Origin of the sequence: Flavobacterium arsenatis (assembly GCF_031456785.1) — a bacterium.
In the GTDB taxonomy this organism is placed as follows: domain Bacteria; phylum Bacteroidota; class Bacteroidia; order Flavobacteriales; family Flavobacteriaceae; genus Flavobacterium; species Flavobacterium arsenatis.
In genome coordinates this window covers 1-57,671 of sequence record NZ_JAVDVI010000013.1, presented here as the reverse complement: position 1 = coordinate 57,671, position 57,671 = coordinate 1, and the positions used below count along the sequence as shown (strand labels likewise).

The 57,671-nt window shown below is 38.6% G+C and carries 52 protein-coding genes (1 of these 52 running past the window's edge); 31 read left to right on the top strand and 21 right to left on the bottom strand.

Features of this window, described 5'->3' with window-relative positions; translation table 11 throughout:
• The 3 genes from J2X31_RS13910 to J2X31_RS13900 all read right to left on the bottom strand — a co-directional run.
• On the bottom strand, nt 1-338 hold the 5' portion of the coding sequence (locus tag J2X31_RS13910) for a Crp/Fnr family transcriptional regulator (RefSeq protein WP_310027445.1). The gene continues 232 nt to the left of window position 1, outside the view; only the first 338 of its 570 coding nucleotides appear in the window; it begins with the start codon at nt 336-338; the stop codon falls past the left edge of the window.
• Nucleotides 339-607: 269 nt separating this feature from the next.
• Complete coding sequence (locus J2X31_RS13905; RefSeq protein WP_310027444.1) at nt 608-2,209, bottom strand: ice-binding family protein; 1,602 nt, start codon at nt 2,207-2,209, stop codon at nt 608-610.
• 198 nt (nt 2,210-2,407) lie between these two features.
• Nucleotides 2,408-2,833 carry a response regulator gene (locus J2X31_RS13900; protein WP_310027442.1) on the bottom strand — a complete coding sequence of 142 codons (426 nt, stop codon included), beginning with the start codon at nt 2,831-2,833 and terminating at the stop codon, nt 2,408-2,410.
• Nucleotides 2,834-3,028: 195 nt separating this feature from the next.
• Between J2X31_RS13900 and J2X31_RS13895 the strand changes: the two genes are divergently transcribed.
• The gene (locus tag J2X31_RS13895; RefSeq protein ID WP_310027440.1) at nt 3,029-3,265 is read left to right on the top strand and encodes a helix-turn-helix domain-containing protein; all 237 of its coding nucleotides are present in this window, start codon (nt 3,029-3,031) and stop codon (nt 3,263-3,265) included.
• Nucleotides 3,266-3,308: 43 nt separating this feature from the next.
• Here J2X31_RS13895 and J2X31_RS13890 read toward each other — a convergent pair whose 3' ends face one another.
• From J2X31_RS13890 to J2X31_RS13880, 3 genes are read right to left on the bottom strand one after another with little or no spacing between them, the layout of a single operon-like run.
• On the bottom strand, nt 3,309-4,673 hold the full coding sequence (locus tag J2X31_RS13890) for an exonuclease domain-containing protein (protein WP_310027439.1): 1,365 nt from the start codon (nt 4,671-4,673) through the stop codon (nt 3,309-3,311).
• Nucleotides 4,674-4,705: 32 nt separating this feature from the next.
• Nucleotides 4,706-5,332: an alpha-ketoglutarate-dependent dioxygenase AlkB family protein gene (locus J2X31_RS13885; protein WP_310027437.1), complete on the bottom strand. Its 627-nt coding sequence runs from the start codon at nt 5,330-5,332 to the stop codon at nt 4,706-4,708.
• The gene (locus J2X31_RS13880; RefSeq protein WP_310027436.1) at nt 5,319-5,765 is read right to left on the bottom strand and encodes a DUF1810 domain-containing protein; all 447 of its coding nucleotides are present in this window, start codon (nt 5,763-5,765) and stop codon (nt 5,319-5,321) included. Before J2X31_RS13880 ends, J2X31_RS13885 begins: the two co-directional genes overlap by 14 nt.
• A 223-nt stretch (nt 5,766-5,988) precedes the next feature.
• Between J2X31_RS13880 and J2X31_RS13875 the strand changes: the two genes are divergently transcribed.
• The 7 genes from J2X31_RS13875 (at nt 5,989) to J2X31_RS13845 (ending at nt 12,327) form a co-directional block, all read left to right on the top strand.
• Nucleotides 5,989-6,756 (top strand): XRE family transcriptional regulator, encoded by a 768-nt coding sequence (locus J2X31_RS13875; RefSeq protein ID WP_310027435.1) that lies wholly within the window; start codon nt 5,989-5,991, stop codon nt 6,754-6,756.
• Nucleotides 6,757-6,853: 97 nt separating this feature from the next.
• Nucleotides 6,854-7,441, top strand: coding sequence for a transposase (locus J2X31_RS13870; RefSeq protein ID WP_310027433.1), 588 nt, complete (start codon nt 6,854-6,856; stop codon nt 7,439-7,441).
• A gap of 33 nt (nt 7,442-7,474) precedes the next feature.
• Nucleotides 7,475-7,894 (top strand): hypothetical protein, encoded by a 420-nt coding sequence (locus J2X31_RS13865; RefSeq protein WP_310027431.1) that lies wholly within the window; start codon nt 7,475-7,477, stop codon nt 7,892-7,894.
• A gap of 229 nt (nt 7,895-8,123) precedes the next feature.
• On the top strand, nt 8,124-9,533 hold the full coding sequence (locus J2X31_RS13860) for an MATE family efflux transporter (protein ID WP_310027429.1): 1,410 nt from the start codon (nt 8,124-8,126) through the stop codon (nt 9,531-9,533).
• A gap of 78 nt (nt 9,534-9,611) precedes the next feature.
• Entirely contained in the window at nt 9,612-9,839 is a 228-nt protein-coding gene (locus tag J2X31_RS13855; protein WP_026705223.1) for a DUF8828 family protein, read from the top strand.
• A 132-nt stretch (nt 9,840-9,971) separates the two neighbouring features.
• A complete protein-coding gene (locus tag J2X31_RS13850; protein ID WP_310027426.1) occupies nt 9,972-10,244 on the top strand; it encodes a hypothetical protein in 273 nt (90 codons plus the stop codon).
• Between the two features lie 79 nt (nt 10,245-10,323).
• Nucleotides 10,324-12,327: a M48 family metallopeptidase gene (locus tag J2X31_RS13845; RefSeq protein ID WP_310027424.1), complete on the top strand. Its 2,004-nt coding sequence runs from the start codon at nt 10,324-10,326 to the stop codon at nt 12,325-12,327.
• 1 nt (nt 12,328) lies between these two features.
• Here J2X31_RS13845 and meaB read toward each other — a convergent pair whose 3' ends face one another.
• The 4 genes from meaB to J2X31_RS13825 all read right to left on the bottom strand — a co-directional run bounded on the left by meaB (nt 12,329) and on the right by J2X31_RS13825 (nt 15,400).
• A complete protein-coding gene (gene meaB, locus J2X31_RS13840) occupies nt 12,329-13,414 on the bottom strand; it encodes a methylmalonyl Co-A mutase-associated GTPase MeaB (RefSeq protein WP_310027422.1) in 1,086 nt (361 codons plus the stop codon).
• Nucleotides 13,415-13,475: 61 nt separating this feature from the next.
• Nucleotides 13,476-14,207, bottom strand: coding sequence for a subclass B1 metallo-beta-lactamase (bla, locus tag J2X31_RS13835; RefSeq protein WP_310027420.1), 732 nt, complete (start codon nt 14,205-14,207; stop codon nt 13,476-13,478).
• 95 nt (nt 14,208-14,302) lie between these two features.
• The gene (locus J2X31_RS13830) at nt 14,303-14,947 is read right to left on the bottom strand and encodes an NAD(P)-dependent oxidoreductase (protein ID WP_310027418.1); all 645 of its coding nucleotides are present in this window, start codon (nt 14,945-14,947) and stop codon (nt 14,303-14,305) included.
• A 45-nt stretch (nt 14,948-14,992) separates the two neighbouring features.
• Nucleotides 14,993-15,400, bottom strand: coding sequence for an Rrf2 family transcriptional regulator (locus J2X31_RS13825; protein WP_310027417.1), 408 nt, complete (start codon nt 15,398-15,400; stop codon nt 14,993-14,995).
• Between the two features lie 114 nt (nt 15,401-15,514).
• Here J2X31_RS13825 and J2X31_RS13820 point away from each other — a divergent pair, with 114 nt between their 5' ends.
• From J2X31_RS13820 to J2X31_RS13800, 5 genes are all read left to right on the top strand, one after another.
• Entirely contained in the window at nt 15,515-16,426 is a 912-nt protein-coding gene (locus J2X31_RS13820; protein WP_310027416.1) for an AEC family transporter, read from the top strand.
• Between the two features lie 6 nt (nt 16,427-16,432).
• The gene (locus tag J2X31_RS13815) at nt 16,433-17,641 is read left to right on the top strand and encodes an MFS transporter (protein WP_310027415.1); all 1,209 of its coding nucleotides are present in this window, start codon (nt 16,433-16,435) and stop codon (nt 17,639-17,641) included.
• A 310-nt stretch (nt 17,642-17,951) separates the two neighbouring features.
• The gene (locus J2X31_RS13810; RefSeq protein ID WP_310027413.1) at nt 17,952-18,590 is read left to right on the top strand and encodes a peroxiredoxin; all 639 of its coding nucleotides are present in this window, start codon (nt 17,952-17,954) and stop codon (nt 18,588-18,590) included.
• A 46-nt stretch (nt 18,591-18,636) separates the two neighbouring features.
• Entirely contained in the window at nt 18,637-20,049 is a 1,413-nt protein-coding gene (locus tag J2X31_RS13805; protein ID WP_310027412.1) for an FAD-binding oxidoreductase, read from the top strand.
• A gap of 90 nt (nt 20,050-20,139) precedes the next feature.
• Nucleotides 20,140-20,628: an outer membrane beta-barrel protein gene (locus J2X31_RS13800; RefSeq protein WP_310027411.1), complete on the top strand. Its 489-nt coding sequence runs from the start codon at nt 20,140-20,142 to the stop codon at nt 20,626-20,628.
• A 365-nt stretch (nt 20,629-20,993) separates the two neighbouring features.
• On the opposite strand, the gene J2X31_RS13795 is transcribed toward J2X31_RS13800, so the two are convergent.
• Nucleotides 20,994-21,539 carry a GNAT family N-acetyltransferase gene (locus J2X31_RS13795; RefSeq protein WP_310027409.1) on the bottom strand — a complete coding sequence of 182 codons (546 nt, stop codon included), beginning with the start codon at nt 21,537-21,539 and terminating at the stop codon, nt 20,994-20,996.
• A gap of 155 nt (nt 21,540-21,694) precedes the next feature.
• Here J2X31_RS13795 and tgt point away from each other — a divergent pair, with 155 nt between their 5' ends.
• The 3 genes from tgt (at nt 21,695) to J2X31_RS13780 (ending at nt 24,859) form a co-directional block, all read left to right on the top strand.
• Entirely contained in the window at nt 21,695-22,825 is a 1,131-nt protein-coding gene (gene tgt, locus J2X31_RS13790; protein WP_310027408.1) for a tRNA guanosine(34) transglycosylase Tgt, read from the top strand.
• A 74-nt stretch (nt 22,826-22,899) separates the two neighbouring features.
• A complete protein-coding gene (locus J2X31_RS13785; RefSeq protein WP_310027407.1) occupies nt 22,900-23,985 on the top strand; it encodes an LptF/LptG family permease in 1,086 nt (361 codons plus the stop codon).
• Nucleotides 23,972-24,859 (top strand): DMT family transporter, encoded by an 888-nt coding sequence (locus J2X31_RS13780; protein ID WP_310027406.1) that lies wholly within the window; start codon nt 23,972-23,974, stop codon nt 24,857-24,859. The genes J2X31_RS13785 and J2X31_RS13780 overlap by 14 nt, the downstream gene beginning before the upstream one ends.
• 5 nt (nt 24,860-24,864) lie before the next feature.
• On the opposite strand, the gene J2X31_RS13775 is transcribed toward J2X31_RS13780, so the two are convergent.
• Nucleotides 24,865-24,996 carry a hypothetical protein gene (locus J2X31_RS13775; protein WP_310027404.1) on the bottom strand — a complete coding sequence of 44 codons (132 nt, stop codon included), beginning with the start codon at nt 24,994-24,996 and terminating at the stop codon, nt 24,865-24,867.
• 236 nt (nt 24,997-25,232) lie between these two features.
• Between J2X31_RS13775 and J2X31_RS13770 the strand changes: the two genes are divergently transcribed.
• The 3 genes from J2X31_RS13770 (at nt 25,233) to J2X31_RS13760 (ending at nt 29,818) form a co-directional block, all read left to right on the top strand.
• Nucleotides 25,233-26,186 carry an acetyl-CoA carboxylase carboxyltransferase subunit alpha gene (locus tag J2X31_RS13770; RefSeq protein ID WP_310027403.1) on the top strand — a complete coding sequence of 318 codons (954 nt, stop codon included), beginning with the start codon at nt 25,233-25,235 and terminating at the stop codon, nt 26,184-26,186.
• Between the two features lie 142 nt (nt 26,187-26,328).
• Nucleotides 26,329-28,905, top strand: a complete 2,577-nt coding sequence (gene dnaB, locus J2X31_RS13765; RefSeq protein WP_310027402.1) for a replicative DNA helicase — start codon at nt 26,329-26,331, stop codon at nt 28,903-28,905.
• A 10-nt stretch (nt 28,906-28,915) separates the two neighbouring features.
• Nucleotides 28,916-29,818 carry a tetratricopeptide repeat protein gene (locus tag J2X31_RS13760; protein ID WP_310027401.1) on the top strand — a complete coding sequence of 301 codons (903 nt, stop codon included), beginning with the start codon at nt 28,916-28,918 and terminating at the stop codon, nt 29,816-29,818.
• A gap of 47 nt (nt 29,819-29,865) precedes the next feature.
• On the opposite strand, the gene J2X31_RS13755 is transcribed toward J2X31_RS13760, so the two are convergent.
• Entirely contained in the window at nt 29,866-31,059 is a 1,194-nt protein-coding gene (locus J2X31_RS13755; RefSeq protein WP_310027400.1) for a pyridoxal phosphate-dependent aminotransferase, read from the bottom strand.
• Nucleotides 31,060-31,176: 117 nt separating this feature from the next.
• On the opposite strand from J2X31_RS13755, the gene J2X31_RS13750 reads away from it, so the two are divergent.
• The 5 genes from J2X31_RS13750 (at nt 31,177) to J2X31_RS13730 (ending at nt 35,419) form a co-directional block, all read left to right on the top strand.
• The gene (locus tag J2X31_RS13750; protein ID WP_310027399.1) at nt 31,177-32,508 is read left to right on the top strand and encodes an aspartyl protease family protein; all 1,332 of its coding nucleotides are present in this window, start codon (nt 31,177-31,179) and stop codon (nt 32,506-32,508) included.
• 73 nt (nt 32,509-32,581) lie between these two features.
• Entirely contained in the window at nt 32,582-33,760 is a 1,179-nt protein-coding gene (locus J2X31_RS13745; RefSeq protein WP_310027398.1) for an AIR synthase related protein, read from the top strand.
• 18 nt (nt 33,761-33,778) lie between these two features.
• On the top strand, nt 33,779-34,138 hold the full coding sequence (locus tag J2X31_RS13740; RefSeq protein ID WP_310027396.1) for a hypothetical protein: 360 nt from the start codon (nt 33,779-33,781) through the stop codon (nt 34,136-34,138).
• 20 nt (nt 34,139-34,158) lie between these two features.
• Entirely contained in the window at nt 34,159-34,752 is a 594-nt protein-coding gene (locus J2X31_RS13735) for a GNAT family N-acetyltransferase (protein WP_310027394.1), read from the top strand.
• A 229-nt stretch (nt 34,753-34,981) separates the two neighbouring features.
• Nucleotides 34,982-35,419, top strand: coding sequence for a hypothetical protein (locus J2X31_RS13730; RefSeq protein ID WP_310027393.1), 438 nt, complete (start codon nt 34,982-34,984; stop codon nt 35,417-35,419).
• Nucleotides 35,420-35,478: 59 nt separating this feature from the next.
• Here J2X31_RS13730 and J2X31_RS13725 read toward each other — a convergent pair whose 3' ends face one another.
• Genes J2X31_RS13725 through J2X31_RS13700 form a run of 6 tightly spaced genes read right to left on the bottom strand, consistent with a single transcriptional unit; the run spans nt 35,479 to nt 43,034 of the window.
• Nucleotides 35,479-36,768 carry a glycoside hydrolase 5 family protein gene (locus J2X31_RS13725; RefSeq protein ID WP_310027392.1) on the bottom strand — a complete coding sequence of 430 codons (1,290 nt, stop codon included), beginning with the start codon at nt 36,766-36,768 and terminating at the stop codon, nt 35,479-35,481.
• Nucleotides 36,769-36,770: 2 nt separating this feature from the next.
• Complete coding sequence (locus J2X31_RS13720) at nt 36,771-38,000, bottom strand: glycoside hydrolase family 26 protein (protein WP_310027391.1); 1,230 nt, start codon at nt 37,998-38,000, stop codon at nt 36,771-36,773.
• A 43-nt stretch (nt 38,001-38,043) separates the two neighbouring features.
• Entirely contained in the window at nt 38,044-39,240 is a 1,197-nt protein-coding gene (locus J2X31_RS13715; protein ID WP_310027390.1) for an AGE family epimerase/isomerase, read from the bottom strand.
• A gap of 10 nt (nt 39,241-39,250) precedes the next feature.
• Entirely contained in the window at nt 39,251-40,441 is a 1,191-nt protein-coding gene (locus J2X31_RS13710) for a glycoside hydrolase family 130 protein (RefSeq protein ID WP_310027389.1), read from the bottom strand.
• A 23-nt stretch (nt 40,442-40,464) separates the two neighbouring features.
• Complete coding sequence (locus tag J2X31_RS13705; RefSeq protein ID WP_310027388.1) at nt 40,465-41,856, bottom strand: MFS transporter; 1,392 nt, start codon at nt 41,854-41,856, stop codon at nt 40,465-40,467.
• 32 nt (nt 41,857-41,888) lie between these two features.
• Nucleotides 41,889-43,034, bottom strand: coding sequence for a glycoside hydrolase family 26 protein (locus J2X31_RS13700; protein ID WP_310027387.1), 1,146 nt, complete (start codon nt 43,032-43,034; stop codon nt 41,889-41,891).
• A gap of 263 nt (nt 43,035-43,297) precedes the next feature.
• On the opposite strand from J2X31_RS13700, the gene J2X31_RS13695 reads away from it, so the two are divergent.
• The 6 genes from J2X31_RS13695 (at nt 43,298) to J2X31_RS13670 (ending at nt 52,896) form a co-directional block, all read left to right on the top strand.
• Entirely contained in the window at nt 43,298-44,176 is an 879-nt protein-coding gene (locus J2X31_RS13695) for a helix-turn-helix domain-containing protein (protein WP_310027386.1), read from the top strand.
• A 327-nt stretch (nt 44,177-44,503) separates the two neighbouring features.
• Nucleotides 44,504-47,692 (top strand): SusC/RagA family TonB-linked outer membrane protein, encoded by a 3,189-nt coding sequence (locus J2X31_RS13690; protein WP_310027385.1) that lies wholly within the window; start codon nt 44,504-44,506, stop codon nt 47,690-47,692.
• A gap of 17 nt (nt 47,693-47,709) precedes the next feature.
• A complete protein-coding gene (locus tag J2X31_RS13685; RefSeq protein ID WP_310027384.1) occupies nt 47,710-49,287 on the top strand; it encodes a RagB/SusD family nutrient uptake outer membrane protein in 1,578 nt (525 codons plus the stop codon).
• A gap of 19 nt (nt 49,288-49,306) precedes the next feature.
• Nucleotides 49,307-50,344 carry an IPT/TIG domain-containing protein gene (locus tag J2X31_RS13680; protein WP_310027383.1) on the top strand — a complete coding sequence of 346 codons (1,038 nt, stop codon included), beginning with the start codon at nt 49,307-49,309 and terminating at the stop codon, nt 50,342-50,344.
• Between the two features lie 74 nt (nt 50,345-50,418).
• Nucleotides 50,419-51,654 carry a glycoside hydrolase family 27 protein gene (locus J2X31_RS13675; RefSeq protein ID WP_310027382.1) on the top strand — a complete coding sequence of 412 codons (1,236 nt, stop codon included), beginning with the start codon at nt 50,419-50,421 and terminating at the stop codon, nt 51,652-51,654.
• A 282-nt stretch (nt 51,655-51,936) separates the two neighbouring features.
• Complete coding sequence (locus J2X31_RS13670) at nt 51,937-52,896, top strand: glycoside hydrolase family 5 protein (protein ID WP_310027381.1); 960 nt, start codon at nt 51,937-51,939, stop codon at nt 52,894-52,896.
• A 225-nt stretch (nt 52,897-53,121) separates the two neighbouring features.
• On the opposite strand, the gene J2X31_RS13665 is transcribed toward J2X31_RS13670, so the two are convergent.
• Nucleotides 53,122-53,421: an integrase core domain-containing protein gene (locus tag J2X31_RS13665; RefSeq protein ID WP_310027545.1), complete on the bottom strand. Its 300-nt coding sequence runs from the start codon at nt 53,419-53,421 to the stop codon at nt 53,122-53,124.
• 26 nt (nt 53,422-53,447) lie between these two features.
• Nucleotides 53,448-53,714: a hypothetical protein gene (locus J2X31_RS13660; protein ID WP_310027380.1), complete on the bottom strand. Its 267-nt coding sequence runs from the start codon at nt 53,712-53,714 to the stop codon at nt 53,448-53,450.
• A 649-nt stretch (nt 53,715-54,363) separates the two neighbouring features.
• Here J2X31_RS13660 and J2X31_RS13655 point away from each other — a divergent pair.
• A partial coding sequence (locus J2X31_RS13655; protein ID WP_310027379.1) for a phage tail-like protein occupies nt 54,364-57,671 on the top strand: 3,308 nt, incomplete at its 3' end.

Genomic DNA, 57,671 nt, shown 5'->3' with positions numbered 1-57,671 from the left:
AATTCTAGCCAATCTTTTCTGGAAAAAACAATGAGCTTGCAATCGGTAATGGCCTGTACATAAGAACTGGAGCAGATTTCATTGTCAAAACTTTCTAAATCCACTACAAGATTGTTTTCGTCAATAAAATATTTGGTAATTTCTTCGCCTTTGTTGTTGTAATAGCAAACCCGGACAATGCCGTCTATTACAAAGCCCACTTCTCGGGCAATTTTACCTGCTTCAGAGAAATAAGCATCTTTCTTGATTTCGACTTCGGTCGCCTTGCTTGAAATCAAAGCAATCTGTTGTGGATTCAAACTTCCAAATTGCAAAATGTATTCTATCAATTCTTTCATGGATGCAATTTAGGGAATGTTCTAGGGTTAAGAATTGTCATTTGGCAAAAAGTTTATAAAAATCTTTCACGTCGGGAAAGGTATTATACTTGTACTTTTTCATGAGAAATACTGGATTCCAATAATTCAATAGCTTTAGTGCAAAGTTGTAGAGGAATGAAAAATCCTTTAATCTTCATTCAATATGTTTTAATACTTAAATCCTAGAATCAAAAAAAAAATGCGTTCCCTTAAAGAACGCATTTTTATAAGCCTATGTAAAATAAGGTTTACTGTTTTGAAATCAGCTTTCCAGTCTGAACTTTTCCGCTGTCGCTAAGCAACTTATAGAAATAAATTCCATCAGGAAGATTGATGTTGATGGTGTTTGAGGTTTCTCCCAAAGTCTTTTCAAGAACCAAGGCACCTAGAGCACTATATACAGCAATCTGACTGCTGTTGTCTTGGAAACCTGCGTCAACAGCTACTGTAAAAGTAGTTTTAAACGGATTTGGATAGAGTTTCGCTACTGGCATAACACGATCAATTGTTCCTAGGTTTTCACAACCAGGTGTCATCGTAGCATTGATTCCAAAAGTACTGATTGCTCCATTGGTACTCAATACTCTTCCTTCTACATCTACACCCGTATTCAATATAACAGCACCATTGTTTCCAATAAGCGTTCCCTTGAATTCAGTATAGTCGTTTAGGTTTGTTGCTCCATCTACTTTCCAGTACACATTTTTTGCCTGAGCTTCATTGATAAGTTCAACAGTGGCATATGTACCAGTAGAAAATGCTCCATTGATTTTCAAAACAAAAACAGCATCTTCATTTCCCTGTGCATCAAAGGTTACCTTTCCGGTAAGTACAGTCTCGGCATCCAAGAAATAAGTATGAGGTGTCAATACAAGATCGTTTCCGAACGTTGCAGGATACAACAGTTGGATGTCGGTTGGCAATGTATTCAAATAGGTATAAACCGTGTTGGCGTCAGCGGCACATTGTGCGGTTGAAACATCAGGATTGGCATGTATGGTTCCATTCACATTTGCGGCTTGGAAACCTGTTGTCAATCCAACATTTGTTCCTACATCTCCTGTAACAAAAGTCACCCCAGTGTTGGCCACTCCGCCATTTCCTGAAAAGATGGTATAGCAAACCACAGTTCCTAGAGGTGGTGCTATTGGTCCTGTTAATATCGGACTAGAACAGCCAACAGGTTTTCTTGCTGTTACTCCAGCAACCGTCACGGCTCCAGTAGTAGACAAAGCACGTCCTTCTAATTTTACACCCGTATTGAGGATGATGGCAGCGTTGTTGGCTATTATCGTTCCTTTAATTACGGTGTTTGTAGCTAGATCCACAAGACCTTCGATTTTCCAGAAAACGTTACACGCTTGTGCACCATTTGCTAAAATAACCTGTGATCCTGCTGCAGAAGAAAAAGCTCCTTCAATTTTAAAGATAAATACAGCTCCTGTATCACCTTGTGCATCTAATGTTAGGGTATTGTCGAGTGAGGCACTCTCTGTAATCGAATAAACTCCTGCATTTAAAATCTGACCGTTTCCTAACAGGGATGATGGGAAATGAGTAGGGATTGTGGCATTCAAGGAATTGTAGGCAATGGTAAGATCAGCAGTGGCAATGGCAGTTGTTCCGTCGCCATCATGCATCACACCATCTACATTTCCGAAGTTGGTGCTCGATCCGTTATTGGTACCGATGTTTCCCGTAAGGTGTGAAAGTCCGGTATTGCTAACGGCACCATTGGAAGAAAAAAGTACAAAATTAGCCGAAGTACCAAGGGTAGGGGCTTGTGCAAAGTTAAGAATTGGAAAAATAAGCAAGGCAATAGCACTTAGCTTCTGTAAAGTTTTATTCATAGCGGGGTTTTTATCAGCGGTTTAAGTACCGCTTTCAACCAAAGGTAGGTTACAACCTTACTGCTATTTGGCTATTTAACGTTTCGTACGAGAAATACAATGAGGAAGTAGGAATTTATACGCTTAAAAAGTTTGTTTTATAAGTTTTTGATTTTAAAAGGGTTAATCTGAAATCAATTCATTCCCACTGATTCTTTATCACTTCACATAATCCGGAGCCACACACTTATTCCAATAGTCAACAATGGTCTTGATGGTAGCTTTCAATTCATTATAGCTGTTGGGCTTCACAAAAAAACCTTGGGCCGATTTTGAATAAGCATCCACAATATGTTGCTGTTCAGAACTTGTAGAAAAGAAAAGGAATGGGATCGACTTTATTCTCAAGTCTTCATTTTCCTGAATTTGTTGCCTCAATTCCATACCCGTTAGCCGTGGCATGTTGATGTCCGAAAAGATGATGAATGGTTTTATGGGAGAAGTAATCAGGTATTCAAGGGCCTTTTCGCCATCGCCAAAAAAGAGCACCTCATTCTTGTTTTCTAAGTCCAGAAATACTTCCTTGAGCATGTCTTGATCGTCTAGGTCGTCTTCGATAATGATGATTGGGCCACGTTTGTTCATTTTTGGTTTTTGGTAAAGGTAGGTTATTAGTTGGCAATTTATTTTTTATCGCATCCTTTTTAGTAATTGATGTGCAACAGCATACCATGAGGATTTAAATCGACTTAATTTATACTAAATCTGAATTGAAGTCGATGCTTTGGACTTGTTTTTATTATGCCTTATATTTACTTAAAAAGGAAAAGAATTTACAATATGTTGCAGTTTAAAGATAGAAGGTTGGTCCTTTTCGGAATTCATATAAAAAACTTGCGAGAGGCAAAGGGAATGACCATTAGTGATGTTGCCGAAAATACATCGTTGATCAAGAAAGATCTTTTGGCTATCGAGGAAGGTAGTAAGAATTTAGGCTTTACCACCATGTTGGAACTAGCGAAAGGGTTGGGAGAGCATCCGTCCAAGTTACTCGATATAGATTTAGAAAATGGATAGTGTTAAAATTCTAGGTTTAAAATCGAATTGCTGAATTAGACTTTCAATGATGCATGATTTTCCCAGGATATTTCTCCACAAAGGAATAAATCAATTGCATGATATACTGGTTGCTTTTGTAGGGTGTTACATAATCCCGAACTTCGGTCGGATCGGAAAACCCAATGTCGGACGAGAAATAACCCATTCCATAAAAGACACCATCTTCCACCCAAATACAGCTTCGTTCGTCAGAAGAGCGTCCTTTGTCGATGATGGAGAAAGTCGGCCTGCTCAAACACAAAGATTTTATAGCTTCCTTAATTTGCTTGTTGTGAAGTTCCATTTCAGGAAAATCGGTTTCATCATGCTGTCGGAAAAACACTCCTTCGTCCAGCCTTCCATATTTGCAGAACCTGTAATCAACACCAAATTTTTCTGATAAGCTTTTTAATGTGTTAATCGCTTCATATTCAGTATTGAACGTCTGGATGCAGGTCTGAAATTTAGCCAGTTTCCCAACTGCCAAATAGAGATATCCGTTTCGGGCTTCATATTGATAAAGTCCAAATTTTGCTTCAAAGCGTTTCAATGCCCTGTTGTAAACCGGCCACAGCTTCTTGATTTCAGAGCATTCCAGCAATAACGCCATCAATTCGGTAGCACAAACTTCAAAAGAGATGGCATGTATGTCCCTCAAGAAATTTTGCCTTTGCAGGGTAAGGCTATTGCCACTAAAGTGTGAGGCCACCCGCTTCTTGATGTTGACGGCCTTTCCCACATAAACCACTTTCTTCTCTTGATTGTAAAAATAATAAACACCCGGTTTCTCTGGTAATTGTTCAAAATCTTGAGGAGGTAGGTTAGGAGGCAGGCGTTGGTCTTGAGCCGTTTTCTTGATCATTTTGTCCATAATGCCTTCATGGTCTGCTTCCAATAAAAGTGAAAACAATACCGCTGTGGCATCTGCATCACCACCTGCCCGATGTCGGTTTTCTAAATTAATGTCCAATGAATGGCAAAGGTTCCCAAGACTATAGGAAGAATGTCCCGGTAGGATCTTCCTTGACGCTCGAACGGTACAGAGTTTTCGGGCAGTCCAGTTGAAACCTGCTTCCTTTAGTTGGTGTCGTACAAATGAATAATCGAAATTGACATTATGGGCTACAAACACCCGATCCGTCAGCAGTTCCAACACTTTCTCTGAAATGTCGTCAAAGATAGGGGCATCCCGAACCATTGCATTATTAATTCCAGTCAAGGCAAATATGGCTTGCGGAATGTCCTTTTGCGGATTGACAAGCGATTCCCAACGGTCGATTACGTTTGTCCCATCGTGAATGAGAATGGCAATTTCCGTAATACGGCTTCCACCGGCATTCCCGCCCGTTGTTTCGATATCTACTATGGCATATTCCACTTTTTTCATGCTGTTGTATAAACGGGATAATGGATTTCTTATTATTTTGAACGGCTGACTCTTCTGAAGGTCAGGTTGATTCTGGGCAATATGTCCTTGGCTGTTTTCGGAACCTGATGCTGCCAGAAGCTGTTGGTTGTGCCAGCCATCAAGAGGAAGGAACCGTGATGCAAGGGGATTTCCACCTGCTGAATGTCTTTCCTTGTTTTATGCCGAAGCCGAAACATACGGGTTTCTCCAAAACTCACCGATGCAATAATAGGATTTGGACCTGAATTATCGGTGTGGTCACTGTGCCACGCCACGCCATCTTTGCCGTTTCGGTAGAGGTTTAGGAGTACGGCATTGAAGGCAAGCCCTGTTTCCGCTTCCACCTTTTTTCTGATACTCAGTAATTCGGGAGTCCAGTCGGGACCATCCTGATTCGCCCCTGCATTGTCCTTATCTTCATACCAGGCAATCATCCTTGGGGCTGTTACGGTCTTGTCAAAAATTTCCATCTGATATTCCTTCCATTGGGTATGATTTAGAAACGTATGATAATAGCAATCCGATGCTTCTTTTTCGATAAAATTATCCACCAGCATAAGGTCGGTATCGGGCAGGTCGAATATTTTCTTGCCCGCTTTTCCAGACGAAAAAAGTTCGGTGTCTTCAAATAGTGTCATAGTGCAATTTGTTTCGGAGTAATAATTTCAGCGTTTCTTCATCCTGTAATCCATTAAAATAGCGTTTCAATACGGAGGCAAATACAGGATGGGGATTTTCCAGATTTGCAAACAGCGTCATGCAGGAACGGAGCTTCACATCATCCGGATACCCAAAGAGATCACTTGCAGATTTATCTTCTATGTTTAATAATGCTTCCGAAATTTCAATAAGATGCTTTCCGAGTACAGGATGTGCCAGATAGTCTGTGGCTTCCTGCAAATCGGCTATGGCATAAAAACGTGCCGTTTCGCTTTGTCCCAAACCTTTCAATTGCGGAAAGATAAACCACATCCAGTGGGTTTCCTTCCTGCCGTTCTTTATTTCCTGCAATGCCTTCAGGTACACCTGATTCTGGGCTTCCAAGAATTTTTTTAAATGATTTACTTCCATATTTGATCAATTAGGTAGTGTTGGTTATTTTGAGTTTCTATCATGGCGGTTATAGGGAAGGCGATGGGATATTCTCGCCCTAAGGTAATTATTAAGGCTAAACGGATTAAATTACCTATTAATGAACGGTTAAACCAATTAGCCAATAAAACTTTTTTACAAAAATAAGACGAATACGTACAATTATTACTATTTTTGTTGTGACAAATACGCACATTAACTTATGTCATTATTTTCTGAAAATATAAAGTACTTGAGAATCAAGAAAGAAGTGTCCCAACAATTCGTTGCCGATGCGGTAAACATTCCACGTCCGCGTTATGCGAAGTATGAAGATGGGAAGAATTTTCCACCTCCCGAAATACTGTTGTCGCTCTCTCGCTATTTTGCAATGAGCATTGATTTATTACTTTCTGTAGATGTTCGAAAGATTCCTATGGGAGATCTGCTGAAGTTGGAGAACAACAGGTTGCTTCTACCCATTACGGTCGATCCTCTCGGCAACAACATGATTGAAGTGGTGACCCAAAAAGCCAAGGCAGGATATCTGAATGGGTATTCCGATCCCGAATACATAGAAAGTTTGCAACAGATTTCCTTGCCTTTCCTCGGACCAGGGAAGCACAGGGGATTTCCAGTAGAAGGCGATTCAATGCCACCTCATGAACCGGGATCCATCATTGTTGGCAAATATGTCGAAAGGCTGGGAGATGTAATGGACGGTCGTACCTATATCCTGATTACCAAAAGTGAGGGCATGGTCTATAAACGATTGAATAAGAACAAGAAAAATACATTGGTAGTGGAATCCGACAACCGTTTTTATCCACCCTATGAAGTACGAGTTTCCGATATTTTAGAGATATGGGAATACGAATGCAGTATCGGAAGAAGCGATAAGAAATCGGAATCCGATGATACGGATGATGTAAAAGGAATGTTCATCGAATTGAAAAGGGAAATTAGAGAAGTCAAAAAGCGATTAGGATAATCCTGTAGAGACGTTGCACTGCAACGTCTGTACTATCAATAAATCAATAAATCAATCAATGAATCAATGAATCAATGAATCAAAAAATCAAAAATCCATGCCAGATAAATATCAAAACAAATACAGAATCCCATCTGCCCGATTAAAGAATTGGGATTATGCCTCCAATGGAGCCTATTTTATTACCATCTGCACAAAGGATAGGAAACATTATTTCGGAGAAATAACAAATGGTGAAATGGAATTATCTCCAATTGGCGAATTAGCACATCAATTTTGGAATGAAATCCCAGCACATTTTCCTTTTGTAGAATTAGGGAATTTTGTGGTAATGCCGAATCACATGCACGGGATATTGATTATTTCTCATAATAATCATCCTATCGATGCCAATCTAAATCCAAATGAAGCTCTGCATTCCGTAGTACAGACGTTGCACTGCAACGTCTCTACCGAAACCAAAAAAATCGCAATACCCTCCCCAAAACCGGGATCTATATCCACCATCATCCGCTCCTATAAATCTGTGGTAACTAAAAATGCACATTACATCAATAAGGAATTTCAATGGCATCCCCGATTTCATGACCACATCATCAGAAATTCCGAATCCTTTGAAATAATCCAAACCTACATTGCCAACAATCCAGAAAATTGGGGAAAGGATAGATTATCAAAAAGATAAAAAAGAAATACTATCAGATAAATAAGAACATCAATGAACGACCAACTCAACAACCTCCCACTATACCAAAAAGCTATGGAAATCCTCCGCCTCACGGAAGCTTTGGTTACCACCATTCCAGAAGATGATGTTTTTCTTGAAGCTACAAAAGGCTTTATGATGGAAAATGCCTATATCATTCCAGCCAAGATTGCTGGAGCAGAAGGAGTGGAGCTATATGACCTAAAGATGGAAAACGCCGCCATAATCAGAAAATCTGCCAGAGAACTCTATGTTCAAGCCGGTAGCCTCAAGCATTTCAGTAACGAAAAGCACGATTATCCGAACTTGCTTCGTTTTGCCATTGATGAATTCAAGTCACTTTTTGTGCAATGGGTAAAAGCTTTTGATGTCTGGGATTACATTGTTGATGATTGGGGCTTGTTTAATCCGCCAGGTATTGAGCCTGAATAGAGTTTTTACATTCATATTTTTGGTGATTAGTTTTCAGTCACAGGAGTTACTTGGACATTGATTTTGGATATTCTGGATTTTTAAATTGCCGTGGACAGAATATTTATGTGCAGGTCACCAAATGTTTTTTTGTCAACCCTTTGATTAGAATAGCCCCAATCAAACTCTTTCCTGTTCGGTCTTCAATCTGAAATCTTCTCCCTACATTTGCACACAAATTTTCAAAACCGTGAATTTACAGCAGTACACCCGTGAGTTTTCCTACAACCTTAAACTGGCCTATCCCATCATCCTCGGAATGATCGGTCACACTCTGGTAGGTATAGTCGACAATATAATGGTAGGGAAAATTGGCCCTACCGAATTAGCAGCCGTTTCACTCGGTAACAGTTTTGTGTTTGTGGCGATGTCGCTTGGTGTTGGCTTCTCTACCGCCATCACACCCTTGATAGCTCAAGCCGATGGTGAGAAAAATACGGAAAGGGGAAGAAGTGTTTTCCATCACGGACTATATCTGTGTAGCATTTTAGGTGTCGCCCTTTTTGTCCTTATCGTATGCTTCAAGCCGCTTATCGCTTATATGGGACAGTCGGAAGCCGTTGTCGAAATGGCAAAACCTTATCTAGATATTGTTGGCTGTTCCTTGATTCCGCTCATTATTTTTCAAGCCTACAAGCAATTTGCCGACGGATTGAGCGAAACCAAATACTCGATGTGGGCCACCATCATCGGGAATCTGACCAACATCATCATCAATTATCTTTTAATTTATGGAATATGGATTTTCCCCGAATGGGGTATCATTGGTGCTGCAGTTGGAACCATAGCTTCTCGATTTGTGATGCTGGGCTACATGCATTTTATGATGGTCAATAAACCAAAATTCAAGGCTTATTTCGAAGGATTTAGTCTGAAGGAAATCAAGCGGGACATCAACAACCAAATCATCAGGCTGGGTTTACCATCGGCCATGCAAATGTTCTTTGAAGTGGCTTTGTTTACAGGAGCTATATGGTTGTGTGGTAGTATCAGCACTACAAGTCAGGCCGCCAACCAAATTGCATTGAGTTTGGCTTCCTTGACCTTTATGTTTGCCATGGGGTTGAGTGTTGCCGCCATGATCCGGGTAGGCAACCAAAAAGGACTGATGGATTATAAAAAGTTAAGAACCGTGGCGATTTCCATCTTTTTGCTGGTGGTGATTATCGAAATAGTGTTTGCCCTGCTGTTTGTGGTCCTGCATACCGTTTTGCCTTATGTGTTTGTAGATATTAATGATGTTCAGAATCTTACCAAGAATATGGAAGTGATTGCCATAGCCTCACAACTACTCTTGGTAGCTGCCGTCTTCCAAATTTCAGATGGACTGCAAGTGGTGATCCTCGGAGCCTTGAGAGGTTTGCAAGATGCCAAAATCCCGATGTACATTACTTTCGTTGCCTATTGGCTTATTGGTTTCCCAACATCCATCTATCTTGGAAAGTACACCACTCTTGGAGCAACCGGAGTCTGGATTGGACTTTTAGCAGGATTAACTGCTGCCGCACTTTTTTTGTATATTCGCTTCCAGAAGCTCACTAGGGGGTTGATTAGTTTTCAGTCACAGTCACAGTTTTCAGTGGAAAACGATAAACAATAATAAATAGATAATAAAAAATACAATAAATAAGATTTCTAGACTGCCATCAGCAATCTAAAATCCAAAATCTAAAATCAAATGGAATTACCAAAATTTTTACTAGGCGACAATACCGATTTCCCAGAAGACATCTTCATCATCCATCTGGATTACCCACGTTTCATCATCAATCTGAAAGACGATGAGGTAGAATTCCTTGAAGAGGATGAAGACCTAGACGAAGCTGAACTTAACGCTGAAATGGAAAACCTGATTACACAGGCGAATGCATTCTACGATAGGGAAGTAGCGAGGTATGAGGAGTAGTTAGTGTTCAGTGATCAGTTTTCAGTTTGTGTCCTTAGTGGATACTTTGTGATCTTTGTGTTTAAGTAAATGCAAATGGATTATTACGAAACTGTCAGTTTGTTTCAGTTCTTCTAAAATTAAATGATATAGATGAGTAATTTTGATTATAAAAAAAGTGCTGTCCTGCTATTGGCTTTAATTGGGGTTGGACTTATGTCGAAAGGTTTTTTAGGGGTTTTCGATTTACATTTTCAAACTATTGAGAATGGAAATGAAATTATGAATACAAGCTATTATTTCGGTTATAATACTGGATTGGTTCTTGCTAAAATCGGAAAGATAGCTGTAGGTTTCCTGATGCTGAAATATTGCTATGAATGGTTTTGCATTCGCAAAATCAACCTTGATGATTTTCAAAAATAAGTTACATTTAAACAAATATTAACCCCCTAACAATATTGATGGCAGTATGGAAGTTCAGGTTTCTAAGAATTTTAAAAAGATGACAATCAAAGCAATTTTTGCGATTGTCTTGTTTATAATTGTCTATCTCGCTTTATTATCATTAGCAATAGGAATCACAGCTTTGTGTGTTGTGGGTGGTTTTACAATTATCATCGCCAAGCCAATGCTACTAACGATAGGTTTGGGGATCGGATTGGCAAGTTTGGGCTTTTTTATCCTTGTATTTTTATTTAAGTTTCTATTTAAAAAACATAAGATTGATAGAAATCATCTTACCGAAATTACAGAAGAGCAGGAACCGAAACTCTTTCAGTTTATTCGACAAATTGTAAATGAAGTAGATACCGATTTTCCTCAAAAAGTATATATCTCCAGTGATGTAAATGCAAGCGTATTTTATAATTCCAGCTTTTGGAGTATGTTTTTCCCCATTCGCAAAAACTTGCAGATAGGTTTGGGACTGGTTAATACAATTTCAGAACAGGAATTCAAGGCGATATTGGCACACGAATTCGGACATTTTTCCCAACGAAGCATGAAGGTTGGAAGCTACGTCTATAATGTAAACCAAGTTATTTTTAATTTGATTTATGAAAACGAATCCTTTGACGGAATGATTCAGAAATGGGCCAACATCAGTGGATATTTTTCTTTTTTTGTAGCTCTTGCAGTAAAAATTATCGAAGGCATCCAATGGATATTGCGAAAGATGTATGATTTTATAAACATCAGCTATATGGGGCTTTCAAGAGAAATGGAGTTTCATGCAGATGAGGTGGCGGCTAATGTAGCAGGCTATTTGCCTCTGAAAGAATCGTTGTTGCGAATGGATTTGGCACAGCATTCCTACAATGATGTCCTGAATTTCTACGGAAATAGAATTATCGATAACTTAAAAAGCAGGAACATCTATAATGAGCAAACGTTTGTGATGAACTTTATAGCATCCGAAAATAAAATCCAGTTGAAAGACAATTTGCCTTTGGTCACTGCTTTCGATTTAAACAAATTCAATAAGTCGAAACTTAATATCAAGGACCAATGGGCTTCTCATCCCACAACCGACGAACGTATTGAAGCTCTGGAAAAACTCAATATAATTAAAGACAATCCAAGCACAGGTCCTGCAAATGCATTATTTGCAAACACCAATTCTATTGAGGAAGAAGCTACTCTCAGAATATTTTCTACAGTTGTTTATGAAGGAGAAGCAGAACTCGTTAAAGAAGAAAAATTTAGAGATGCTTATACCGAATCCTACTTTAAGAATAGTTTTCCAAAAATCTATAACGGTTATTACGACAATAAAAATCCAGTAATAGCAAGTGATGTAGATTTAACAACGGAAGATAATTGTAGTCCCGCAACTCTTTTCAGTACAGAACAAGTTGATAAAATTTATGAGTTGATTGCTTTAGTGCAAGACATTGCTACGTTAGAAAATATCGCTCAAGGCGTATATCCCATAAAGACTTTTGATTATGATGGAAAGAAATTCACAAAGAAAGAGGCCAAAGATTTGGTTGTGATTTTGGAGCAGGAATTAGAGGTTGTAAAGGAACATATTAAGCAAAATGACGGAAAAATTTACCGTTTTTTCCTTCAAAAGGCAATTGCCAAAGGAAAAGATAGCGAGTTCAAAAATAAGTTAGACCATTATTTAAGCCTTGATGCCGAACACGACAAAAAGGCAGCTTTATACAGTGATATTGCACAAGCCACCAGTTTTGTTAGCGTGGTGACGCCAAATGAAGAAATTGAAGGAAACTTTAAGAAACTTATGCCATTAGAAGCAAAAATCAAGGCAGAGATAAGGTTGATGCTCGACAACAAACAAATTGAATCTGAAATTCACAAAGTAATGAGGCAGAACTTTGAAAATTATCTGTCTGTAGATTTTGTTTATTTTGGAAATGGATCTTATTACGACGATAATTTGCAAATATTTTTTGGAGCAATTAACGATTACAACTACTTGTTGTCCAGAATTTATTTCTTGACGAAGCAAGATTTATTAAAGTTTCAAGCAGAATTAATTTAAACTATCCTTTAAAATATTTTTCCAACAAAATACTAGCAGCTGCAAACGGTGACACTTTATTGTTTTGCACTGCTTTTTTGTTTTCCTCTAACAAATGTTGGATTTCCGGATGATTGAAGAAGTTGTTTTTTAACTGTTCATTGATGGTTTCGAGCATCCAATACTGGCTTTGACTGCTTCTTTTTTCGGCAAAGTAATGATTATTTTGGGTAAGTTCAAGATAATCAGAAATGGTTTTCCAAACTTCGTCAATGCCCTCTTTGGTATAGGAACTGCAAGTCGAAACTGTAGGCATCCATCCTGATTTTTTAGCAGGAAATAAATGTAAAGCTCTATTGAATTCCGTCTTGGCAAGTTTAGCTTTCTTGATGTTATCACCATCCGCCTTATTGATGACAATCGCATCGGCCATTTCCATAATTCCTCGTTTGATGCCCTGCAATTCATCTCCGGCACCAGATATCTTAAGCAAAAGAAAGAAATCTACCATACTGTGAACGGCAGTTTCGCTCTGACCCACACCAACGGTTTCAATAATGATGGTGTCAAATCCTGCAGCTTCACAAAGTGTAATGGTTTCACGGGTTTTTCGGGCCACACCACCTAAAGTTTCACCAGAAGCCGATGGTCGGATATAGGCATTTTCATCCTTGACCAATTCCTCCATACGGGTTTTGTCGCCCAAGATGCTTCCATGCGAAATCGTACTACTAGGATCAACAGCCAGAACGGCAACTTTTTTCCCAAGACCCGTAAGATATTTGCCGAAGGCTTCAATAAAAGTACTTTTTCCAACACCGGGAACACCTGTAATTCCAATGCGAACCGATTTGTTAGCAAATGGCAAACAAGCATTTATTACTTCATTGGCTTTCGCCAAATGCTCGCTGTTGGTGCTTTCAACCAATGTAATTGCCCTACTCAAAGCCGTGATATTTCCTTCCAAAATACCCTCAACCAATTCTTTTGCAGACGGTTGCACTTTCCTGAATTGCTGGATGTTCTCCACCACCGAAGCACTGATGATTTCGGGTGGCGAAACTCCTTCTTTTTCCTTTAAGGCTAATTTTGGTTTGGGCTTTTTCACATCTAAATTTGTTGTAGTAAAAGTAAGTAAAAGAAACAAAGTTTAAAATGCATCACACATCTTATTCTTGAAAAAGTGTGATCGTATAGTCCAACAATCCTTGGTCGCCAACTTTTCCATGTCCCGGAATAATGGTTTTTACATCAGGATAGGCCAATTTTATTTTACGGATAGTTTCGGGCCAATCTTTTACATTCGCATCTTCTAGATTTCCTTTTCCAGCATTCATTTCTTTAATCAAGCATCCACCAAACATTGTTGCTTCGGAAGGAAAATAACCAATGATATTGTCCTTTGTATGTCCTTCTCCAAAATATCGTGCCTCCACTTTTTGGGTTCCGATGGTAAATTGATAGTCATTTTCAATTCCGTTTTGAGGAACAGCCGAGCCTTTCTCTTTCGCCAATTCAATTGTTAGATCTTTTGCATAGGAAGGAATTCCAACTTTATGAAAAGCTTCCAGACCACCCAGACAATCACTGTGGAAATGCGTTGCAACAACGGCTTTTATTTTGCAATTAAGCTGGTTTGAAATGATATTTATGAGTTCTTCAGAGGTATTATCGTCAATTGCGGTATCAAAAACAATTGCTTCATTGTTGTCGATGATAATCATTCCGTTGCAACCCACCATGCCAAAACTTTTGGTTTGCAGAAAAGAAATGTGTTGGTAAACATGAGGCGATACTTCTTTAACCGTTACATTTTTAGATGTATAAGAGGTTGCTTTTTTTTGCTTAGAAGCAGTACAGGATAAAAACAAAAGTGTGAAACAAAAAACCAAAAATTTCATAAAAAAGGAGTATTGTGTTTGGTGTAAAATTACAAAAACAGTTTCAAAAAGCTATTTGCATTTCTGAAACTGTTTGGGTGTGTTCTCGCAAAAAATTAATAAGCAGAAGTAAATCTTACTTGATGGTGCCTTGGATTTTCAACTTCATCTGCAAGAACAACCGCTACATCTTCGCCAGAAAGGATACTTCTATTCTCGTCATCAAAAACAGGATTTTCCAAACCTAGTCGATAGTTGCCTGTTCTTCCTGTTGTAATACCCGGATGCATTTCAATAGCCGGACTGAAAAATGCCCAATCCAATTCTTTTTCTTCCTTGATGATGTCTAAATATTCACGAGCTGCAGTGGCACCTTGCTTGAAATCTGCTGGAAAGTCCGGACTGTCAACCAATTGACTTCCGTTGATATACAAGCTTCCCGCACCACCAATCGTGATCAGCCTTTTTACTCCAGAAAGTTTCACGGCTTCCTGTATCGCTTTGGCTCCAGCCAAAAAATCATTGTAGATGTTTGGATTTGTCCATCCCGGATTGAAGGAACTCACAACAGCATCGTGACCTTTTAAAACTTTTGATAACTTTTCAATGTTTAAAACATCAACGGCAACATATTGTAAATTTTCCTTATCCGATTCTTCAACTGTTCGTGATATTGCCGTTACCTGATGATTGCGGTTTGTAAATTCATTTACAAGTTTTTTCCCGAGGAAGCCTGTTGCTCCAATAATTGCTACTTTCATATTTATATGTAATTTAAAATGTTACAGTTTTAGATAAAAAAAAGGTTAGAACTTTTGCTCGAAATCCATTAAGGAAATTCCATGTAATTGATTGCTGATTTTGTCATTGATATCATCATAAAGCGATTGCAGGTTCTGATTGATTTTTTTTCCAACAGGACAATTCGGATTCGGGTCTTTTTTAGAAAAACCCAAAGTAACCTTCTCAAAAGTAAGCTTGAAAATAGTATCCAAGGTAATGTCCTTTGCTGGAATCAGCAGTTTTGTTCCTCCGTTTTTTCCTTCTTTACTTTCTACAATATTGTTCTTTTTCAGATTGGCAATTTCCTTCCGGACCAAAACAGGGTGCAAGTTCATACTTCCAGCCAAAAACTCCGAAGAAAGATATTCATCCGGAAATTTCGAAAGCAAAGTGAGAATGTGCAACGTGATGGCAAACTTACCTGAAAGCATACTGTAATAAAATATGTTACAAATTTATTAGTTTTTATAATTCGAAACATTAAAAAAGCGTTAAAAATTAAATCAAACCTTTTATAGTAGTATTTTTGCAGTCTAGTTTCGGATATGGAAAACATTATTTTAATCTTCGTCTGTTTGTTGCTTGGAGTTTTCCTGCAACGGGTGAAGGATTTTCCTGTCAACAGCCATAAAGCATTAAATCAATTTGTGATTTATATTTCGCTTCCGGCACTTGCCCTTTATTATATCCCAAAAATTGAATTGAGTTCCAAATTGCTATTTCCGATGGCTGTCGCCTGGATTGGTTTTCTATTCTCTTTCGTGTTTTTTTGGTCTTTGGGAAAAGCATTCGGGTGGTCTAAAAAACTAGTCGGTTGCTTAATTTTAGTGGGAGGTTTGGGAAATACTTCGTTTGTTGGTTTTCCTGTAATTGAAGCTTTATACGGTAGGGAAGGTCTAGAAACGGCAATCGTTCTCGACCAAACGGGTTCATTTTTAGTATTAACGACATTCGGAATTATTGTAGCTTCAATGTATTCTCGCGATACTCCAAAAGCAAGTCTTATTTTGAGAAAAGTAGTCTTGTTTCCCCCTTTTATAGCCTTTATAATCGGAGGAACATTGAATGTCTTTCAAATCGATTTTATCGAAACGATGCAAACCGTTTTCCAGAAATTAGGCGGAACAGTCACCCCAATCGCCTTGATTGCCGTTGGATTGCAACTCAAAATAGAACGCGAAAGTAAGCATTGGAACTTCTTAGCATTGGGATTGTTTTTTAAATTAATACTAACACCTGCATTTTTTTACATCCTCTACATTTTAATTTTTGGACAAACAGGAAAAATAATAGAAGTGTCGATTATGGAAGCTGCAATGGCACCTATGATAACAGCTTCTATCTTGGCCTCGTCCCACGGATTAAAACCAAAATTAAGCAGTATGATGATTGGCTTCGGAATTCCGCTGTCCTTTCTGACGCTCGCTTTTTGGTATTGGATTTTACAAACATTTTAGATTTTTATGGAAATTGCAAATACAAACACCTCGATTCCTGCAACCGATTTGGCACAAAAAACAGTTTATCCCATCCTGTTTTCCATTGCCTTTGCCCATCTTTTAAACGATTTGTTGCAAGCGGTAATTCCGGCAGCTTATCCGATTTTAAAAGACAGTTACCAACTGACCTTCACCCAAATCGGACTCATAACCTTTGCCTATCAAATGGCGGCTTCCATCCTGCAGCCCATAGTTGGCTTATACACAGATAAAAAACCAAAACCATATTCACAGATTTTCGGAATGGTATTTACCTTATCGGGAATCATTTTGTTGGCCTATGCTTCAAGCTTTCCCATTATAATTTTGTCAGTCGTTTTGGTCGGAATTGGTTCTTCTATTTTTCATCCCGAAGCTTCCCGGATTTCCTTTCTTGCATCCGGTGGAAAACGTGGCTTGGCACAATCCATCTTTCAATTGGGAGGAAATGCCGGAACTGCAATCGGTCCGTTGTTGGTGGCTTTGATTGTCGTTCCAAACAATCAGCATTATATCATCTGGTTTGCAATTGTGGCAATTATAGCTCTTTTCGTATTGTCTAAAATTGCCGTTTGGTACCAAAATCACTTGACGTTGAGAGCCAAAAAGAAAGTAGAAATCATTCTTCCCGATTTGTCTCAAACCAAAATCATTATCTCGGTTTCCATATTATTAATCCTCATTTTCTCGAAATTCTTCTATATGGCAAGCATTTCGAGCTATTTCACGTTTTATCTGATGGATAAATTCCAGCTTTCTATCCAAGATGCACAATTTCATTTGTTCCTGTTTTTGGCTTCTTGTGCCATCGGAACCTTGATTGGCGGACCGTTGGGTGACAAATTCGGAAGAAAATACGTCATCTGGTTTTCAGTTCTCGGAGCGGCACCGTTCACGCTTTTGCTTCCTTATGTCGATTTGTTCTGGACAGGAATTCTATCGGTTGTCATAGGAATAATCATTTCATCGGCTTTTCCAGCAATCTTAGTTTATGCACAGGAATTATTGCCTAAAAAACTCGGGATGGTTTCGGGACTTTTCTATGGTTTTGCCTTCGGAATGGGAGGTTTGGGTTCGGCACTTCTAGGAAATTTGGCCGACCATACCAGCATCGACTATGTCTATCATCTTTGTGCCTATTTGCCCTTGATTGGATTTATCGCCTTGTTTCTTCCGAATTTGCAGAAGAAGTAATTTAATAAGAAGCTAATCCTGCTATCCGTTCCAATCTTTTTAGTAAACCGCTTTTTTTGCTAAAACAAAAAGGAGCTTCCGTTGGTCGCTCTTTTTCTTTTGCAAAAAATAGCGCTTTCCTTAAAAAGGATTTCCACTACTATCAGGGCTAGGGCGTTCGGGCTGTAAATAATTTTTAGAGATAATTCCCAACTAAATCGTTTTCGTTGAAGATAATTCTGAATTTTAACGTAACGTTTTATTTTCGTTGTCATTATTTCAATAATTTTAGTGTTGGCAAAAGCCAATTTTAAAATAAAACAAGATAATTATGGCAACATTACGATTGGGCGACACCGCTCCCGATTTTACAGCACAAACCACACAAGGCGATATTAAGTTTCACGAATGGCTCGGTACTTCCTGGGGAATTCTGTTCTCTCATCCTGCAGATTTTACACCAGTTTGCACAACCGAATTAGGAACCGTCGCCAACTATTTCCCAGAATTCCAAAAAAGAGATACAAAGGTCATTGCTTTAAGTGTCGACGGACTGGAATCGCATCACCAATGGATAAAAGATATCAACGAAACGCAAAACACAACCGTAAATTTCCCGATAATTGCCGATGAAAATAAGGAAATTGCAACCTTGTATGATATGTTGCATCCAAATGCCAGCGACAAATTTACCGTTCGTTCTGTTTTTGTAATTGGTCCGGATAAAAAAGTAAAGCTAACCCTGACGTATCCCGCTTCAACCGGTAGAAATTTCGACGAACTTCTACGTGTAATCGACAGTTTGCAACTCACAGCCAATTACAGTGTAGCCACGCCAGCCAATTGGAAAGAAGGCGAAGATGTAGTCATTGCACCGTCCATCAAGGACGAAGATATTACAGCAAAATTCCCAAAAGGGCATACACCAATAAAACCTTACTTGAGAATGACGCCACAACCAAATAAATAGTATTTTTGAAAACCGAATCATCATTCGGATTTTGAAATTATTATTTATGAAAGAAGTTATACTATCACAGGAAATGATTGATCAACTCGAAAAAGTAGTGGGTCAATCATTTCTTTTTTTGGATCAAGCCACCCGAAATCATTACGGTCACGACGAAACGGAAGATTATGTTTTTCCACCATCGGTAGTCTTAAAACCGGGAACACCCGAAGAGATTTCGGAAATTCTAAAAATTGCCAACCAATACCAGATTCCCGTAACGCCAATAGGAGGAAGAACAGGTTTGAGCGGTGGTGCTTTGAGTATCCATAAAGGCATCGGACTTTCGATGGAACGCTTCAATAAGATTTTAAATATTGACGAAAAAAATCTGCAGGTTGTTGTAGAACCAGCCGTGATAACTCAGGTTTTAAGAGAGGCTGTTGCTGAAAAAGGCTTGTTTTATCCGCCCGACCCAAGTAGCCAAGGAAGTTGCTGGATAGGAGGAAACGTGGCCGAAAATTCAGGTGGAGCAAGGGCTGTTAAATATGGCGTTACCAAGGATTATGTCTTGAACCTCGAAGTGGTTTTGCCAACTGGAGAAATCATCTGGACAGGAGCCAATACTTTAAAAAACTCTACAGGATACAATCTCACCCAATTGATGGTGGGAAGCGAAGGAACTCTTGGCGTTATCACAAAAATTGTGATGAAGCTGTTGCCGAAAAATTCTCATAATATATTGATGCTGGTTCCTTTTTATAATTCGGGTCAGGCTTGCGAGGCGGTTTCTAAAATTTTCAGTGCCGGAATCACGCCAAGTGCATTGGAATTTATGGAACGCGATGCTATTGATTGGACATTGCGTTTTGTAGATGGTGTTAGTATTGCTATAAAAGATGAAGTGCAGGCTCACCTTTTAATAGAAGTCGATGGAAATTATCCCGACGTACTTTTTGCGGAAGCGGAAAAGATTACCGAAGTCCTCGAACAATTTGATATCGATGAAATCCTTTTTGCTGATACGGAAGACCAAAAGAATGCACTTTGGAAAATGCGTCGTGCCGTTGGCGAAGCCGTAAAATCAAACTCCATCTATAAGGAAGAAGATACGGTTGTTCCAAGATATGAACTGCCGAAATTATTGGAAGGAATCAAGACCATCGGCGATAAATACGGATTCAAATCGGTTTGCTACGGTCATGCCGGAGATGGAAACCTGCACGTAAACATCGTTAAAGGAACCATGTCAGACGATGATTGGAAGACCGAAATCCCGAAAGGGATTCGTGAAATTTTTGAATTGACGGTTGCCTTGAAAGGGACATTATCTGGCGAACACGGCATCGGATATGTTCAAAAGAATTATATGGATATTGCATTCAACAGAACCCAATTGCTTTTGATGAAAGGCATCAAGAACGTGTTTGATCCGAACGGGATTTTAAATCCGGGGAAGGTGTTACCGGATAACATTTAGGGTTAACCAAATAAAATACGACAAATGTCGTATTGTCTTAAAGTGCTTCTACTGATAATTTTACATCATTAATAACTAAAACAATTAATCATGAAAAAAGTATTACTAGGAGCATTTCTGTTGGCAGGAACTTTTTGTGCAACTGCTCAAGAAACAAAATTTGGTGTTAAGGCAGGGGTCGATTTTGCATCTGCAAAAGTAAAGTATGACCTTGGTCCTTTGGGTTCTGGAACGGCAACAAGTTCCGAAACGGGATTTTTTGTAGGTGGTTTTGCAACAATTGGCTTGTCTGAAAAGTTCGCCTTCCAACCGGAGGTTTTATATGTAGCCATTTCTGATTTGAATTTCATATCGGTTCCCGTATTGGCAAAATATTCGTTTGCTGAAAAATTTCACGCTTTGGCAGGACCAAGCTTCAATTATTTCTTGGATGCCGAGGAAGATGAGTTTAAATTGAATGTGGATTTTGGTGCTTCGTATGACATCACCGAGAATCTTGATGTTAACGCAAAATATTCTTTAGGATTTGGAGATGTGGCTGTAAACGGCGTTTTTGCAGGAGTGGGATATAAATTTTAATATTTGGGTTTAGTTTTAAGTTAGAAAACCATCTGCCTTGGTGGATGGTTTTTGTTTTATAGAAGCTTTAGTAGGTACTTTAGTGGTTCGATCACTAAGCTGTAAACACGAATTCCACAAATTTTCACGAAAAAAATTAGTGAAAATTTGTGGAATTCGTGTTGAATGAAGGGTGAAATTAATCCCTTTTAGGAGCATTTTTCTTGGCCCTCTTTTCCTCTTTTTTCTCTTTGGCCGTTTTTAGAGGTTCTTTCTTAACGGTTTTTTTCGCATCCTGACTCTTTGCCATAATTTTATATTTTTTTGAGGTTAGTTTTTATATTATGGAGTAAATATAAAAATATTATTCTTCTTTTTTGATTTAATTATCGATTTGTAATAGAATAAAGCAAGCATTCCCGAAGTCGCTCATCGTCCAAGAGCAAGGGATGGTTGAAGCTCTTTACCTTGGTCATACCTATTCTTTTCATAACCTCTTCCGATTTAATGTTGACGCTGGGTGTCGTGGCAATTATTTTTTCAAGATGTAGTTCTTCGAAGCCATATTTCAGGCAAGCCAAGGCTCCTTCTGTGGCATAGCCTTTTTTCCAGTGATTTTCAGACAGCCGCCAGCCAATATCTACGCAAGGCGTAAAATCCGACTCAAAATCTTTGTCTGATAATCCTATAAACCCTATGAACGCATCGCTTTCCAAAACATCAACTGCAAAATAGCAATAGTTTTGTTCTTCAAATTGCTGCTGCATCCTGTATATGAAACCTCGGGTTTGCTCGGCTGTTTGTACCGATGGAAAAAATTTCATCACGTTTGTGTTGCTGTTGATGTTTGCCATCTGCGGGATATCGTCTTCCATCCAGTTTCTAAAACCCAATCTTTCGGAAGTAAAAATGTAGTTTTTTGTAGTGTTCATGACTGTTTTTTTATCTGCGGAAGCGGCAAATTTAAAATATAAAAATCGATAATTTTTATCTAAATATTAATGTTAAATAAAATCCTAAATCCTGATTGATAAATCCTAAATAAATTATCTTTGCCGTCCCGAACAGTCGGGAGAAAAACGTTTTTATGAAGTTTGAATTATTAAAAAAAGACCCTCAATCGAAAGCCCGTGCAGGAAGTATCACTACCGATCACGGTGTAATTGAAACCCCGATATTTATGCCCGTTGGAACCGTAGCTTCTGTAAAAGGAGTGCACCAACGCGAATTGAAAGAAGAAATCAACCCGGATATCATCCTCGGAAATACCTACCATTTATACCTTCGTCCTCAAACCGAAATCTTGGAAAAGGCGGGAGGTTTGCATAAATTCATGAATTGGGACCGAAATATCCTGACCGACTCTGGAGGTTATCAGGTGTATTCCCTTTCGGCCAATAGGAAAATCAAGGAAGAGGGAGTGAAGTTCAAATCGCATATTGACGGTTCCTATCATTTCTTTACACCCGAAAATGTAATGGAAATCCAACGTACCATCGGAGCCGATATCATTATGGCTTTTGATGAATGCACGCCTTACCCTTGTGATTATCGTTATGCTCAACGTTCGATGCACATGACACACCGTTGGCTCGATCGTTGCATCAGCCATTTGGATAAATTACCGTTTAAATATGGCTATGAACAAACGTTTTTCCCAATAGTTCAAGGAAGTACTTATAAAGATTTACGCCGTCAATCGGCAGAATATATTGCCAATTCAGGTCAGCAAGGAAACGCAATCGGTGGACTTTCCGTTGGAGAACCAGCAGAAGAAATGTATGCCATGACCGAAGTGGTGTGTGAGATTTTGCCAGAAGACAAACCAAGATATTTGATGGGTGTTGGAACGCCAATCAATATTTTGGAAAACATCGCTCTCGGAATCGATATGTTCGATTGTGTGATGCCAACTAGAAACGCCCGAAACGGAATGCTTTTCACGGCACACGGAACCATCAACATCAAAAACAAGAAATGGGAAGCCGATTTTTCTCCGCTTGACGAAATGGGACATACTTTTGTAGATGTAGAATATACTAAAGCCTATTTGCGACACCTTTTCGCGGCCAATGAATATTTAGGAAAACAAATTGCTACGATTCATAATCTTGGGTTTTATATGTGGTTGGTTCGTGAAGCCAGAAAACACATCTTGGCAGGAGATTTCCGCCAATGGAAAGAAATGATGGTGAAGCAAATGGATAAAAGGTTGTAAAATTGTTTAAGGTTTAAGTTTTAAAATTTTCACGCAGAAAATCTAAAATCTAAAATCTAAAATCTAAACTGTAAATGAACATAATAGATAAATACATTCTAAAGCGTTACCTCTCTACTTTTGTGGTGATGTTGCTTTTGTTTATTCCGATTGGGATTGTTATTGACGTTTCCGAAAAGATCAACCGGATGTTGCAGAACAAGGTGCCTTTTGGAGAGATTGCGATGTACTATCTGGACTTTGTAATTTATTTTGCCAATTTATTATTCCCTATATTTTTATTTCTCTCCGTGATTTGGTTCACATCTAAATTAGCCAACAATACCGAGATTATTGCCATTTTGAGTTCTGGAATTTCCTTTATGAGGTTTTTAAGGCCTTATTTAATTGGAGCAACAATTGTTTCAATTTTTGCACTCTTGATGGGTTTCTTTATTGTGCCAAAAGCCAGCGAAGGATTTAATAGTTTTAGGTATAAATATCTTAAAGGAAATGGAGCCAATAAAATGCGTCAAACTGCAGATGTCTATCGTCAAGTGAACGACAGCACCTTTATATATGTACAAAATTTCAATACAAACAGCCAAACAGCCTTTAATTTCACCTTAGAACAATTCAATAAAGACAATACCCTCAACCAGAAGATTGTTGCCAACAGAATCAAGTGGAATGAAAAAGACAGCACCTACACGTTGTTTAATTACACCACTCGAAAAGTAGGTATAGACAGCGACATCATTCAGACTTTTCCAAAAAAGGATACCACTTTTACGTTTGAATTGGAAGATCTAACCCCAACGGTCTACGTTGCAGAAACCTTGACTTTAGGAGATTTAAACAATTTCATAGAAAAAGAAAGAGCAAGAGGCTCTGGCAATATCAATACCTATTTGGTGGTTTTATACAAGAAATACAGCATTCCAGTTTCAGCCTTTATCCTTACCATTATCGCCGTTGCGGTTTCGGCTATGAAGCGAAGAGGAGGAATGGGAATGAACCTTGCCATCGGAATCGGACTCGCATTTGCCTTTGTTTTCTTCGATAAAATATTTGGAGTAATGGCCGAAAAGTCAAGTATTCCTCCACTTTTAGCTGTTTGGATTCCCAATATTGCATTCGGAATTCTAGCCATTTATCTGCTCAGAAATGCAAGGAGATAACAACCTCAAAAGCTACCTCAATCTTCATTTAATCGTTTTCATCTGGGGATTCACCGCCGTTTTGGGCGAGCTCATCACCATCCGGGAAGCCTCCTTGGTTTGGTACAGAATGCTCTTGGCTACAGGTTTTCTTTTGGTCTATCTCCTCATCACCAAAAAGAAATTACTCCTGCCACCAAAAGCGATCATGAAGCTCGTTTTCGTAGGCTTTCTCATTGCCATTCACTGGATATTTTTCTTCAAGGCCATCAATATTTCCAACGTTTCCATCACCTTGGCCATGTTTTCCGTGGGAGCTTTTTTCGCCTCCGTCCTCGAACCATTGTTTTATAAACGCAAAATGCTTTGGTACGAAGTCTTATTCGGACTCATCATCATCGCCGGACTTTTCATAATAATGCAAGTAGAAATCAAATACCTCGACGGAATTCTAGCCGCTCTATTTTCGGTATTCGTTGGCGTTTTATTCACGCTTTTCAACGGAAAACTAATCCAGCAACACGATTCCACCATCATCACCTTGTATGAGTTTTTTGCAGGTTTCCTCTTCGTTTCGGTTTACCTTCTTTTCGACGGAAAATTCACACCTGCCTTTTTTGAAGTTTCCACAAACGATTGGCTCCTCATCCTGCTTTTATCCTCGGTTTGCACGGCTTATGCCTTCACAGCATCGGTAAATGTCATGAAAAGACTTTCGCCCTACACCGTAATGCTCACCACTAATCTCGAACCCGTTTACGGCATTATTTTGGCCTATTTCATCATCGGCGAAGACGAAAAAATGAGCGTCCCGTTCTACATCGGTTCGGCAATTATCCTATTGACAGTCATCCTTAACGGCATCATCAAAAACAAATACAAAGCGAAAGAGTAGTTTTTTTAAGGAGCTATTCCCGCTTTCCATTCCAATCTTGCCCTTGAAAATGTTTTTTTCCAAGCCACAAAAGGAGCTTCCGTTGGTCGCTCTTTTCTGTCAGGAAAAAATACATTTTCAAGAGCAAGGATTTCCATTTCAAACACGAAGTGTTCATCGAACTCCTTTAAAAAACAAATAAAAACTTTGTGAGGTAATCGGGGCTATTCCCCGACTTTGTCTATAAAAACCTACGATATAATTGAATTCATCATCAAAACAAATACAACAAAAAACACAAACATTAACGCCATAAAAACAAAAAAAATCTTTCGTTCACGATATTAAATTTTATCTTTGTAGTCCGAACAAAATTAAAAAACGCACAAACCCTATGGAATATTTAGATTTTGAGCTTCCCATAAAAGAACTTGAAGACCAGTTAGACAAATGTCAGATCATCGGTCAGGAATCAAACGTAGATGTAACCAACACCTGCAAGCAAATCGAGAAAAAGCTAGAAGAAACCAAACGTAAAATATATAAAAACCTAACCGCTTGGCAACGTGTTCAGCTTTCACGCCATCCAAACCGTCCTTATACAATGGACCACGTTAGAGCTCTTTGTGGACAAACATTCCTAGAACTTTTTGGCGACAGAAACTTCAAAGACGACAAGGCTATGATTGGCGGATTAGGAAAAATAGGAGGACAATCCTTCATGATTGTAGGCCAACAAAAAGGATACAACACCAAGACACGTCAGTTCCGTAATTTCGGAATGGCAAACCCAGAAGGATATAGAAAAGCTTTACGTTTGATGAAAATGGCAGAGAAATTCAATATCCCAGTCGTAACCTTCATCGATACTCCGGGAGCCTATCCAGGATTGGAAGCCGAAGAAAGAGGACAAGGAGAAGCCATTGCCAGAAATATCATGGAAATGTGCCGTTTGAAAGTGCCGATCATCTGTGTGATCGTTGGTGAAGGAGCTTCAGGTGGAGCATTAGGAATTGGTGTTGGCGACAAAGTTTTGATGATGGAAAACACTTGGTACTCGGTAATTTCACCAGAATCTTGTTCATCCATCCTTTGGAAAAGCTGGGAATACAAAGAACAAGCAGCCGAAGCCTTGAAACTGACTTCGACTGATATGAAGAAACAAAAATTGGTTGACGATATTATTCCGGAACCACTTGGTGGGGCTCATTACGACAGGGAAACAACCTTCAAAACGGTTGAGCAATATATTACCAAAGCTTATAATGAGCTGAAAGATTTATCAACAGAAGAATTAGTGTTCCAAAGAATGGATAAATACAGCAAGATGGGCGAATTTAAAGAGTAAATCTTACAAAATTATCATTGTAACGCCTCGTCAACAACGGGGCGTTTTTTTTGAGTTATCAACACAAATCACACACTTATAAACATCCACTGGCTAACAACTAGAGGTTTACTCCTCTTTTAAATTTAGCTACATTCGCACTATGGAAAATCTCAGAAATATAAACCCAATCAAAGTAGATAAAACTACCATCATCAATCTTGAAAAAGGAAAACTTCCGCCACAGGCTTTAGACCTTGAGGAGGCAGTTCTTGGTGCAATGATGATTGATAAAAAAGGGGTTGACGAGGTTATCGATATCCTACAGCCCGACGCGTTTTATAAAGACGCCCACAAGCATATTTTTGAAGCTATCGTGCAGTTGTTCACAGATACACAGCCTATTGACTTGTTAACAGTTTCAGCACAGCTAAAAAAGAATGCAAAACTAGATTTGGCGGGAGGCGATTTCTATCTGATTCAACTGACTCAGAAAATCTCTTCTTCGGCCCATATTGAGTTCCATTCAAGGATTATTTTGCAGAAATTCATCCAACGAAGCTTGATTAAAATTTCATCTGAAATCATTGAAGAATCCTACGATGAAACGACCGACGTTTTTGATTTGCTGGACAAAGCCGAATCTAAATTATACGAAGTAACACAAGGAAACATCAAACGTAGTTCCGAAACGGCTCAAAGTTTGGTGATCCAAGCCAAGAAAAGAATCGAGGAAATTGCAGGAAAAGAAGGTTTGAGTGGAATTGCCACTGGTTTTGAGAAACTTGACAAGGTAACTTCTGGATGGCAACCAAGTGATTTGATTATTATTGCGGCTAGGCCCGGGATGGGCAAATGTTTAGGAAAAGGAACAAATGTTTTGATGTTTGACGGTTCTCTTAAAAAAGTAGAAGATATCACCACAAATGATTTGTTGATGGGAGATGATTCTACTCCAAGAAAAGTTCTCTCAATAGCAAGAGGTCGCGAAAAAATGTATTGGATTCATCAAAACAAAGGAATTTCATACAGGGTTAATGAAAGTCATATCTTATCATTAAAAAGAAGCAGAAATGAAGGTTCTCATAAAAAAGGCGATGTTTTAAATATTAATGTAAAGGAGTATTTAGAAAAATCAGATAAATTTAAATCCAATTATAAAGGATATAAAGTAGCTGTTGAATTTGATAGCAAAGAACTTCCTTTAGAACCTTATTACTTGGGACTTTGGCTTGGCGATGGTCATTCATACAGTCAAAGAATTACAAATATTGATGAAGAAATCATTCATTATTTAAACGATTATGCAACACGTTTAGAAAGCGAATTGGTAGTTTATGAACAAGAAAACAAAACAAACGGTTTTTCAATTATAAATAGAAATAAATTTACTTCAGAAGAATTTAATACATGTATTCAATCAGAATTAAGAAGTTTGAATCTATTGCAAAACAAACATATTCCGAATCAATATCTAATAAATTCTACTGAAAATAGATTGCAATTATTGGCAGGAATTATTGATTCTGATGGATATTATACAGATGAATTTAATTGCTTCGAGATTGTTCAAAAAAATGAAAAGCTGTTAAATCAAATTAAATTCCTTTGTGATAGTCTCGGTTTTAGAACATCTGTAAGAAAGAAAAAAACGACTATAAAATCAACAGGTTTTGAGGGAGAGGCTTTCCGTTTGAGAATATTCGGAAATTTGAATAGTATTCCAACAAAAATAGAGCGAAAAAAAGCCAGAGAACGAATAGCGAAAGCCGATTGGAAAGTTACTGGAATTAAAGTCGAGCCTGATAAAGAGGATGATTATTATGGTTTCGAAATAGACGGTAATAGATTATTTCTGTTAGAAGATATGACGGTTACCCATAATACAGCTTTCGTACTTTCGATGGCTCGAAACATTGCCATAGATTTTGGTCATCCGGTAGCTTTATTTTCGCTGGAGATGTCTTCCGTTCAGCTGATTACTCGTTTGATTTCATCGGAAACAGGTTTGTCTTCGGAGAAATTGAGAACTGGAAAATTAGAAAAACATGAATGGGAACAGCTAAGCATCAAGGTAAAAAATCTTGAAAAAGCACCATTATATATTGATGATACACCATCGTTATCCATTTTCGATTTAAGGGCAAAAGCACGTCGTCTTTCGTCCCAACACGGAATCAAGATGATTATTGTCGATTACCTTCAATTGATGACAGCCGGTGGAAACGGAAAAGGAGGAGGAAACCGTGAACAGGAAATTTCCACCATTTCCCGAAACTTGAAGGCTTTGGCAAAAGAACTTGGCGTTCCGGTTATTGCACTTTCGCAATTGTCTCGTGCGGTTGAAACCCGTGGATCGAGCAAAAGACCTTTGCTGTCGGATCTTCGTGAATCGGGAGCGATTGAGCAGGATGCCGATATCGTTTCGTTTATCTACCGTCCTGAATATTACAAAATTGATGAGTGGGATGATGATGAACATTCGCCAACCGAAGGTCAGGCCGAATTTATCATCGCCAAACACAGGAATGGTAGTTTGGAGAACATCCGTCTGAAATTTATCGGAAATCTTGGTAAATTCGACAACCTTGAAAATTATGGAGAAGGTTATGACGATTTGCCATCCAAAATGAATCTTGACGATAATCCATTTATCACACCAAAAAATCTTCCTTCAGCAAACGAAGCTTTCGGAAGCAATTTGAATAATTTTGATGATGATAGTGATGTTCCTTTTTAAAATTATTTGAATGAAAAAACTATTAGTAATCATTGGTATTTTATTTTCATTAAACGTATTTGCATGTTTAAATGGAGAAACAAAGGTTTTAACTAATGGTTTGGCTTTATATGAAGATTATGAGGGAATAATTCCTAGAGGTCATGAATTTTTTACTATTGAATTTGATAAGGTATTCAAGCAATTGGACAGCCTTTACAACAAAACTAAAAAGATAGAATATTTATCGGATAAAGGCTATGTCCTAGTAATTCAAGGAAAATATCAAGAAGCATTAAACTTGTATTTAGATATTGAGAAGACTCATCCTAATAGATATTCTACCGCTTCAAATCTTGGAACTATTTATGAACTTTTGGGTGATAATACAAATGCTCTAAAATGGATTAAAAAATCAGTTGCTATAAGTCCAGATTCTCACAACGGCTCTGAATGGTTGCATATTAAAATTCTAGAAGCAAAGATTAATCCCAATACTATTTCAAGTGAGTTTTTTACTAAAACAAGCTTTGGAAATTTTGATATGCCTGTTTCAGAGTTAAGTGCTAATCAAACTGAAAAATTAATCAAATCCATCTATTATCAGCTCAATGAAAGGATGAGTTTTATAAAGTCTGAAGATTCAATAATTGGACTTCTGCTTTTTGAACTAGGAAACCTTGCAATGTTGGAATCAAACTTTAAGGATGCAAATGAAATTTTCAAGATTGCAAAAGATTATGGATATGAATCAAGCTTGCTAGAAAAGCGGATTAGTTTTACAAACGGGTTTTTGTTTGCTAAGGCAATTAATTATACAACTCCAAACAATTATATAGAGGTAATTAATTATGAAAAAACAGCTTTGTTAATTCTATCAATTTTAATAGCGTTGATTGGACTTTATTTCTTGATTAAAAAGTTAAAAGCATAAAAAAACCTTCAAATCACTTTGAAGGTTTCTCTTTTTAATAGATATTCTTATTTCGAATTATAAGCAGAAATCGCCTCTTTCAAGATTTCAACACTGCGAATCAAGTCTTCCTTTTTAAGAACATAAGCAATTCTAACTTCATTCAAGCCCACACCAGGAGTAGAGTAGAATCCTGCAGCTGGAGCAACCATAACAGTTTCGCCGTTCAAGTCATACGACTCCAAAAGCCATTGTGCAAATTTGTCGGCATTGTCAATTGGCAATTGTGCAATACAATAGAAAGCACCTTTAGGATTGGCCACTTTTACACCTTCGATCTTGTTCAATTCTGCAATCAAAGTATCACGGCGGTCTCTGTATTCCGTGATCACTTCGTCGAAATAGCTTTGCGGCGTTTCAAGTGCAGCTTCGCTTGCGATTTGAGCAAATGTTGGCGGACTCAATCTCGCTTGGGCAAATTTCATTGCAGTTGCCATCACTTCCTTGTTTTTTGAAACGATGCATCCAATTCTTGCACCACACATGCTGTAGCGTTTGGAAACCGAATCAATCATAATGGCGTTTTCTTCAATTCCAGGAATGTTCATTACAGAATAATGGATGTCGCCATCATACGTAAATTCGCGATACACTTCATCGGCAATCAAAAACAAATCGTGTTTCTTTACCAATTCTGCCAATTGCATCATTTCTTCCTTAGAATACAGATATCCTGTTGGATTTCCTGGATTGCATATTAGAATTGCCTTGGTTTTTGGTGAGATCAGTTTCTCAAAATCAGCAATTGGAGGCAAAGCAAAACCTGTTTCGATGGTAGAAATTACAGGAACCACTTTCACTCCAGAAGCAGTAGAAAATCCGTTGTAATTGGCATAAAATGGTTCTGGAATAATGATTTCGTCATCTGTATCCATCGTGCTTCCCATAGCAAAAAGCAACGCTTCAGATCCACCAGTTGTGATGATGATATCGGCAACATCAATTGGAAGTCCGTGGTTGATGTAATATTGTGACAATTTTGTTCTATAGCTTTCGAATCCAGCAGAATGACTGTATTCCAATACTTTGATGTCAACGTTCTTGATAGCATTCATAGCCACTTCCGGCGTCTTGATATCCGGCTGACCAATGTTCAAATGATAGACCTTATGGCCTTTTTTCTTTGCAATTTCTGAATACGGAACCAATTTTCTGATTGGCGATTCCGGCATCTGTTTTCCCTTATTTGAAATTTTTGGCATGATTGAATTTTTAGTGGTGCAAATTTGCAATTTTTTTTATTGAGTGCCAATTCTTTATCTTGATAAATTATCAATTTATTGGTGTTTATTTTTTATTTTTATTAAAAATTATTGCAAATGAAATTTTTAACTCAACTATTGTGTTTTTTACTTTGCAGTCCATTACTTTTTGGGCAAGGCGGTTTTCAATTTACCACTCATCATAAAAAAGTAAGCATCCCTTTTCAATTGATCAATAATCTGATGATAGTTCCTGTGATGGTAAATGGAGTGGAGCTCAATTTTCTGTTGGATACGGGAGTCGAAGAAACAATCCTGTTTAGTTTGGAAGATAAAGAAGAGGTGAAGCTTTTTAACATCCAAAAGATAAAATTAAGAGGGCTGGGCGATCAATCTTCGACTGAAGCATTGAGGTCTTCTCGGAACACCTTGACACTTTCCGGCTTAAAATCAATGAATCACGAGATACTTATCGTGCTCGATCAAGATTTTAATTTTTCCTCCAGTCTTGGTATTCCTGTTAATGGCATTTTAGGCTCGCATTTCTTCAAAAAAAATCTGATAGAAATTGATTATAACAAGAAGATAATAGTAGTTTATAATGAAAATAAAATCAATAAAGAAAAGCTCTTTTCAAAATATAAAGCATTTGATATTACCATAGAAAATGGCAAACCCTATCTTAAAACTTTTGCAACAATTGATGAAAATGTTATTGAGGCAAAATGTCTCATCGATACAGGAAACAGTGATCCGGTCTGGCTTTTTGAAAACAAATCGAGGAATATTAATATTCCCGATAAAAACTTTGAAGATTTTTTAGGACGAGGGTTTAACGGCGATATTCATGGAAAGAGAGCTAGGATTGAAGAATTTGCAATTGGGGAATTTGAATTTAAAAAACCAATTTGCTCGTTCCCCGATTCGGTTGCCCTTAAAAATGTAAGAATGATTAAAGATAGGTCAGGCTCTGTTGGAGGGGAACTGCTCAACCGTTTCAAAGTTATTTTCGATTATCAAAAGGGAAAATTGTACCTCAGGAAAGGACACGATTATAACCGTCCGTTTTCCTATAATGTAACGGGAATCAACATTCATCATATTGGTTTGCAATGGGTTCCCGAAACTGAAATTTTTAGGACTGAATTGAGTATGAGTTCAAATGATGTTGTATATGATCAAGGAAGGAGGACATCGGAGTTCAAATATAATTTCAAATTAAAACCTGTTTATGAAATTTACAGTATCAGGAAGAATTCCTTGGCCGAAAAAGCGGGATTGCTAGAAGGAGATGTTATTGTTTCAATCAACAGCAAATCGGCCTACAGGTTGTCTTTGCAGGAAATGAATATTTTGTTGAAATCTGATTTGGGCAAATATGTTTCAATCAAGGTAAACCGAAACAATCAGGAACTTTCCTTCCGATTCAGGTTGGAGGAATTGCTCTGACATATTGAACATTACACTTGGCAGGCTTTTTTTTTATGTTTACATTTGCCGACACAACTACACAACACAATTTATGAGTTCTGATACCAGCAAAAGATATGCACTTCGTGGTGTTTCTGCTTCAAAAGAAGACGTTCACAACGCCATCAAAAACATTGATAAAGGTTTATTTCCTAAAGCTTTCTGCAAGATTGTTCCCGATTATCTAACCAACGATGAAGATTTCTGCATCATTATGCATGCCGATGGAGCCGGAACAAAATCGTCATTGGCGTATATGTACTGGAAAGAAACCGGCGATATTTCGGTGTGGAAAGGGATTTCGCAAGATGCCTTAATCATGAACATCGATGACTTGTTATGTGTTGGTGCAACCGATAATATCTTGCTTTCATCAACTATTGGAAGAAATAAAAATTTAATTCCATCCGAAGTTATTTCGGCTATCATCAATGGAACCGAGGAATTAATTAGCGAATTAAAAACCTTTGGTGTAACGATCCATTCAACAGGTGGCGAAACGGCCGATGTTGGTGATGTAGTTAGAACCATAATAGTAGATTCAACCGTTACGGCTAGAATGAAACGCAGTGATGTGGTGGATAACGCCAATATTCAAGATGGAGATGTGATTGTGGGCCTGGCTTCTTTTGGTCAGGCAACTTATGAAAAAAGCTATAACGGAGGAATGGGAAGCAACGGTTTGACCTCTGCACGTCATGATGTTTTTGAGAAATACCTTGCTACCAAATATCCAGAAAGTTTTGATTCGGCTGTTCCTGAAGATTTAATTTATTCTGGCCAAGTGAAATTGACGGATGCTGTTGAAGGTTCTCCGATTGATGCTGGAAAATTGGTGCTTTCGCCAACCAGAACCTATGCTCCAATCATTAAAAAGATTTTAGATAAATATACCCCAAAAGACATTCACGGAATGGTGCATTGCAGTGGTGGAGCCCAAACAAAGGTGCTTCATTTTGTTGATAATGTGCATGTAATTAAGGATAATTTATTTCCTATTCCGCCGCTTTTTAAATTGATCCAAGAGCAATCTAAAACCGATTGGAAAGAGATGTACCAAGTGTTCAATTGTGGTCACAGAATGGAATTGTATGTTCCAGAAAACATTGCCCAAGATATTATCGAAATTTCAAAATCATTTAATGTTGATGCACAGATTGTAGGTAGAGTAGAAGCTTCCGAGTCGAAGAAACTGACAATTGAAAGTGAGTTTGGCGTTTTTGAATATTAATTTCTAAACCTAAAGTTTATGTACGAATTACTTTTTTGGAAATACGAAGACGGTGTTTATTTGAACCATCAGGAAGTATATGAAGCTTTGGATGAAGATCAGGTGGTTGAAGGTTTGGAGAAACTTCCAACGGAGGTTATTTTGAACAGAATCAATTCGGTATTTTCAAAATGGGAACGTGTGGATGAAAACAGTTGGAAAAATAACGATGGTCCGGGTGCATTTTGCGTAAAGACTACTCCAAATAGCGTAAAGATTGAATGTTATGGAACTCAAGGTTCTGCAATGGACAAGCTCGTGGATATTATGGACGAATATAAATGTCCGTTGTATGATCCGCAAGTTCCTGAACGTTATGATGAAATGAGCGAGAAGTAATTATTTTTTATTGCTAGAAAATGGACGCTATTTTATCTGATGACCTTACCCTTGAAGATGATTTTGTTTTACTTCGACCATTAGTGGAAATTGATATCGAAAACTTACTACATTTTTCCATCAACGAACCTGACCTTTGGTTGTATTCGTTGGTTCGTGCAAATGGAAAAGAAAACCTCGAAAATTACATACAGATTACCTTGAAGGCGAAAGCGAACAAGACCGAATTTCCGTTTATCGTCTTTGATAAAATTAGTGGAAAATATGCAGGAAGCACTCGCTTTTATGACATCAATCTTCCTTTTAAAACGTTGCAATTAGGCTATACTTGGTATGGAAAAGAATTTCAAGGAACCAAGCTGAACAAGCATTGCAAATATCTTTTGCTGGAATTTGCCTTCGAAAAATTGCAGATGGAACGTGTGGAATTTCGTGCCGACAACAACAACCAACGTAGCATTAATGCGATGAAGAGCATTGGTTGCAAGGTGGATGGGATTTTGAGAAACAATATGCCAACGGCGGAGGGTTTGAGAAGAGACAGCATTGTTTTGAGTATCTTGAAAGAAGAGTGGTTTGAAAGTGTAAAAGAAAACTTGAAAGCAAAACTTTAGGTTCCTGTTGGAAATGTTTCCAAAATGCGATTTGATTTCCCCATAGCCCTGACTGGAGGGAAAATCCTTTTGTTTTTTTCTTTAAAAAACAAAAAGACCTGTCTGCCGACAGGCAGGTTTGGAAGGAAGGCAGGAACATGGATTCCTTTATAACCAAGCTCCCGAAGCTTCGGGATTGCTCCTAATTATAAGACTGAAAAGTGTAACTTTGCGGAAATAAATATACAAGATGAAAATAAATCTGAAAAACGGGATTGATAAGTTGCTTTTCGGGATGAAGCAAAATGATGTGATTGCTCTATATGGCAAGCCAACGAAGCAATATAAGGACGAGGATGAGAATGTGGTGTTTTTGTTTAATGAACCAAAACTGCGTCTGACATTTTATATGGAGGAGGATTTCAAACTGGGATACATCATTGGTTCGGATGCTGATTTGGAGGTTTTGGAAACCAAGGTGATGGGAAGAGAAATTGCCGATGTAAAGAAGGATTTGGTTGCCAAAGGCTTGACAAAATGGACAGAGGAGGAGTTTGACACTTTTGAGAATTCATTCAATGAAGACAATTGGATGATCCTGCAGTCGGAATTTGGGCATGTAGTGAAGGTTGAAGTTGGTGCAATCATCAATGACAAGGATGAGTTTGATTGGAAATTCAAGAAGTAGCTTACATAAAAAACTCCCGAAGCGATTCGGGAGTTTGAATTTTATGTCCGATTTGTAAATTATCGAAGCTGATTGTTGAATTCTTTTATTAATTTCAAAGTGCTCTTGTCTTCAGAGAAAACAGTATTCAATCCTTGTGGTTCCTGAGGAGGATCGGCTGTGAAAGCGTCGCCTGCATTCCATTTCCCGGTTTTGTTGACGGCTTTTCCTTCGCCACCAAATCCCCAGAAGTTCAATCCAGCCAAGGCTTCTTTGTTTTTATGGCTTTGTAGAACGCGTTTGAACAATGATTCATAAAAAACATTACGGCTTTCGACTGATGCTTCAGGAAAAAGACCTTCGTGTGTTCTTGGCAATCCAAATTCCTCAATAACGATTGGTCGGTTCATGTTTTTTGCAACAGCAATATGTTCGTCAATGTATTTTTCTGCATTTATCAAGGCAACTTGTAAAGTGCTTTTTTCCTCTTCGGCCTTGAACCATCCCCAGTTTTTTGGCCAGATGTGCATCGTTAAATAATCGATATTTTTATTCTGATGAGTTCTTTCAAAAGTGTCTAAATCATCATTTGAACCTGCTTTTCCTTCTGAACCTGTCGAGATCAAGTGGTTTTTATCTAAAGAATCAATCAAATCGACAACATTATTTAGCCAATTTGTAAAGGATTTTTCATTTTCTCTTGTAAAAACCCTAGGTTCGTTGGCTACTTGCCAAGACATAATCGCTGTATCTTCGGTGTATTTTTTGTTTGTGTATGCATTTTTTCTACCCAAAATGAATTTGATGTGTTTTTCAAAACCAATCATGCAAGGCTCACACTCGTGGAATTTACTCGTGTATTCCATAAATTGAGGCCAAGTATTGCCATTTAAATTTGGATTTGGGATTTTACCACGACCGTTCCATTCCAAATATTGCGACATACCGCCTGACCATTCCCAGTTGTTGTTCAGGTATAGAACGGCATGGATATTTCTTTTTCCCATTTCTGACATAAAGAAATCTAGTCCGTCCAGCAATGCTTCGTCGTATTTTCCTTGTTCGGTTTGTAGGGCAGGGGTAACGGTATAATCATAGGTTCCACCTTCGGCACCAACTAAAACCCTCAAGTTGTCGATTCCATTTTCTTTCATCAAATCTAGTTCACGAAGAAGCCTTTTTCGATCGCCATATTTTTCAGAACCCAACAAGGCTCCATACCAATAGTTGGCTCCAACGTAGGAGTAAGGTTTTCCGTCCTTGATGAATTGTGTTCCTTTGACAGTAATGAACGATTGTTTTTGAGCATTGCAAGAAATCATAGACAAACAAAAAATAACTACTAGCAGTGTTGATATTGTATTCTTCATATTTATTGAGGTAATTGATACATATTTGGTAAAGTATTGATCAGCGTTGCTTTGGGTTTAGCTACAAAGCTAGTAAAATCTGAAGCATTTGAAGCCGATGTTGTCGGAACATAATAGCCGTCGTTGTTGTTGTTCCAAAACATTACAAAGGCAATTTCCACCTCATTTGCCGTAAGTGCGGTATATAAATGATTGGAAAACCATCCTGTTATAGGCGAATTAGATGCCATTACCCGATAGCCGGTTTCCGTCAAGGCTGCAATTTTGACTTTGCTTTTTGCCAAATCAGAAACAATTTTAAGTTTTGTATTGGCTCTATCAGCTCCTGCCTGACCTTGATTGTCGAAATCGCCATAGTTGTCCATCCCGATTACATCTACATACTCATCACCTGGATAACGGCTCAAGAAAGCAGCCGAAGTGGTATACGAATTATCAGGAGCAAAAGAATATAGAATGTTGTGGATTCCTTTCGTGTTCTTTAAATAATCGACTGTAAATCGGAATACTGTTTTGTATTCGTCAGGCGAACAAAAAGTAGCTCCCCACCAAAACCAGCTTCCGTCAAATTCGTGAAAAGGGCGAAAGATGACGGGAATAAGTTTTCCGTTATTGTCTTTTAAATTGCCAATTACATCAGCAACTTTATCTAATTTTGATTTAAACCACTGATGGTTTTCACCACCAGGCAAGATACTTTTAAAGCCAGTTGCTTTTTCATCAGCCGTCATATCGGCGGCATAAAAAGTTTCCTCGTGATTGGGTTCTCTCAAATGCCAAGAAAAAATGTTGATCATGCCTTTACTATAGGCTTCCTTTACATCATCGGTAATGATAATCTCCTGTTGATAAAACCAGTTGCTGGCTTCTCCATTATTATTTTTATCGGTGATGAACATAAAGTCGGAACCCAAAAGGGCAGGGTCGTGGCTGGTAGTTTTTTTAATATCTGAATCGCCAGAAATATTATTATAAAAACTGTTGAATGCATCCTGTTGTCCGATTGCAAACTTAATCTTCGACATTTTTTTAAGGTTGTAGAAAAGAGCCACCGTTTCGGCAGTTGCGTTTTTATCTACCATAAAAGTGGTTACATTATCTTTGGTGAGAACATCTTCTTCAACAGGATTTGTTATAGGTCCAGTATTTGTTTTTGTGTCATCACTTGAAGAACAACTTGCAATCAGTAAGATAAGACAAATCATCCCAATATTTAAATAGGTTTTTTTCATAGTGTTTTAGATTTTATTTGTATTCGGAAATGAATACAAAAAACTAATCGGCAATCCTTTTCATGACTTCCATGCAGGCCCTTCCGTTGTGGTAGGGACATTTCCAGAAACCGGCAAAATCCTTTTCAATTCTTGAATAATCGGCATTCACTCCCCAAAACCATTCGCCATTTTCGTGGTCGATAATGTGTTTTTTAGTGAACTCCCAGTTTTCAATAGCCGTGTCGAGATAGGTTTCATCTCCAGTTATTTGCCAGGCATTTACAAATCCAATAAGCAATTCAGCTTGAGGCCACCAATGTTTTTCGGCTATCATTTCGTTGGTATGTGGGTCGAATTCATACCATAGACCGCCATCATTATCAAGACCTTCTCTAGTAACGTCAGTCATTTGGATGGCATGTTGCTTATATTTTTCAATCAGATTTTCATCTTTAGTACTTTCAGCACATTGCAACAGCAACCAAGCCGCTTCAATATCATGACCATAAGAAATAACATCTGGTTTTTCAATCCAATTCTCATCAAAAAACAATCTTAAATGTCCAGTTTCGGTATTGATGAAGTGCTTGTCGATGGTTTCCAATAATTCAACGATGGTTTTGCGTAACGTTTCATCTTTCCAAACCATGTAAAGATTGGCATAGGCTTCCACGATGTGCAAATGGGTGTTCATTGTCTTCTTTTCATTGGCATCTTTATCACTGAGGCGTAAATCTTCAATGGGTTGCCAATCTCTTGTAAAAGCTTCAAAATAACCTTTGTTTATTGGGTCAAAACTAAATTCTTCTATTTTTCTATAAAGATTTATAGCAATTTCTAATGCTTTTTCGTCTTTAGAAATAGCGAAATATTCCGTCATTCCATAAATAACAAAGGCAATGGCATAGATTTGATTTTTAGTGTCTTTGGGAGAACCGTCGGCATTCAAACTCCAAAAGATGCCACCGTTTTCCTTGTCATAAAAATAATCTGCCAAATAATTAAAAGCCCTTTTGGCCGTATTGAATATTTCTTGATGATCTTCTATCTGATAAGCTGCAGAAAAGGTCCAAAGGATTCGTGCATTCAACACAGCACCTTTTTCAGATTCGTAATTTTTTTGATTATTGAAATCAATCTGGCCAATGAATCCGCCTCGTTTTAAATCATAGGAAAAATTCATCCAATAACACAAGATGTTGTGGAGTTCGCCCTTGATTTCTTTTTTGAATAAAATTGCTTTGATTGGCGTTGACATATTTTAACTATTAAAGTTGCTTATTGTTATCTACTTGTTTGATGATTGTATTTACAGAACCAGCAGAAGTAAAGGTGTCCTGTGGAGCATTCATCACATAATCAATCAATTTTTCTACAGAAGAAACCGCCACATGCATTCTAGTATCAGAAGAAGCATAATAAATGAAAACCGTTCCGTCTTCATCTTCAATCCATCCGTTTGTAAACAATACATTTGAAACATCGCCAACTCTTTCCTCATTTTCTGGAGCCAAAAAGTGTCCAGCAGGAACGTGTGTCACTTTAGAAATATCATGCAAATCCGTCATAAACATGTAGCAGGTGTAGCGCAATCCTGCAGCCGTGTTTCGAACTCCGTGGGCCAAATGCAACCAACCTTTTTCGGTTTTGATTGGAGCTGGACCAAGTCCGTTTTTCAATTCATAAATGGTGTGATATACTTTTCCGAAGATGATTTTTTCCTCATTTACAACGGGATTGTTCATGTTATCAATGTAACCAAGACCAATTCCTCCGCCATTTCCGACATCGATAAACCCATCTTGAGGACGCGTGTAAAGTGCATATTTTCCATCAACAAATTCAGGATGCAAAACTACATTTCTTTGTTGTCCTGTATTGGAGATCAAATCAGGCAATCTTTCCCAATTGATCAAATCTTTTGTTCTCACGATTCCTGCATTGGCAATAGCCGAACTTGTATCGCCTTTTGGTGCTTTGGGATCTTTTCTTTCGGTACAGAAAATACCGTAGATCCAGCCGTCTTCGTGCTGCACCAAACGCATGTCGTAAACGTTGGTATCAGGTTCTTCTGTTTGCGGAATCAGACAGGGCTTTTCCCAGAATTTGAAATTGTCAACTCCGTTTGGGCTTTCTGCAATAGCAAAAAATGATTTCCTGTCGACACCTTCCACACGAACGGCAAGGATGTATTTTCCGTTCCATTTCATCGCACCAGCATTGAAAGCGGCGTTGATAGCGATTCTTTCCTGAAGAAACGGATTTGTTTTTTCATTAAAATCAAAACGCCATTCCAGCGGAGTATGAGCGGCCGTCACAACCGGATTGATGTAACGGTTGTAGATTCCGTTTCCAGCTACAGGTTTTGGTTCATTTTTTTGCTCAATCAAAAGTTGGTGTTCTTTCTCAAGTGCATTTTTTCTTTCTTGAAATACTGTTGTCATTTGTATTGTCGTCATAAAGCGTAAGTTCTAATCGGGTATTAATTTGTTAAGTTTCTTTTATTTTCGAGGTCTTGTTCAATGGTTTGTAGTTTTTCTTCCGTCAACGGATAAAAAAGTATGAATACTACGGAAACTACCGCTGCAATGGCTGGAAGTATGCTCAGCATCATAGTAATTCCGTTTTGGGTAACAGCATTTTGTTCGATATTGGCTTGGAAACCATAATAGCCCAAAAGCCATCCCGTTGCAGCACCACCGATTGTCCATCCTAATTTTTGCGACATGGATGAAGCAGAAAACACCAATCCAGTTGCTCTTCGGCCTTGTTTCCACTCCGAATAATCAGCACTATCGGCATACATCGACCAGATTAACGGGAAGATACATCCTGCACAAATACTGATTAATACTTGGAAAAGCATAATCAAAAGCACATCTTCTTTTCCGAAGAAATAGAAAATAACACTCAAGATTGCCGCCATTGCCATAGCTCCAAAAAAAGTTTTCTTTTTACCAATTCTGTTGGCAATTGGAGTGGCGATGATTACTCCGATGATATTTGCCGCCTGACCCAAAACTAAATAAATAGAAGTTGGCGTCATGGCAAAATTTTCTCCAAAAAGGTCGAAGCTGTAGTTTGCAGCACTGCTCACGTAATATTTAAAATAGTAAACAGCAGCACCGTCACGGATGGAATTGAAAATCAAGGCACCAACTCCAGCACCAAGTAAAATCCACCACGGTTTATTTTTCCAGAGGTCATTCAAGTCTTCCTTCAAGTTTGATTCTTCATCAGCAATTGGTTTTACCCGTTCTTTCGTAAGCCAGAAACATCCCCAGAAAAAGGCTGTTGTGATAATTCCGAAGACGATTATCGTATAGAACCATCCTTCTTTTGAATTTAGGTTTCCGCCGAAATATAAAACCAGAGGCTCCAACAACCACAAGGCTAGCAAGCTTCCGCCAAAGGCAAAAACCATACGGTAGGAGGAAAGTGTGGTTCTTTCTTTCCTGTCGGATGACATAACGCCAAGTAAAGAAGCATAAGGAACGTTGATTAATGAATACACCATCATCATCAAGGAATAGGTGATATAGGCATAGATGATTTTTCCTTTTTCATCAAAATCAGGTGTATAGAACGTCATGATTCCGATTACGGCAAATGGAATGGCAACCCAGAACAAATAAGGTCTGAATTTTCCCCACTTGGTTCGTGTTCTGTCGGCAATAATTCCAACAATCGGGTCAAAGCATGAATCCCAAATTCGGGTGATCAAAAACATAGTTCCTACAACGGCTGGAGCCAATCCGAATACATCGGTATAGAAAAACATCAGGTACATACTGAATATTTTCCAAAACATTGAGGAAGCGGCATCTCCCAGTCCGTAGCCTGCTTTTTCTTTCCAGCTGATTTTGTCTTGCATGCGTTTATTTTTTTGTTAAGGTTGGTTTTGGTTTATTTTTTATACAGTTTTTCCTTTGCTATATCTTTTTCAAAAAGGATTTTATCGAGATTGTAAAAGTCTAAAAAATCTTTTGAAGTTGGATGATCTTTATAGGGAGCATAATAGTGCATTTTTTGTTCCTTTTCCTGCCAACCGTGGTTTCTCCATAAAAGCACATAGGAAATTTTATAGCCGCCCATCGCTTTCATTAAGGTGTCTGTCCACCATTTTGAGTAGGGAATTTGCTCGTATCCTGTTTCGGCGAAAGCCATCATCTTGTTTTGCTCTTTCGCAACCTGATCCATAATGCCGAATTGTCTTTGGCAATTTTCTACAAATGAATTGCTGGTTTGAGGATCGTCGTATTGGTATTTGTCGAAGCTTAAGACATCTGCATAATCGCTTCCCGGATAATATTCTAAAAATTCTTCCCTTGATTTAAAATCGGCAGTATTGTAAACATAAATCAAATTATGCACTCCTTTTTCTTGAAAATAATTCAGGGTAAATTTCCATAAAGTTGTAAATTCTTGAGGTGTTCCGTTGTTTTTGCACCACCAGAACCAGTTTCCTGTAAGTTCATGATACGGACGATAAAGGATTGGAATTGCCTTTCCTTTTTCGTCTTTTAACGAAAGCAAGAAAGTAACCGCTTCGTCCAGCCAAAGTTTGTATTTTTCATGACTGACACCACCTGGCAAAGCCGAAGCTATAGATTTTGGAGTGATGTCCCAGGAATCCTTGTCGTTCAGAGGATTATTTATGTGCCAGCTGATGGTATTGATACCGCCACGTTTGTGGACTTCCTTGATGTACAGTTGCATTTTTTCAAACGGAACGCCGTCGATGTTTTTTGGAGATTTTTTTTCCAATCCGCCAATATCCCAACCGTAAACTGCGGGAAAATCGCCTGCGACATCTTTCACATCACTTCTTCCATCTTCGTATTTCCAATTCACACCATAAGCCAAATCGTCCTGATGACCAAACATGATTCCCTTGTTGGTTAATTTTATCAGGTTCTGGTATAGGATTTTGGTTTCGGGTGTTGCATTTTTATCAGCAAGCTTTACTTCTTTTTGATGAATCTGTGCTTTTGATGAACACGAAACGCCAATCGAGGCATATATACAAAGGAAAAGAATAAATTTCTGCATGAAGTTGTTTTTTGATTTTGAAGCTAAATTACTGTTTAAAAGGCAGTTTTGAATCAAATATTAATAAAGAAAAAAGGAATATTTTTCTATTATTTTTTAGCAAAATTTAAATATTCGATACTTTAAAGGCGATTAATGTTTATTCTAAATATTATTTTTGAGAATTCAATAATTCAACATTTCAAAGATAATTGGAAGCCTATCTTTGAATTAATATTATTTTATCAATTATATATCATATTATTGCAAACAAATTTACACTCATGAGCAACCTTAAAAATTTTTACAGAGAAATAGCCCCGCTTTCCTCGGGAGATAGTTTTTTAGTTTTTGATAGAATCAAGGACAGTTTTGATTTTCCGGTGCATTATCATCCTGAATTTGAGATCAATTTTATCTTGAATGGAAAAGGAGTGAAAAGGGTTGTGGGTGATAATATTGAAGAAATTGATGATGTTGAGCTTGTTCTTGTTGGGCCAAATTTATACCACGGATGGGAATTGAACAAATGCACCAGCAAGCAAATCCATGAGATAACTATCCAGTTTCACAACGATTTGTTTCATGATTCGTTTTTGTCGAGAAGAATCATGACGCCTATAAAAGATATGTTCAACCGATCGATCCATGGCATTTTGTTCTCCAAGAAAGTGGCACAGGAATTAACCCCAAGGTTGGTGAAAATTTCCAAACTTGACGGAATGGATTATTTCCTTGAAATTATTTCCATTCTATATGATCTGGCCAATTCCAGGAACCAAAGATTGCTCTCTACTTTTACGGTAGATTATGACACTTTTGACGATTATGACAAGATGAAACTTGTTTATGAATACGTTCAGAAGAACTTTTCTGAAAAAATAACATTAGACGACGTGTCAAATGTGGCAAGCATGAGTAGTATTTCCTTCAATAGATTCATAAAAAAACGCACAGGAAAGACATTTGTAAATTATCTGAATGATATCCGAATTGGATATGCCGCCAGATGGTTGGTAGAAAAGGATTTAAGTATTTCTGAAATCGCCTTCAAGTCGGGCTTCAATAATATCGCGAATTTCAATCGAAATTTCAAGACTATAAAAAAATGTACTCCAAGCGAATACCGAGAAGATTTTTCTGGTCTGAAAAGAATCTTGTAAAGACGTTCTAATAATTTAAAAATTAAAGCAATACCCCACGAAAACGTTTTAATTACAAGATATTATCAATTATAAAATTTCTATTATCGCAATTTTAGCAGCTATAATTTAAGGATACTTTAATTATAGGATGCTATAATTGTATATTTCTGATACGCAATCGTTATAAAGTAAAAATATTATCATTAAATGATATAATACTATTAATTTGATGTTAAGCTGTGTTATAGATTTGTTAAATATAAATCATGGCTTACTCAAACTTCAAAAATCTACTGATTTGTATCTAAAAGAATTAACTAACTTTTTATTTAACTAACCATTATTATGAAAAAATTATTGTTTCATTTACTTCATTGGAAAGTCGGACAGCGTTCGGTTTCGTTAATGTTGTTTTTATTACTCTGCAGTAATATTATTATTGCTCAAACAAAGGTGGAAGGTGTTGTTTCGGATCAAAACGGACTGACGCTTCCGGGTGTTACTGTTTCGGTTGTTGGCGGAGAAAATGTTGTAACTACAGATCTTGATGGAGTTTACAGTATCGATGCACCATCAAACGGTACACTTTCTTTTAGTTTCATTGGTTTTACCTCGCAAAATGTTGCTATCAACGGTAAAACGAAACTAAATGTGGTAATGAAGGAAAATGTTGAGGATTTGAATGAAGTTGTCGTTATTGGATATGGAACTCAAAAAAGAGGCGATGTAAATTCGGCTATTTCTTCTATCAAGGCTTCTGATATCGAAAATCTAAAGCAAACCAATATCGACCAAATGCTTCAAGGTAAAGCGGCCGGGGTTACTGTAACCAATAATTCAGGACAACCGGGCTCTGCGGTATCTATAAAAATAAGGGGTACAACTTCAATATCAGGAACAAACGAGCCACTTTATATTATTGATGGTGTTCCGGTTTCTGGCGATGCAACGGGAAGAGCTACAAGCGGAAGACCAATTTCAGGTAGTGATTTTTCTGCTAATGGTGGCGCTGGTAATAATGCAGTTAGTCCATTATCAATGATCAATCCAAATGATATTGAATCTATGGATATCCTAAAAGATGCATCTGCAACAGCTATATATGGATCTCGTGGAGCGAATGGTGTAATCATCATTACAACAAAATCAGGAAAGAAAGGTTCAGGAAAGATAACTTACGAGGGTTATACTTCCGTACAATCGATCTATAAATCTTTAGATGTTTTAAATTTACAGCAATTTGCAACCCACCAAAATAAGCTAGCTGAACTTTATGGAATGGAAGCAAGGCCAGAATTAGCCCATCCGGAACTTTTAGGAAAAGGAACAGATTGGCAAGATGAAGTTTATAGAACTGCAATGGCAAAAAGCCACCAGATTGCTTTTTCAGGTGCTAAAGAAGGTGTAAATTATTATTTGTCAGGAGGATTTTTGGATCAAGAGGGAATTTTGCTTGGTTCAGGATACAAAAGATATACAATGCGTGCTAATGTAGATGCAAAAGTAAAAGAATGGTTGAGAGTTGGAACTACACTTAATACAGGTATTACAAATGAAACCATTACCATCAATCAGAGTTATGGTGGTTTGATTAGCAACACTTTATTGCAGGCTCCAGATATCCCGGTTAGAAATCTGGACGGAAGTTTTGCATCACCTCCAACAGGTTCTCCTTATGTGACTTACTTTAATCCAGTTGCAGAGGCCTTGACTAAAGACAATAAATTGGTTAGAAAAAACTTCTTGGGAAATCTTTATGCTGAAGCAAGTATTTTTAAAGGGCTAAAGTATAGAGTGGAAATTGGAGCCAATACGGAATTTTCTGAAAACACAGAATTTTCACCTTCTTATGATAGGGGAACTCAAAAAAATGTTACTGCCGATTTGAATGAAAGAAGACAAAATTGGTATTCAACAAACATTAAAAATTTATTGACTTACGATTTTGCATTGAGCGATCATAAATTCACTATTCTTGCAGGTCAAGAGGCAAATGATAGTCACTGGGAAGGTATTCTTGCAACTGCAAGCGGTTTTCAAACCAATGATATTTATGGGCTTAACTTGTCGGATCCTGAAAATAGAACCGTTACTAGCTACAAAGGAAGTCAATCTATCTCATCTTACTTTGGCCGTATTATTTATGATTTCAACAACCGTTACGGAATATCTGCTTCAACTCGTATGGATATTTCTTCAAAGTTTGACCCAACAACTGAAAATCAAAAAGGAACTTTTAGTGCTGCAACAGCTTCATGGAAATTATCTAACGAAAGTTTCATGGAAGGCACAAGAGCCTATATTGACAACATTAAATTTAGAATTGGATATGGTGAAACTGGAAATCAACAAATAGAAAATAATAGATATAGTGCCATATTGCAACAACAAAATTCAGGATTAGGAGCCGGTTTCCTTCCTTCAAATTTCCCAAATCCAAATTTAACATGGGAATCTTTGAACCAAACCAATTTTGGTCTTGACTTTACTTTGCTTGACTCAAGATTGTCTTTCACTGCAGATGTATATAATAAAAAATCAAGTGGTTTCTTGTTTCAAGTTCCATTACCTCTTTATCTAACAGGTGGAGGAGGTCAATATGGTGGAATTTCTGCTCCATTTTCAAACCTTGGAGAAATGCAAAACAAAGGACTTGACTTAACCATCGGTTATACCACAAAAGGAAGTGGAAATTTCTCATGGAATTCATCTTTGATAATTTCTCACTATAAAAATGAATTATTGTCAATTCAAGACGGTCTTCCATTAACTCAAGAGGTAAACACCAACGGATATCAACCAGTTGTGGCTACAAATACAGTAGTTGGACAACCAATCGGAATGTTTTATGGTTATATAACGGAAGGAATCTTCAATGATTTGGATGCTTTAAACAATGCTCCACTTCAATTCGGTCAAACCGTAGGAACTGCTCCAGGACAAACCTATTTGGGAGATGTGAAATATAAAGATGTAAACGGTGATGGAGTTGTGAATACAGACGATAGAACCTTTATTGGAAACCCTCATCCCGATTTTACATTCGGTTTCACAAATAATTTCAAATACAAAAACTTTGATTTGTCCTTATTCTTACAGGGATCTTATGGAAATGATGTGTTGAATTTGACTAGACGATCTGGAACAACTAATGCGATTCTTTCACAAAATCAATTGGTTGAAGCTGCAAATTTCTGGACTCCAGAAAACACAAATACCAATATTCCAAGACCAATAAATTCGGAAAGCAATACGAACTTGTTTATGTCGGATCGCTATGTAGAGGACGGTTCCTATCTTAGAATTCAAAATATAACATTAGGTTTCTCTTTGCCACAAGATCTTTTGACTAAAGTAAAAATGTCAAGAGTAAGAGTTTACGGAAGCGTTCAAAACCTTTATACTTTTACAGATTACAGCGGTTATGATCCAGAAATTGGTTCATTCAATCAAAACGTACTTCTTTCAGGAATTGACAACGGAAGATACCCATCTCCTAGAACCTATTCTTTTGGAGTTAACATCGAATTTTAAAAATAAAAAAAATGAAAATGAAAAGCTTTTTTACAACATATAAATGGTTTGCCATAGCAATTATATTTTTGGCTCTTGGCTCATGTCAGGATGACTTTACCGATCGTGCTCCAGAAGATGCGATTAGTTTAGATGATTATTACAGCTCTGATGAGCAGGTTGCTTCTGCAACAAACGGAATGTACAGCAGAACTTGGTTCCAGTTTGAAAATAAATTTTTCTGGGCTGTAGCCGAAGTTGGATCAGGAAATATGTACACAGGATCTCCAGATGTAAATGCAATGCGAAATTTTTCCTTGAACGGGAGTGACCCTGAACTGGTTAACGGATGGAGTTCTTTATGGGCAAATGTTGCTCAGTCTAATGCTATTATTAACTTTTTAGAGGCAAGGGTAGGTCCAGCAGTAACTGATGAAGTATTGCAAAACACAATAGGTGAAGCCTATTTTATGAGAGCAACAGCTTATTTCTATTTGGTTAGATTATGGGGTCCTGTGCCAATTATTGAAAACAATTTGAATTTTACAACCACACCAAACATCAATACCAATAGAGTAGAAGACATCTATACTTTTATTGAAATGGATTACAAAGTGGCAATTGAAAAATTGTACGAAAAAACCAGAACAGCAAATTATGCTCAAAATGGTCATGTTTCTAAAGGTTCAGCCAAAGCTATGCTTGCAAAAGTCTATCTATACAAAAAGGATTACACGAATGCAAGAATCATGGCCGAAGAAGTAATCAATAGCGGAGAATTCAAATTGCTAGGTGGCGATCAATTGCCAAGCAAAACTTTTGGAGATTTGTTTACCTATGCTCACAATAATAACGAAGAATCTATTTTTGCTTTGCAATGGAGAGGCGACGGAAATTATGGTTCAGCAAACAATTGCAACACACAGTTTGGTATCAGTACGGCAGAAGTTTCAACTTCAAATGCTTCATATGGAGGCGTTTTTGCTCCTTCACAAGATATAATCACTGCTTATTCTGCATCAGATGTAAGGAGAAAAGAAACCATTATGCTTCCTGGAGATGTTTATCCAAACGTAAAAGTAACTCCCTCTGGAACACTTATAGTTCCAAGTGCAGACGACATAGGTGGTCAAGGAGCTGGAGCGGCAATCAAAAAATATTGTATAGGTATCGTGAATGGATCTGTAACAGGACCAGTTGATGCTTGGGCAATGATGGACAATAATACCTACATCATGCGTTATGCAGATTTATTGCTTATTCATGCCGAAGCTATTCTAGCCGGTGGAGCAAGTACTTCAGATGCTGGTGCTTTGGCTTCTATCAATGCAGTAAGAAATAGAGCAGGACTAGCCAATTTAACAACCATTACTTTTGATGACATCTTCAAAGAAAGAAGATTAGAGCTTTGCTTCGAAGGAGATTATTGGTTTGATTTAGGAAGGATTCCAAGATCCCAGGCAATTTCAATAATGGCAGCTCAAAACAGAGGAGATAGAAATAATGCACAATACTTCACACCAGAAGAAAAAGATTTTCTGCTTCCTTATCCTGATAACGATGTGGCTAAAAATCCATTATTGACACAACCTCCAGTACCTTATACTTTCAATTAATTTAAAACATTAGAATAATATGAAAAATTTTAAAAAAATCAGCATCGGTAGTTTACTGCTAATAATGCTATCCTTTTTCTCATTGTCCTCTTGTAATGGGGACGACAGCAGCTCTTCAACAGGTTCTCCAGTTATAACAGCAGTAACTGCTTCTCTTGACGAAGAAGGTAATCCTACTGATTTAGAACCTACAACCGTAGGATTTGCAGATAATATGTACATCATTAGAGGTAAAGGTTTTGCAACTGTGCAAAAAATCTATTTCAATGATTTTGATACTTCTTTTAATCCTGTTCTTGTGACAGATACTGAAATTTTTGTAACGATTAATCGAAATACGCCTTATGCTGATGCATCAGACCAATTGAAAGTGGTTACAAAAAACGGTACTGCAGTCTTTGATTTTGTGGTAGCTCCACCAGCTCCTGGAATGCACAGTTTCAATCCAATTAATGCTGCAGATGGAGAAGAGATTACCATTTATGGATCATTCTTCTTGGATCCAGTGGTTAAAGTTGGTGATGCTGAAGCAGTTATTGTATCTAGTACCTTAACAGAAATAAAAGCAATTTTGCCTATAGGTTCTCAACTTAAAAAAGTTTCTGTATCTACAATTTCTGGAACAGCACTTTACAACACTGCTGTTGGAACCGCAATTTTTGACGATGTCTTCTACAGCCCGTGGACAATACCGTCTTGGAACAATCATGAGTTTGTTACTGACGGAACAAAATCTAATCAAGGATTGGTTTTCATCAAGAAAGGAATGGACGGATGGGGTAATATTCAAGGAGATTGGGCTTGGAACGATCAGCTTTCCGATTATACGGGGATTAAATTTGCAGTAAGATCAGATGAACCAGGCAAATTAAAATTTGTTTTCAACGGAGATTGGGGAGAAACGCGTTTGTTTGAAACCACAACAGAATGGAAAGAGTACACCTTTACTTGGGCTCAGCTGGGCAATCCAGAGGCACTTCAAAATATTTCATTTCAGGAATTTACTGGAAATGCAAACGTTTATTATTTTGATAATATAACCTACACCGTAGATTAAATTTAGAGTTTGTTTTAGTTAGTTTAGATTCCAGAACCCTGATTTTTTTCAGGGTTCTTTTTATATTTTAAAACATGAAAAAAAACATTTATACCCTTTTAGTCCTTGCCATTTCCTTTTTTGCAACAGCCCAAGGAAACACACATCAGCAAGAAACAGGAAAATTCAAAGACCTTGCCAACACGCCGCCAATGGGTTGGAACAGCTGGAACACCTTTGAAACCCATATAGACGAAAAACTCGTAAAAGAAACCGCCGACATCATGGTAGCTTCCGGAATGGCTGCCGCAGGATACAACTACATCGTCCTGGACGACGGCTGGATGACCCGCGAACGCGACAAGGACGGAAACCTAGTACCAGATCCGCAAAAATTCCCAAGCGGAATGAAAGCCCTTATCGAATACGTTCATTCAAAAGGATTAAAATTCGGATTATACAATTGTGCAGGAACCAAAACCTGTGCAGGATATCCCGGAACACGTGGCTACGAATACCAGGATGCCCGTTTCTATGCAAGCCTAAACATCGATTTCCTAAAATACGACTGGTGCAACACCCAAGGAATTACCGCCAAAGAAGCCTATGCCACAATGAGCAACGCCTTGAAAACCGCCGGAAAACCAATTGTTTTCAGCCTTTGCGAATGGGGCGACAACCAACCTTGGGAATGGGGTGAGCCAATCGGAAACCTCTGGAGGGTTTCGGGCGACATCTATCCGTGTTTCGATTGTGAACACAAGCATCCCGAAAACTGGTCGTCCTGGGGTGTCATGAAAATCGTAGAAATACGAAAAGACATCCGTAAATATTCTGGACCCGACCATTGGAACGATTTCGACATGCTCGAAGTAGGAAACGGAATGACCTTTGCCGAAGACAAATCGCACTTCACCATGTGGTCCATGCTAGCCTCGCCACTCATCGCCGGAAACGACTTCCGCAAAATGTCAAAAGAAACCTTGAGCATCCTCACCAACAAGGAAATAATCGCCATCAATCAGGACAAATTGGGCATCCAAGCCTTCCGATATTCATCCGAAGACGGAATCGAAACCTGGGTAAAACCACTTTCCGACGGCAATTGGGCAATAACGTTCCTAAATAGAAGCGACATCACCAAGAAAATCAACTTCGATTTCAAGAAACACACCATCAAGGATGCCGATTTCAACCACGAAGCCAATTTCCAAAAGCAAACCTTCAAAATCAAGGACCTCTGGAAAAACAAGGAAACCGGAACAACCAAAAAAGCCTTCACAGCCGAAATCGGTTCACACGACGTTGTAGTGCTAAAGCTTTCAAAATAATTAGAAGCGAATCGCTCGGGCATTTTGGGAATCCCTATTCCTGCTGGAGCCACTCGCTTTGTCTCGTTCTTAAAAACGAGACAAGAGCTCAAACAATGGCACCATCAGGGCTAGAAGGCAAACCATTTTCCAGACCTAACAGGTTTTCGATTGTCATCCTGCAAGGTTTTCAAAACCTTGTAGGTCTATAATAAATTCAAAGATTTCCAGACCTAACAGGTTTTTAAAACCTGTTAGGTCTAAACTCCACAAGTTGCACCAAAACCCAAATAAAATTATCACATGAAAGTAATCATCACACTACTATTGCTGTTTTTTGCCATCGCCTCAAATGCCCAATTCGTAAAGGAACACGGACAATTAAGAGTAGAAGGCACACAATTGGTTGATAAGAATGGAGAAGCCATTTCACTTCGTGGCGTTAGTTTCGGCTGGCACAATTGGTGGCCACAATTCTACAACAAGAAAACCGTAAAATGGCTCCACAAGGACTGGAACGTCAATGTCCTTAGGGCAGCAATTGGAATCGATGCCGATGAAAATTGCTATTTGAAAAACCCAAAACATTCAAAAGCAAAACTTGAAGCAGTCGTAGATGCCGCCATAAAAGAAGACATCTACGTCATCATCGATTGGCACAGCCATAAAATCCATCTGGAAGAAGCAAAAGCTTTTTTTGCAGAAATGTCAAAGAAGTACGGAAAATATCCCAACGTAATCTATGAAATCTTCAACGAACCCGAAAAGCAATCCTGGGAAGAAGTAAAAGCCTATTCAGAAATCATCATTGCAGAAATCCGAAAAAACGACCCCGATAACATCATCCTTGTAGGTTCGCCAAGCTGGGACCAGGATGTTCATCTGCCAGCCAAGAATCCAATAAAAGGTTACAAAAACCTGATGTATACCATGCACTTTTATGCCGCAACACACGAAAAATGGCTACGCGAAAGAGTAGACCAAGCTATGGCCGACGGACTTCCCATCTTTATTTCAGAATCAGCAGGAACAGAAGCCACTGGTGACGGTAAGCTAGACATAAAAGCTTGGCAGGAATACATAGATTGGATGGAATCTAAAAAACTAAGCTGGATCACGTGGTCGGTTTCCAGCAAGGACGAAACCTGTTCTTTTCTACTTCCATCAGCCTCATCAAATGGCAATTGGAAGGCAAAGGATATGAAAGAATCAGGAAGGAAAACCAGGGAATTCCTTAGGAAGCTGAATAAAAAGAACAACTAACCAATACAGGGATTTTGAGAGTATGACCCATCCTAAAATAACTATACGATTGTCTCATACTGGTTTTAGTTTACAGTTTTAGATTAATACTGTTTTTTAGTTTACTAAAAATTATGAGTTGTTTTTTTATGGTCAAAATCATACGGATTTTGGTTTACCATTATACAAATAATAAAAGGAGGTGATTTATTCATCTTAATTATTTTATTTTTTAATCTTTATTGTTTAGTGTCTCAAAAGCTTATTCATTTTTTTGTTGAATTTGCTTTTTTTATGATCTAGTTTTTTTGGTTTCCACAGCTTAACAAACTCTAAATCTGTGTCATGTGCTTGAACTGGTGTTAAATAACTATAACTCATATGCGGTCCGTATTGATTATATGAACTGATAGAATTTTCAACTGCAATTCTAGCTTCATATTGGGTTTTAAATAAACGATTTAACTTAAATTCATTCTTTAAAATTCCATTTACTCTTTCTGCCATCGCATTTTCATAAGGGTCACCATTTTGAGTCATACTTATCTTAATATTGCTTTCTTTTAGATTTCTTACATAATCAAAGCTACAATATTGAACAGCTGATAAGTTTCCTTTTCTTGTTCTGTCATAATGGGTAAAGTTATTAATCCTTCTTTAATTTTACTCTTATATTGGCAAACCCACATCTGTACCGTGTGAACACTAGCCAACTGATAGGCTTCTACAATTTCTTTTGGGTCTTTACCCTCGAAAAGAAATTCAAAAGCAACTTTCTCTTTAAACTTCTCTGCCGATTGATTCCTATCTTTTATAATCTGATTTAATAATTCTTTCATTTTGATTTTTTCTTATCAAAACTGTAAACCTATTTCAGTATAAGACAGGTTGGAAAAATATCTTCGTCATTTAAAATTAAAGTGCCTTTTAATTTGCCCTGTAACTGCTCTTTACTGTATAATAAATGGATGATAAATCAACTTTTTCAATAGTAGTTTTATCACACAATTACATCGTATTTGTTAAATTGAAGTTTTTATTTAGTTTTTGAGCTACTCATACGTACTTAAATTATTGTTTTTTAAATGAATCATTAAAACCTTAAGTTTTTAATTTTTTAAAAACAGTAAATATAACTAACTGTAAAACAATGTATTATGTAAATAATTATTACACGTGTATATGTGCGTGTATGAGATCTGCCTTTTGTTCTACTGCACTCATACTTTTGTAACATTACAATCAATCCCTAAATACAATATCAAATTGCATTTCTAGATTTTTTTTAAAAACCTAGAAAATGTAAACGAGATTAAGTGAATGTATAACGAATAATTATTGCTTTTCAAGAATTGAGAAGTGTTTATTAAAATTAAAAAGAGTATGGTCAAGGCAAATGAAAAATTGATTCCAAATAATTTGGGATTTAAGAAGAAGAATTTCCAAAAAGAATCAAACAGTATCTAACTTAAAAAAAAAGAATCAGAGATGAAAAATAAATTTCTACCCTTATTATTCGTATTGGGTGCTTATGGGGCCTATGGGCAAGTGGGTATTGGTACATCTTTGCCTAACAGCTCATCACAATTAGAAGTTGTTGCAGCAGACAAAGGGATTCTTATTCCCAGGATTCCATTGACCAGTACTACGGATATCACAACAATTACTAATGGTAATATCAATAGTTTATTGGTTTTCAATACAGCAACAATTGCAGATATAAAACCAGGCTATTACTATTGGTTTGACGACAGATGGAACAGGATTGTTGTTTCATCAGATTTGGCAGCCTCACAAGCCAACGTTATTTATAATCCGGTAACCAACCAATTTACCTATATAGATAATGATGGAAACATTCAAATCATAAATTTTGAAGAAATAGTTCAAGCCAATGAAACCATTACGACATTAGTTGATAATGGCAATGGTACATTTACTTATACAAACGAGGCAGGAATACCTGTCACAGTTAATATGGGTCAAGGACCTGCAGGGCCACAGGGACCAGCGGGTGCTGATGGACCAGCGGGACCACAAGGTCCTGCAGGCGAAGTTGGCGTTGAAGGCATGCCGGGCCAGAGCGGTACGCCAGGACTTCCAGGAGAAGTTGGCGGACCAGGAGAAGGGGTAACGATAGTAAACAATGATAGCGGTACCTGGGTGTATAACTCTACAACCCAGACCTGGACCAACATCAACGGACCAGCAGGACCACAAGGACCGGCGGGACAAGATGGGGCACCTGGAGTCGTAGGCGTTGAGGGTATGCCTGGACAGTCGGGAACACCGGGAATCCCGGGATCTGGCGAACCAGGAGCACCGGGAGAAGGCATCACTATTGTGACCAATGAGGACGGAACTTGGGTTTATAATCCAATAACACAAACCTGGACCAATATCAACGGACCAGCAGGACCAGCAGGGCCACAAGGACCAGCAGGAGTTGTAGGAGTTGAAGGTATGCCTGGGCAGTCGGGTACACCGGGAACACCAGGATCTGGCGAACCAGGAGCACCGGGAGAAGGCATCACTATTGTGACCAATGAGGACGGAACCTGGGTTTATAATCCAATAACACAAACCTGGACCAATATCAACGGACCAGCAGGACCACAAGGACCAGCAGGACAAGATGGAGCACCTGGAGTCGTAGGAGTTGAAGGTATGCCGGGTCAAACAGGTACACCGGGAATTCCGGGATCTGGCGAACCAGGAGCACCGGGAGAAGGCATCACTATCGTTACCAATGAGGACGGAACCTGGGTTTATAATCCAACAACACAAACTTGGACCAATATCAACGGACCAGCAGGACCACAGGGGCCGGCCGGACAAGATGGAGCACCTGGAGTCGTAGGAGTTGAAGGTATGCCTGGGCAGTCGGGTACACCGGGAATCCCGGGATCTGGCGAACCAGGAGCACCGGGAGAAGGCATCACTATCGTTACCAATGAGGACGGAACCTGGGTTTATAATCCAATAACACAAACCTGGACCAATATCAACGGACCAGCAGGACCAGCAGGGCCACAAGGACCAGCAGGAGTTGTAGGAGTTGAAGGTATGCCTGGGCAGTCGGGTACACCGGGAATTCCGGGATCTGGCGAGCCAGGAGCACCGGGAGAAGGCATCACTATCGTTACCAATGAGGACGGAACCTGGGTTTATAATCCAATAACACAAACCTGGACCAATATCAACGGACCAGCAGGGCCACAAGGACCAGCAGGAGTTGTAGGAGTTGAAGGTATGCCTGGGCAGTCGGGTACACCGGGAATTCCGGGATCTGGCGAACCAGGAGCACCAGGAGAAGGGATAACTATCGTGACCAATGAAGATGGAACCTGGGTTTATAATCCAACGACCAATACATGGACCAATATCAACGGACCAGCAGGACCACAAGGACCAGCAGGAGTCGTAGGAGTTGAAGGTATGCCAGGTCAAACAGGTACACCGGGAACACCAGGATCTGGCGAACCAGGAGCACCAGGAGAAGGCATCACTATCGTAACCAATGAGGACGGAACCTGGGTTTATAATCCAACAACACAAACCTGGACCAACATCAACGGACCAGCAGGACCACAAGGACCGGCGGGACAAGATGGGGCACCTGGAGTCGTAGGCGTTGAGGGTATGCCTGGACAGTCGGGAACACCGGGAATCCCGGGATCTGGCGAACCAGGAGCACCGGGAGAAGGCATCACTATTGTGACCAATGAGGACGGAACCTGGGTTTATAATCCAATAACACAAACCTGGACCAATATCAACGGACCAGCAGGACCAGCAGGGCCACAAGGACCAGCAGGAGTTGTAGGAGTTGAAGGTATGCCTGGGCAGTCGGGTACACCGGGAATCCCGGGATCTGGCGAACCAGGAGCACCGGGAGAAGGCATCACTATTGTGACCAATGAGGACGGAACCTGGGTTTATAATCCAACAACCAATACATGGACCAATATCAACGGACCAGCAGGACCACAAGGACCAGCAGGAGCTGATGGAGCACCAGGAGCTGATGGAGCACCAGGAGTTGTAGGGGTTGAAGGTATGCCGGGTCAAACAGGTACACCGGGAACACCGGGATCAGGCGAACCAGGAGCACCGGGAGAAGGCATCACTATCGTAACCAATGAGGACGGTACGTGGGTCTACAACCCAACCACAAATACATGGACAAACATCAACGGACCGGCGGGACCACAGGGACCGGCCGGACAGGATGGAGCACCTGGAGTCGTAGGCGTTGAAGGCATGCCGGGACAGTCGGGAACACCGGGAATCCCGGGATCTGGCGAACCAGGAGCACCGGGAGAAGGCATCACTATCGTTACCAATGAGGACGGAACCTGGGTTTATAATCCAACAACACAAACCTGGACCAATATCAACGGACCAGCAGGACCAGCAGGACCACAAGGACCAGCAGGAGTTGTAGGGGTTGAAGGTATGCCGGGTCAAACAGGTACACCAGGAACACCGGGATCAGGCGAACCAGGAGCACCGGGAGAGGGTATAACTATTGTAACCAATGAGGACGGAACCTGGGTTTATAATCCAACAACACAAACCTGGACCAATATCAACGGACCAGCGGGACCACAAGGACCGGCGGGACAAGATGGAGCACCTGGAGTCGTAGGAGTTGAAGGTATGCCAGGTCAAACAGGTACACCGGGAACACCAGGATCTGGCGAACCAGGAGCACCGGGAGAGGGTATAACTATTGTAACCAATGAGGACGGAACCTGGGTTTATAATCCAACAACACAAACCTGGACCAATAT

Excerpts from the sequence above, each read along its gene's own strand:
- J2X31_RS13705 (WP_310027388.1), bottom strand. The coding sequence starts at position 41,856 with ATGCAAGACAAAATCAGCTGGAAAGAAAAAGCAGGCTACGGACTGGGA.
- J2X31_RS13820 (WP_310027416.1), top strand. The coding sequence starts at position 15,515 with ATGGAAAACATTATTTTAATCTTCGTCTGTTTGTTGCTTGGAGTTTTC.
- J2X31_RS13895 (WP_310027440.1), top strand. The coding sequence starts at position 3,029 with ATGTTGCAGTTTAAAGATAGAAGGTTGGTCCTTTTCGGAATTCATATA.
- J2X31_RS13685 (WP_310027384.1), top strand. The coding sequence starts at position 47,710 with ATGAAAAGCTTTTTTACAACATATAAATGGTTTGCCATAGCAATTATA.
- J2X31_RS13770 (WP_310027403.1), top strand. The coding sequence starts at position 25,233 with ATGGAATATTTAGATTTTGAGCTTCCCATAAAAGAACTTGAAGACCAG.
- J2X31_RS13710 (WP_310027389.1), bottom strand. The coding sequence starts at position 40,441 with ATGACGACAATACAAATGACAACAGTATTTCAAGAAAGAAAAAATGCA.
- J2X31_RS13670 (WP_310027381.1), top strand. The coding sequence starts at position 51,937 with ATGAAAGTAATCATCACACTACTATTGCTGTTTTTTGCCATCGCCTCA.
- J2X31_RS13825 (WP_310027417.1), bottom strand. The coding sequence starts at position 15,400 with ATGCTTTCAGGTAAGTTTGCCATCACGTTGCACATTCTCACTTTGCTT.
- J2X31_RS13720 (WP_310027391.1), bottom strand. The coding sequence starts at position 38,000 with ATGAAAAAAACCTATTTAAATATTGGGATGATTTGTCTTATCTTACTG.
- J2X31_RS13675 (WP_310027382.1), top strand. The coding sequence starts at position 50,419 with ATGAAAAAAAACATTTATACCCTTTTAGTCCTTGCCATTTCCTTTTTT.
- J2X31_RS13680 (WP_310027383.1), top strand. The coding sequence starts at position 49,307 with ATGAAAAATTTTAAAAAAATCAGCATCGGTAGTTTACTGCTAATAATG.
- J2X31_RS13775 (WP_310027404.1), bottom strand. The coding sequence starts at position 24,996 with ATGGAAATCCTTGCTCTTGAAAATGTATTTTTTCCTGACAGAAAAGAG.
- J2X31_RS13785 (WP_310027407.1), top strand. The coding sequence starts at position 22,900 with ATGAACATAATAGATAAATACATTCTAAAGCGTTACCTCTCTACTTTT.
- J2X31_RS13695 (WP_310027386.1), top strand. The coding sequence starts at position 43,298 with ATGAGCAACCTTAAAAATTTTTACAGAGAAATAGCCCCGCTTTCCTCG.
- J2X31_RS13740 (WP_310027396.1), top strand. The coding sequence starts at position 33,779 with ATGTACGAATTACTTTTTTGGAAATACGAAGACGGTGTTTATTTGAAC.
- J2X31_RS13745 (WP_310027398.1), top strand. The coding sequence starts at position 32,582 with ATGAGTTCTGATACCAGCAAAAGATATGCACTTCGTGGTGTTTCTGCT.
- J2X31_RS13795 (WP_310027409.1), bottom strand. The coding sequence starts at position 21,539 with ATGAACACTACAAAAAACTACATTTTTACTTCCGAAAGATTGGGTTTT.
- J2X31_RS13885 (WP_310027437.1), bottom strand. The coding sequence starts at position 5,332 with ATGACACTATTTGAAGACACCGAACTTTTTTCGTCTGGAAAAGCGGGC.
- J2X31_RS13660 (WP_310027380.1), bottom strand. The coding sequence starts at position 53,714 with ATGAAAGAATTATTAAATCAGATTATAAAAGATAGGAATCAATCGGCA.
- J2X31_RS13780 (WP_310027406.1), top strand. The coding sequence starts at position 23,972 with ATGCAAGGAGATAACAACCTCAAAAGCTACCTCAATCTTCATTTAATC.
- J2X31_RS13845 (WP_310027424.1), top strand. The coding sequence starts at position 10,324 with ATGACAATCAAAGCAATTTTTGCGATTGTCTTGTTTATAATTGTCTAT.
- dnaB (WP_310027402.1), top strand. The coding sequence starts at position 26,329 with ATGGAAAATCTCAGAAATATAAACCCAATCAAAGTAGATAAAACTACC.
- J2X31_RS13865 (WP_310027431.1), top strand. The coding sequence starts at position 7,475 with ATGAACGACCAACTCAACAACCTCCCACTATACCAAAAAGCTATGGAA.
- J2X31_RS13760 (WP_310027401.1), top strand. The coding sequence starts at position 28,916 with ATGAAAAAACTATTAGTAATCATTGGTATTTTATTTTCATTAAACGTA.
- J2X31_RS13850 (WP_310027426.1), top strand. The coding sequence starts at position 9,972 with ATGAGTAATTTTGATTATAAAAAAAGTGCTGTCCTGCTATTGGCTTTA.
- J2X31_RS13810 (WP_310027413.1), top strand. The coding sequence starts at position 17,952 with ATGGCAACATTACGATTGGGCGACACCGCTCCCGATTTTACAGCACAA.
- J2X31_RS13690 (WP_310027385.1), top strand. The coding sequence starts at position 44,504 with ATGAAAAAATTATTGTTTCATTTACTTCATTGGAAAGTCGGACAGCGT.
- J2X31_RS13875 (WP_310027435.1), top strand. The coding sequence starts at position 5,989 with ATGTCATTATTTTCTGAAAATATAAAGTACTTGAGAATCAAGAAAGAA.
- J2X31_RS13890 (WP_310027439.1), bottom strand. The coding sequence starts at position 4,673 with ATGAAAAAAGTGGAATATGCCATAGTAGATATCGAAACAACGGGCGGG.
- J2X31_RS13905 (WP_310027444.1), bottom strand. The coding sequence starts at position 2,209 with ATGAATAAAACTTTACAGAAGCTAAGTGCTATTGCCTTGCTTATTTTT.
- J2X31_RS13715 (WP_310027390.1), bottom strand. The coding sequence starts at position 39,240 with ATGTCAACGCCAATCAAAGCAATTTTATTCAAAAAAGAAATCAAGGGC.
- J2X31_RS13800 (WP_310027411.1), top strand. The coding sequence starts at position 20,140 with ATGAAAAAAGTATTACTAGGAGCATTTCTGTTGGCAGGAACTTTTTGT.
- J2X31_RS13855 (WP_026705223.1), top strand. The coding sequence starts at position 9,612 with ATGGAATTACCAAAATTTTTACTAGGCGACAATACCGATTTCCCAGAA.
- J2X31_RS13900 (WP_310027442.1), bottom strand. The coding sequence starts at position 2,833 with ATGAACAAACGTGGCCCAATCATCATTATCGAAGACGACCTAGACGAT.
- J2X31_RS13830 (WP_310027418.1), bottom strand. The coding sequence starts at position 14,947 with ATGAAAGTAGCAATTATTGGAGCAACAGGCTTCCTCGGGAAAAAACTT.
- J2X31_RS13815 (WP_310027415.1), top strand. The coding sequence starts at position 16,433 with ATGGAAATTGCAAATACAAACACCTCGATTCCTGCAACCGATTTGGCA.
- J2X31_RS13805 (WP_310027412.1), top strand. The coding sequence starts at position 18,637 with ATGAAAGAAGTTATACTATCACAGGAAATGATTGATCAACTCGAAAAA.
- J2X31_RS13700 (WP_310027387.1), bottom strand. The coding sequence starts at position 43,034 with ATGCAGAAATTTATTCTTTTCCTTTGTATATATGCCTCGATTGGCGTT.
- J2X31_RS13725 (WP_310027392.1), bottom strand. The coding sequence starts at position 36,768 with ATGAAGAATACAATATCAACACTGCTAGTAGTTATTTTTTGTTTGTCT.
- J2X31_RS13880 (WP_310027436.1), bottom strand. The coding sequence starts at position 5,765 with ATGGAAGTAAATCATTTAAAAAAATTCTTGGAAGCCCAGAATCAGGTG.
- J2X31_RS13870 (WP_310027433.1), top strand. The coding sequence starts at position 6,854 with ATGCCAGATAAATATCAAAACAAATACAGAATCCCATCTGCCCGATTA.
- tgt (WP_310027408.1), top strand. The coding sequence starts at position 21,695 with ATGAAGTTTGAATTATTAAAAAAAGACCCTCAATCGAAAGCCCGTGCA.
- J2X31_RS13730 (WP_310027393.1), top strand. The coding sequence starts at position 34,982 with ATGAAAATAAATCTGAAAAACGGGATTGATAAGTTGCTTTTCGGGATG.
- J2X31_RS13735 (WP_310027394.1), top strand. The coding sequence starts at position 34,159 with ATGGACGCTATTTTATCTGATGACCTTACCCTTGAAGATGATTTTGTT.
- J2X31_RS13750 (WP_310027399.1), top strand. The coding sequence starts at position 31,177 with ATGAAATTTTTAACTCAACTATTGTGTTTTTTACTTTGCAGTCCATTA.
- bla (WP_310027420.1), bottom strand. The coding sequence starts at position 14,207 with ATGAAATTTTTGGTTTTTTGTTTCACACTTTTGTTTTTATCCTGTACT.
- J2X31_RS13755 (WP_310027400.1), bottom strand. The coding sequence starts at position 31,059 with ATGCCAAAAATTTCAAATAAGGGAAAACAGATGCCGGAATCGCCAATC.